Annotated in this window: 52 protein-coding genes, 1 tRNA gene and 1 pseudogene (2 of these 54 only partly in view); 25 read left to right on the top strand and 29 right to left on the bottom strand. The window is 70.9% G+C overall.

The features are described from left to right. The 5 genes from BXU09_RS07260 to BXU09_RS07240 form a co-directional block, all read right to left on the bottom strand. Window positions 1-376, bottom strand: partial view of an ABC transporter ATP-binding protein gene (locus BXU09_RS07260; RefSeq protein ID WP_078301520.1) — the 5' portion only. It extends 1439 nt beyond the left edge of the window; only the first 376 of its 1815 coding nucleotides appear in the window; its start codon is at window positions 374-376; its stop codon lies off the left edge, out of view. Between the two features lie 65 nt (window positions 377-441). Continuing rightward, window positions 442-1056, bottom strand: coding sequence for a cytochrome c (locus tag BXU09_RS07255; protein WP_144012013.1), 615 nt, complete (start codon window positions 1054-1056; stop codon window positions 442-444). 244 nt (window positions 1057-1300) lie between these two features. After that, window positions 1301-1678, bottom strand: a complete 378-nt coding sequence (locus BXU09_RS07250) for an MGMT family protein (protein WP_078301516.1) — start codon at window positions 1676-1678, stop codon at window positions 1301-1303. Window positions 1679-1708: 30 nt separating this feature from the next. Further along, complete coding sequence (locus BXU09_RS07245) at window positions 1709-3472, bottom strand: N-acetylmuramoyl-L-alanine amidase (protein WP_078301514.1); 1764 nt, start codon at window positions 3470-3472, stop codon at window positions 1709-1711. Window positions 3473-3631: 159 nt separating this feature from the next. Next, entirely contained in the window at window positions 3632-4462 is an 831-nt protein-coding gene (locus tag BXU09_RS07240; protein ID WP_078301512.1) for a peptidoglycan-binding domain-containing protein, read from the bottom strand. A 160-nt stretch (window positions 4463-4622) separates the two neighbouring features. On the opposite strand from BXU09_RS07240, the gene BXU09_RS07235 reads away from it, so the two are divergent. Further along, the gene (locus tag BXU09_RS07235) at window positions 4623-5378 is read left to right on the top strand and encodes a DsbA family oxidoreductase (protein WP_078301510.1); all 756 of its coding nucleotides are present in this window, start codon (window positions 4623-4625) and stop codon (window positions 5376-5378) included. Window positions 5379-5498: 120 nt separating this feature from the next. Here BXU09_RS07235 and ftsH read toward each other — a convergent pair whose 3' ends face one another. Beyond that, the gene (ftsH, locus tag BXU09_RS07230; protein ID WP_078301508.1) at window positions 5499-7364 is read right to left on the bottom strand and encodes an ATP-dependent zinc metalloprotease FtsH; all 1866 of its coding nucleotides are present in this window, start codon (window positions 7362-7364) and stop codon (window positions 5499-5501) included. 231 nt (window positions 7365-7595) lie between these two features. On the opposite strand from ftsH, the gene BXU09_RS07225 reads away from it, so the two are divergent. Together BXU09_RS07225 and BXU09_RS07220 are read left to right on the top strand one after the other, a co-directional pair. Next, the gene (locus tag BXU09_RS07225; protein ID WP_240501078.1) at window positions 7596-9431 is read left to right on the top strand and encodes a copper amine oxidase N-terminal domain-containing protein; all 1836 of its coding nucleotides are present in this window, start codon (window positions 7596-7598) and stop codon (window positions 9429-9431) included. 121 nt (window positions 9432-9552) lie between these two features. Further along, window positions 9553-11319, top strand: a complete 1767-nt coding sequence (locus BXU09_RS07220; protein WP_078301506.1) for a vanadium-dependent haloperoxidase — start codon at window positions 9553-9555, stop codon at window positions 11317-11319. Between the two features lie 88 nt (window positions 11320-11407). Here BXU09_RS07220 and der read toward each other — a convergent pair whose 3' ends face one another. After that, a complete protein-coding gene (gene der / locus BXU09_RS07215; RefSeq protein WP_055362896.1) occupies window positions 11408-12730 on the bottom strand; it encodes a ribosome biogenesis GTPase Der in 1323 nt (440 codons plus the stop codon). Window positions 12731-13054: 324 nt separating this feature from the next. Here der and BXU09_RS07210 point away from each other — a divergent pair, with 324 nt between their 5' ends. After that, window positions 13055-13915, top strand: coding sequence for a sulfurtransferase (locus tag BXU09_RS07210; protein ID WP_078301504.1), 861 nt, complete (start codon window positions 13055-13057; stop codon window positions 13913-13915). Window positions 13916-13969: 54 nt separating this feature from the next. After that, window positions 13970-14452 carry a hypothetical protein gene (locus BXU09_RS07205; protein ID WP_078301502.1) on the top strand — a complete coding sequence of 161 codons (483 nt, stop codon included), beginning with the start codon at window positions 13970-13972 and terminating at the stop codon, window positions 14450-14452. An 80-nt stretch (window positions 14453-14532) separates the two neighbouring features. Here the strand turns inward: BXU09_RS07205 and xseA are convergent, their stop codons facing one another. Together xseA and crcB are read right to left on the bottom strand one after the other, a co-directional pair. Continuing rightward, window positions 14533-15735: an exodeoxyribonuclease VII large subunit gene (xseA, locus tag BXU09_RS07200; protein WP_078301500.1), complete on the bottom strand. Its 1203-nt coding sequence runs from the start codon at window positions 15733-15735 to the stop codon at window positions 14533-14535. Further along, complete coding sequence (gene crcB / locus BXU09_RS07195; protein WP_078301498.1) at window positions 15732-16106, bottom strand: fluoride efflux transporter CrcB; 375 nt, start codon at window positions 16104-16106, stop codon at window positions 15732-15734. The genes xseA and crcB overlap by 4 nt, the downstream gene beginning before the upstream one ends. A 78-nt stretch (window positions 16107-16184) precedes the next feature. On the opposite strand from crcB, the gene BXU09_RS07190 reads away from it, so the two are divergent. Beyond that, the gene (locus BXU09_RS07190; protein ID WP_078304831.1) at window positions 16185-17102 is read left to right on the top strand and encodes a magnesium transporter CorA family protein; all 918 of its coding nucleotides are present in this window, start codon (window positions 16185-16187) and stop codon (window positions 17100-17102) included. A 195-nt stretch (window positions 17103-17297) separates the two neighbouring features. Here BXU09_RS07190 and BXU09_RS07180 read toward each other — a convergent pair whose 3' ends face one another. The 3 genes from BXU09_RS07180 to BXU09_RS07170 form a co-directional block, all read right to left on the bottom strand. Continuing rightward, window positions 17298-18539, bottom strand: coding sequence for a metallophosphoesterase (locus tag BXU09_RS07180; RefSeq protein WP_240501076.1), 1242 nt, complete (start codon window positions 18537-18539; stop codon window positions 17298-17300). Between the two features lie 167 nt (window positions 18540-18706). After that, complete coding sequence (locus BXU09_RS07175; protein ID WP_205684136.1) at window positions 18707-19468, bottom strand: nucleotidyltransferase domain-containing protein; 762 nt, start codon at window positions 19466-19468, stop codon at window positions 18707-18709. 125 nt (window positions 19469-19593) lie between these two features. Next, entirely contained in the window at window positions 19594-20484 is an 891-nt protein-coding gene (locus BXU09_RS07170) for a nucleotidyltransferase domain-containing protein (protein ID WP_078301490.1), read from the bottom strand. 184 nt (window positions 20485-20668) lie between these two features. Here BXU09_RS07170 and BXU09_RS07165 point away from each other — a divergent pair, with 184 nt between their 5' ends. After that, window positions 20669-21517 carry a metalloenzyme domain protein gene (locus tag BXU09_RS07165; RefSeq protein ID WP_078301488.1) on the top strand — a complete coding sequence of 283 codons (849 nt, stop codon included), beginning with the start codon at window positions 20669-20671 and terminating at the stop codon, window positions 21515-21517. 388 nt (window positions 21518-21905) lie between these two features. Here the strand turns inward: BXU09_RS07165 and BXU09_RS07160 are convergent, their stop codons facing one another. The 6 genes from BXU09_RS07160 to BXU09_RS07135 form a co-directional block, all read right to left on the bottom strand. After that, a complete protein-coding gene (locus BXU09_RS07160) occupies window positions 21906-22514 on the bottom strand; it encodes a phosphoribosylanthranilate isomerase (RefSeq protein WP_240501075.1) in 609 nt (202 codons plus the stop codon). Continuing rightward, window positions 22511-22756 carry a hypothetical protein gene (locus tag BXU09_RS07155; protein WP_078301486.1) on the bottom strand — a complete coding sequence of 82 codons (246 nt, stop codon included), beginning with the start codon at window positions 22754-22756 and terminating at the stop codon, window positions 22511-22513. Before BXU09_RS07155 ends, BXU09_RS07160 begins: the two co-directional genes overlap by 4 nt. A 78-nt stretch (window positions 22757-22834) precedes the next feature. Continuing rightward, window positions 22835-23914: a nicotinate-nucleotide--dimethylbenzimidazole phosphoribosyltransferase gene (gene cobT, locus BXU09_RS07150; protein ID WP_078301484.1), complete on the bottom strand. Its 1080-nt coding sequence runs from the start codon at window positions 23912-23914 to the stop codon at window positions 22835-22837. 114 nt (window positions 23915-24028) lie between these two features. Continuing rightward, a complete protein-coding gene (locus BXU09_RS07145) occupies window positions 24029-24505 on the bottom strand; it encodes a histidine phosphatase family protein (RefSeq protein WP_240501074.1) in 477 nt (158 codons plus the stop codon). A gap of 3 nt (window positions 24506-24508) precedes the next feature. After that, window positions 24509-25228: an adenosylcobinamide-GDP ribazoletransferase gene (locus tag BXU09_RS07140; protein WP_240501072.1), complete on the bottom strand. Its 720-nt coding sequence runs from the start codon at window positions 25226-25228 to the stop codon at window positions 24509-24511. Continuing rightward, entirely contained in the window at window positions 25225-25887 is a 663-nt protein-coding gene (locus tag BXU09_RS07135) for a metal-dependent transcriptional regulator (RefSeq protein ID WP_078301482.1), read from the bottom strand. The genes BXU09_RS07140 and BXU09_RS07135 overlap by 4 nt, the downstream gene beginning before the upstream one ends. A 66-nt stretch (window positions 25888-25953) precedes the next feature. On the opposite strand from BXU09_RS07135, the gene BXU09_RS07130 reads away from it, so the two are divergent. Genes BXU09_RS07130 through BXU09_RS07105 form a run of 6 tightly spaced genes read left to right on the top strand, consistent with a single transcriptional unit; the run spans window position 25954 to window position 30618 of the window. Further along, window positions 25954-26517 carry a sigma-70 family RNA polymerase sigma factor gene (locus tag BXU09_RS07130; protein ID WP_346417557.1) on the top strand — a complete coding sequence of 188 codons (564 nt, stop codon included), beginning with the start codon at window positions 25954-25956 and terminating at the stop codon, window positions 26515-26517. Then, entirely contained in the window at window positions 26510-26818 is a 309-nt protein-coding gene (locus BXU09_RS07125) for a hypothetical protein (RefSeq protein WP_078301481.1), read from the top strand. Before BXU09_RS07130 ends, BXU09_RS07125 begins: the two co-directional genes overlap by 8 nt. Next, entirely contained in the window at window positions 26815-27597 is a 783-nt protein-coding gene (locus BXU09_RS07120) for a transcriptional regulator (protein WP_240501070.1), read from the top strand. The genes BXU09_RS07125 and BXU09_RS07120 overlap by 4 nt, the downstream gene beginning before the upstream one ends. Window positions 27598-27639: 42 nt before the next feature. Then, window positions 27640-28905, top strand: a complete 1266-nt coding sequence (locus BXU09_RS07115; protein ID WP_078301479.1) for a DUF1800 domain-containing protein — start codon at window positions 27640-27642, stop codon at window positions 28903-28905. Between the two features lie 55 nt (window positions 28906-28960). Then, the gene (locus BXU09_RS07110) at window positions 28961-30133 is read left to right on the top strand and encodes a DUF1501 domain-containing protein (RefSeq protein WP_230285412.1); all 1173 of its coding nucleotides are present in this window, start codon (window positions 28961-28963) and stop codon (window positions 30131-30133) included. Then, complete coding sequence (locus tag BXU09_RS07105) at window positions 30130-30618, top strand: hypothetical protein (protein WP_078301477.1); 489 nt, start codon at window positions 30130-30132, stop codon at window positions 30616-30618. The genes BXU09_RS07110 and BXU09_RS07105 overlap by 4 nt, the downstream gene beginning before the upstream one ends. 161 nt (window positions 30619-30779) lie before the next feature. On the opposite strand, the gene BXU09_RS07100 is transcribed toward BXU09_RS07105, so the two are convergent. Beyond that, a complete protein-coding gene (locus BXU09_RS07100) occupies window positions 30780-31706 on the bottom strand; it encodes a GNAT family N-acetyltransferase (RefSeq protein ID WP_078301475.1) in 927 nt (308 codons plus the stop codon). A gap of 491 nt (window positions 31707-32197) precedes the next feature. On the opposite strand from BXU09_RS07100, the gene tkt reads away from it, so the two are divergent. After that, window positions 32198-34180 carry a transketolase gene (gene tkt, locus BXU09_RS07095; RefSeq protein WP_078301473.1) on the top strand — a complete coding sequence of 661 codons (1983 nt, stop codon included), beginning with the start codon at window positions 32198-32200 and terminating at the stop codon, window positions 34178-34180. Window positions 34181-34251: 71 nt separating this feature from the next. Here the strand turns inward: tkt and BXU09_RS07090 are convergent. Then, window positions 34252-34328, bottom strand: a tRNA-Arg gene (locus tag BXU09_RS07090). A 134-nt stretch (window positions 34329-34462) separates the two neighbouring features. Between BXU09_RS07090 and BXU09_RS07085 the strand changes: the two genes are divergently transcribed. The 10 genes and pseudogenes from BXU09_RS07085 (at window position 34463) to pta (ending at window position 45191) form a co-directional block, all read left to right on the top strand. After that, window positions 34463-35185 (top strand): roadblock/LC7 domain-containing protein, encoded by a 723-nt coding sequence (locus BXU09_RS07085; RefSeq protein ID WP_078301472.1) that lies wholly within the window; start codon window positions 34463-34465, stop codon window positions 35183-35185. Further along, window positions 35182-36843, top strand: coding sequence for a hypothetical protein (locus BXU09_RS07080; RefSeq protein ID WP_078301470.1), 1662 nt, complete (start codon window positions 35182-35184; stop codon window positions 36841-36843). The genes BXU09_RS07085 and BXU09_RS07080 overlap by 4 nt, the downstream gene beginning before the upstream one ends. Then, window positions 36843-38960 carry a hypothetical protein gene (locus BXU09_RS07075; protein WP_078301468.1) on the top strand — a complete coding sequence of 706 codons (2118 nt, stop codon included), beginning with the start codon at window positions 36843-36845 and terminating at the stop codon, window positions 38958-38960. Before BXU09_RS07080 ends, BXU09_RS07075 begins: the two co-directional genes overlap by 1 nt. A gap of 38 nt (window positions 38961-38998) precedes the next feature. Continuing rightward, on the top strand, window positions 38999-39448 hold the full coding sequence (tsaE, locus tag BXU09_RS07070) for a tRNA (adenosine(37)-N6)-threonylcarbamoyltransferase complex ATPase subunit type 1 TsaE (protein WP_078301467.1): 450 nt from the start codon (window positions 38999-39001) through the stop codon (window positions 39446-39448). Window positions 39449-39660: 212 nt separating this feature from the next. Continuing rightward, a complete protein-coding gene (locus tag BXU09_RS20175) occupies window positions 39661-40101 on the top strand; it encodes a hypothetical protein (protein WP_144012012.1) in 441 nt (146 codons plus the stop codon). Window positions 40102-40248: 147 nt separating this feature from the next. After that, window positions 40249-40449, top strand: a complete 201-nt coding sequence (locus BXU09_RS07060; RefSeq protein ID WP_078301464.1) for a hypothetical protein — start codon at window positions 40249-40251, stop codon at window positions 40447-40449. Continuing rightward, window positions 40446-41480: a hypothetical protein gene (locus BXU09_RS07055; protein ID WP_078301462.1), complete on the top strand. Its 1035-nt coding sequence runs from the start codon at window positions 40446-40448 to the stop codon at window positions 41478-41480. Before BXU09_RS07060 ends, BXU09_RS07055 begins: the two co-directional genes overlap by 4 nt. Beyond that, complete coding sequence (locus tag BXU09_RS07050) at window positions 41477-41776, top strand: hypothetical protein (protein WP_078301461.1); 300 nt, start codon at window positions 41477-41479, stop codon at window positions 41774-41776. The genes BXU09_RS07055 and BXU09_RS07050 overlap by 4 nt, the downstream gene beginning before the upstream one ends. Window positions 41777-41881: 105 nt before the next feature. After that, window positions 41882-43089 (top strand): annotated as a pseudogene (locus tag BXU09_RS07045) (acetate kinase). Then, complete coding sequence (pta, locus tag BXU09_RS07040) at window positions 43086-45191, top strand: phosphate acetyltransferase (protein ID WP_078301459.1); 2106 nt, start codon at window positions 43086-43088, stop codon at window positions 45189-45191. The pseudogene BXU09_RS07045 and the gene pta overlap by 4 nt, the downstream one beginning before the upstream one ends. A 38-nt stretch (window positions 45192-45229) precedes the next feature. Here the strand turns inward: pta and BXU09_RS07035 are convergent, their stop codons facing one another. The 4 genes from BXU09_RS07035 to ddrC all read right to left on the bottom strand — a co-directional run bounded on the left by BXU09_RS07035 (window position 45230) and on the right by ddrC (window position 49641). Continuing rightward, the gene (locus tag BXU09_RS07035) at window positions 45230-46639 is read right to left on the bottom strand and encodes a cyclopropane-fatty-acyl-phospholipid synthase family protein (RefSeq protein WP_078301458.1); all 1410 of its coding nucleotides are present in this window, start codon (window positions 46637-46639) and stop codon (window positions 45230-45232) included. A gap of 91 nt (window positions 46640-46730) precedes the next feature. Continuing rightward, window positions 46731-47831, bottom strand: a complete 1101-nt coding sequence (locus tag BXU09_RS07030; protein ID WP_099748845.1) for an LptF/LptG family permease — start codon at window positions 47829-47831, stop codon at window positions 46731-46733. A gap of 5 nt (window positions 47832-47836) precedes the next feature. After that, window positions 47837-48883: an LptF/LptG family permease gene (locus tag BXU09_RS07025; protein WP_078301456.1), complete on the bottom strand. Its 1047-nt coding sequence runs from the start codon at window positions 48881-48883 to the stop codon at window positions 47837-47839. Window positions 48884-48936: 53 nt separating this feature from the next. Then, complete coding sequence (ddrC, locus tag BXU09_RS07020) at window positions 48937-49641, bottom strand: DNA damage response protein DdrC (protein WP_078301455.1); 705 nt, start codon at window positions 49639-49641, stop codon at window positions 48937-48939. A 154-nt stretch (window positions 49642-49795) separates the two neighbouring features. Here ddrC and BXU09_RS07015 point away from each other — a divergent pair, with 154 nt between their 5' ends. Next, window positions 49796-51685 carry an acetate--CoA ligase gene (locus BXU09_RS07015; RefSeq protein ID WP_078301453.1) on the top strand — a complete coding sequence of 630 codons (1890 nt, stop codon included), beginning with the start codon at window positions 49796-49798 and terminating at the stop codon, window positions 51683-51685. A 133-nt stretch (window positions 51686-51818) separates the two neighbouring features. Here BXU09_RS07015 and BXU09_RS07010 read toward each other — a convergent pair whose 3' ends face one another. The 5 genes from BXU09_RS07010 to BXU09_RS06990 form a co-directional block, all read right to left on the bottom strand. Further along, a complete protein-coding gene (locus BXU09_RS07010; RefSeq protein WP_078301451.1) occupies window positions 51819-52337 on the bottom strand; it encodes a macro domain-containing protein in 519 nt (172 codons plus the stop codon). Between the two features lie 146 nt (window positions 52338-52483). Continuing rightward, window positions 52484-53191 carry a guanylate kinase gene (gmk, locus tag BXU09_RS07005; protein ID WP_055362456.1) on the bottom strand — a complete coding sequence of 236 codons (708 nt, stop codon included), beginning with the start codon at window positions 53189-53191 and terminating at the stop codon, window positions 52484-52486. A gap of 74 nt (window positions 53192-53265) precedes the next feature. Then, the gene (locus tag BXU09_RS07000; protein WP_078301449.1) at window positions 53266-53694 is read right to left on the bottom strand and encodes a hypothetical protein; all 429 of its coding nucleotides are present in this window, start codon (window positions 53692-53694) and stop codon (window positions 53266-53268) included. A 449-nt stretch (window positions 53695-54143) separates the two neighbouring features. After that, entirely contained in the window at window positions 54144-54641 is a 498-nt protein-coding gene (locus BXU09_RS06995) for a DUF427 domain-containing protein (protein WP_240501068.1), read from the bottom strand. Between the two features lie 4 nt (window positions 54642-54645). Then, on the bottom strand, window positions 54646-56366 hold the 3' portion of the coding sequence (locus tag BXU09_RS06990) for an EAL domain-containing protein (RefSeq protein WP_078301443.1). It continues 460 nt past the right edge of the window; only the last 1721 of its 2181 coding nucleotides appear in the window; the start codon falls outside the window, past its right edge; the stop codon is at window positions 54646-54648.

The raw sequence follows: 56366 nt of genomic DNA, 5'->3' as shown, positions 1-56366 counted from the left end.
GCGGGTCTTCCAGCACGTCCAGACCCTGTAACTCGGTCATGCGGCGCATCAGGCGCTGGTTCACGTGCAGGGTGTAGTGGTCGGCGGCGACGCCCTGCATGACCTGCGTGAGCGTCACGGTCACCTGCGTCAGCAGCGCCGCGCCCACCCACGCGGCCGCCAGCACCGTCAGGTTCACGCTCTGCCCGGCCAGCAGACCGCTCACGCCGTCCACCGTCCACTTCCCGATCAGGATGGTCACGGCAGGCAGCGCGCCCTGCGCCGCGCCGCTCAGGAACAGACCCGCCGTGACCAGCGGCTGGGCGCGCCACAGGTCCGGCAGGGTCAGGCGCAGCGTGCGCCACAGCTCACGGGCGGGCAGGGAGGGCTGGGTCATGAGGCCCGCAGCGTACGGCAACGCACCCGGAGCGCGGGCCGCAGGTGCGCTTGACTTCCCGCCGATCAGTTCAGGGTCTTGATGTACGCCTGGAGGTCCGCGACCTGCTCGTCGCTGATCTGCGTCTCGGCGTAGCGGGGCATGGCGGCGCTCAGCTGACGGTCAGGCGTCTTGCCTTCCCGCAGGGTGGCGGTGAACTGGGCGAGCGTCCAGTTTTTGGGGCCGTCCTCACCGACCAGGCTGGGGCCGATCTGTCCCTGCCCGTTCGGGCCGTGGCAGGCGGCGCAGTTCCCGACGTACACGGTCTGCCCGGCCTCGGCGTTCCCGGCGGCGGCTTCGGGTGCGGCGCCCCCGGCTGACGCGCCTTCCGTCGCCTCGCCTGTCGCGGCCTCGCCCTCACCTTCGGCGCTGGCCTCAGCGGTGGCGGCGCCTTCCTCCTGCATCCCACCCTCCTGCTGCCCGGCCGTCCCCTGGGTGGCGGCTTCCTGCGCGTCGGCCGATTCGACCTGCGTGGCGGCGTCGCGGGTGGTGGTGCTGGTGGTGGTGCCCTCGGCGGTGGTGGGTGGGGTCATCAGGCGGGGCGTGGCGATCAGCAGGGTCACGCCCAGGATCAGTCCGGCCGTCACACCCACCGCCCAGGAGGTCACGTCGCCCGCTTCGCGTTGCGTTCGTCTGTTCATAGTCCGAGCATACGACCGGCCTGCCGGGACATGTGGAAGGGCGGTCCGGTGGTTTCCTTCATGCCCGGACGCCGGTTTCGCCCGGGCCGGACGACCGTTCCCGGAGGTCATACGGATTCCGTTTGTTTCGCCAACAATCCGGAACTTCACCGGATTGCCGGCTCCACGTCCGGAACCCGCCCTGCTCCTACTCGCATCCGCTCGGATTGAACGGGCTTTGCAGCCCATTCAATCGGAGTCCGTATCACAGCAGCGGGGTGGGCGGCGCGCCGCGTTCCTCTTCCGGCCACCACTGCCGCGCGGCGAGGTCGCAGCGGCCCGTGGCGTCCAGCGGCACGCCCTCGGCACGCAGCAGCGCTTCCTGCATGTCCCCGAAGCCCACCTTGTGGGTGCTGACGCGGCCCTGCGCGTTGATCACCCGGTGCCAGGGCAGGCCGCTGCCGTCTGTACTGACGCCGCCCACCAGCGAGTTCATCACGAAGCCTGCCTGCCGGGCCGCGCCGGGCGTGCCGGCCAGCAGCGCCAGCTGCCCGTAGGTCATGACGCGGCCCTCGGGAATGCGGGCCACCAGGGCCAGTACGCGGTCACGGAAGGCCGGGGCGATCTGCGCGGGGTCGGTCATGCCTGCCATTGTGCCGCAGCGAGCGGGCCGTCAGCGGGAGGTGCCGGCCAGCGGGGCGCGTTCGGTGCCGGTGTCGGCGGTCACGCCGCTGACCAGCGCCTCGCGGATGCCCTGTGCGATGCCCAGCGCCACGCGGTCGATGTAATGGGTGTCTTTCAGGTTCTGGCTGTCCACCGGGTGGCTGAGGTACCCGACCTCGACCAGCGCGGCCGGCACGCGGCTGTTGCGCAGCACGCTCAGGGACTGGCTGTTCTTCAGGCCCCGGTTGAACGCGCCGGTCTGGCCGATCAGGTTGTTCTGAAGCAGGGCGGCCAGGGCGCTGCTGCGCGGGTGGTTGGGATTCCACCACGTCTCGATGCCGTAGCCGCGCAGGGCGCTGACGGCCTCCAGGGCGTTGACGTGAATGCTGACAAACAGCGCCGTGCCGGGCGTACTCAGCGCGGCGCGCAGTTTCAGGTCGGTGTTCTTGTCGGCGCTCAGTTCGCGGTCGCTGTCGCGGGTCAGCACGACGTCCACGCCGGCGGCCGTGAGCAGGTCGCGCACACGCAGCGCGATGTCGAGGTTGACGGCCTTCTCGGTGACCAGTCCGACCGCGCCGGGATCACGGCCGCCGTGACCGGGGTCGATGACCACGCGGGGTCTCACGTAACTGGCGCTGAGGGCCAGGATGGCGGTGCCGCGCGTCGCCGGGACCGGCGGCACGGCCGCGACGACGCGCTCGGCGGGCGACAGGGGGGTCAGGTCGGCCATGGCGGGCGACAGGTCGATGGCCAGCCGGTACAGGTCGCCGCTGGCGGGCGGCAGCAGCTGGGCGCGCCAGCCGCTGCGTTCGGTGGTGGGCGCGGCGGTCAGCAGGGTGACCACGCCGCCCCCGGCGCGGGCTTCGGAGCGCCACTCGCGCAGTTCGGGGCTGGCGTTGCGTTCGCCCTGCGCCGGGACGTTCAGGCCGGTCAGTTCGATGCTCAGGCCGCTGGGGCCGGGCGTGATGCGGTACGTCGCGCCGGGCGGCAGGTCCAGCACCACGCGGGTCTGGCCGGGGCTCTTGCCCAGGCGCGGCGGGGCCAGCAGGTCGCTTCTGGGCGTGCCGGGCACGCGGCCGGTCAGGGCGCTGGGGCGGGCGGTGTCGCTGCCGGGCAGGGCCGGGGCGGGCGGCAGGACCTTACCGCCGGGCTGCACGGTGTCGCCCGGTGGCAGCGTGACCGGCAGCGGCGCAGAGGAGGCGTTCAGGACGGCCTGCGCGGCGGCCGTGACGGGCGCGCTGGTCAGGACGCGGCTGCCGGGCGCGCCGCCCGTGACGCCCGCGCCGATGTCGATGATCAGGACGCGGCTGCCGGTGGCGAGGGTGGCCTCCTGCGCCTTCCAGCCGTCGGTCAGGGACAGCGGAAAGGGCGTGAACAGGGTCGCCTGTCCGCCGCCGGCGCGGTACTCGGTGACGCTGCTGCCCAAGCGGGCGGTCACGGCGGGCTGCACGCGGGCGCCCTGCACGTCCACGCGCAGGCCCGTGAAGGTGGGCGTCAGGGAATAGGTGACCCCGGCGGGCAGGTCGAACACGACGCGCGTGGCGCTGCCCTGACTGCTGGCGCGCGGCGAGCCGAAGGTGGCGTTCTGCACGCCGGGCAGGGTGATGGGCGCGGCGGGTACGCCGGCGCTCTGGGCGCCCACGCTGACGCGGGGAGCGCTGGCGGCCGGAGCGGCCCGCTGAAAGGGATCGGTGGGAGCTGCGGTCTGGGCCAGTCCTGAACCCGCGCCTGCCAGCAGCAGAGCAGATGAAAGGAGGATGACAGGCAGCTTCATGTTGACCCGTACTTTACCTGCGGGGCGTGAGAATTGAGTTTCACGCCTCATTTGGCAGTAAATGCGCTGTACGCCGACATGCACGCGGTTTTGCCCCTGCCCGCGTCGCCCTGGCGGGTCGGGGCGTCTCATCCGGCGTGCGTATGCGGCAGGCCCGGCTCAGGGGGCGGGCGTGAAGGTGGCGGCGTCCGGGGCGAACAGGCGGTCCCAGGTGGCGCGGTCCACGCGGCCGGTGACGGGCAGACGGTTGGCCGCCTGGAAGGCGCGGACCGTGGCGGCCGTGACCGGCCCGAACCAGCCGTCCCCCTGGCCGGGCCGGGCCGGGCGCGTCAGCCTGATCAGGCGGTTCTGTACGGCCCGCACGTCCTCGCCGTTCAGTCGGGGCGTCTGGACTTCCAGGGTGCGCCGGAACGTCCGGGAGGCGGACGGCGCGGCCGGAGCCGCCGGGGCGGTACTGGTCGGCGCGGTACTGGCCGGAGCCGCGCTGGCCGGAGTGGTGCTCGCCGGGGCCGGGGCAGCCGGTGCCGCAGTGGGGGCCGGTCGGGGCGTGGTCGGCTGCACCGGGGTCAGGGTGAGGGCCGGGGCGGCGGGCAGTGGGTCCGGGGGCGTGTCGAGGTACACCAGGGTGCGGGCGCGGCCGTCCGGGTCGGGTTGCAGGCGCAGGTACGCGAAGCCGCCGGGGGTGCGCAGCCAGTTGTAGACGCTGCGCTGGTCGTCGCGGCTGCGCCACACGCCGTACAGGTCGCCGCCCAGCGCCGCGCCGATCTGCAGGCGGACCTGCTCGGTGGTGCCGGGCGCGCCGACGCACTGCTTGCCCGCCGTGCCGACGCGGGCGAAACTGGTCGGGCAGTTGCGCAGCACGCCGTTCACGGCGGCGGCGGTGCGGGTGGCGGCCTGCACCAGATCGGGCGTGGCGGCGCGGGCACCGGGGAGGGTGCCCAGGAGCGCGCTCAGGGCGACGGGCAGCAGGGCGGGGTGGGGGCGCGGCATAGGGTAGTGGTAGCACGCTCCGGCTGACGGCCGCTGAGTGCCGGGCAGGACCGGGTTCATGAGGAGGGGCCGACGGTACGGCAGGGTCGGGGCGGATAGGTTACGGAGGCATTGTGCGCCAGCTTCCGCTTTGTTTTATAAAGCATGGGAGAATGGGGGCATGACCGCCTCCTTCCAGCCCTCCAGCCCCGACAAGATCCGCGTGGACATCTGGTCCGACATCGCCTGCCCCTGGTGCTACGTCGGCAAACGCCGCCTGGAAAGCGCCCTGGCGCAGTTCCCCCAGCGCGATCAGGTCGAGGTCGTCTGGCACTCCTTCGAACTCGACCCCACCACCCCCGCCGAGCACCCCCTGAACATGCGCGACGGACTGGCCCGCAAGTACGGCCGCAGCGCCGACGAAGCCCAGGGCATGATGGACCACATGACCCGCGTCGCCGCCGACGAGGGCCTGGAATACCACTTTGAACGCGCCCGCATGGGCAACACCTTCCTGGCCCACCAGCTGATCCACCACGCCGCCGCGCACGGCCGCCAGGACGCCATGAAGGAACGCCTGCTGCGCGCCTACATGAGCGAGGGCGCGCTCGTCAGCGACCTCGACACCCTGGTCCGTCTGGCCGGGGAGACCGGCCTGGACGGCGCCGAGGTCCGCGCCGCGCTGCTCGACGGCTGCCACGCGCACGCCGTCCGCCAGGACGAGGCGCAGGCACAGTCGCTGGGCATCAGCGGCGTGCCGTTCTTCGTGCTGGGCGGCAAGTACGGCGTGAACGGCGCCCAGGACCCGCAGACACTGCTCGGCGCCCTCACGCAGGTCTGGAACGAAACCCACCCCGCGCCCCTCCAGATGATCGGCACGGACCCCGCCGCCGACGGCTGCGAGGACGGCCAGTGCGCCGTGCCCGCGCAGAACTGAACGCCGGGAAGGCAGATAGCAGATGGCTCAAGGCAGATGGCAGAGGCGGGAATTCGCCCTCTGCCATCTGCCATTTGCTTTCTGCCATCCGCCATCTGCCATCTGCCATCCGCCCCCCTGCTACGCGGGTCCCGGCGTGAGTTTCCCGGTGGGCGCGGCGGTTTCGGTGGGGCGCAGGTCGGGCGAGAGGGGCGGCAGCGTGCCGCCGGCCAGGACGGTCTGCACGTCCTCGCCGCTGAGGCTCTCGCGGGCGACGAGTTCGTCGGTCAGGCGGTACAGGACGTGCGCGTGTTCGCCCAGCAGGTCCAGCGCCCTCTGGAATTCGCCGTTCAGGATGCGGCTGACCTCGGCGTCGATGGCCTGCGCGGTGTGGTCGCTGTACGCGCCCTGCTGCGGGCCGTACCCCAGGTACGAGCCGCTGTCCTGCGCCAGGGCCAGTTGCCCCACGCTGCTCATGCCCCACTCGGTGACCATGCGCCGCGCAATGGCGGTCGCCTGCTGGAAGTCGTTGGCGGCGCCGGTCGTGACCTGCCCGGTTGCGATCTGCTCGGCGGCGTGCCCGGCCAGCGCCACGCAGATCCGGTCCAGCAGCGCGGCGCGGGTGTGGTGCATGCGGTCTTCCGGGGTGTACAGCGCGCTGCCCAGGCTGCGGCCGCGCGGCACGATGGTCAGCTTGTGCGCCTTGTCCGCGCCGGGCAGCAGCTGTGCGGCGAGGGCGTGGCCGACCTCGTGGTACGCCGTGACCTTCCGGTCCGCCTCCCGCACCACCAGACTCCGCCGCTCCGGCCCCATCAGCACCCGGTCCCGCGCCTCGTCCACGTCCCGCCCCACGATCCGCGTCCGCCCCGACCGCGCCGCCTGCAACGCCGCCTCGTTCAGCAGGTTCTCCAGGTCCGCTCCCACCATGCCCGCCGTCCGCCGCGCCACCACCCCCAGGTCCACACTGGCGTCCAGGGGTTTCCTGCGCGCGTGAATCCGCAGGATCTGCTCGCGGCCCCGCACGTCCGGTGCGTCCACCACCACCTGCCGGTCGAAGCGGCCCGGACGCAGCAGCGCGGCGTCCAGCACGTCCGGGCGGTTCGTGGCGGCCAGGATGATGACCTCCTGCCCGCTACTGAAGCCGTCCATCTCGACGAGCAGCTGATTGAGGGTCTGTTCGCGTTCGTCGTTGCCGCCCTGCATGTTCACGCCGCGTTTGCGGCCGACGGCGTCGATCTCGTCGATGAAGACGATGCAGGGGGCGGCCTTGCGGGCCTGTTCGAACAGGTCGCGGACGCGGGCGGCGCCGACGCCGACGAACATCTCGACGAAATCGCTGCCCGAGATGCTGAAGTAGGGAACGCGGGCCTCACCGGCGACAGCTTTGGCCAGCAACGTCTTGCCGCTGCCAGGAGGGCCGACGAGGAGAACGCCGTGGGGGATGCGGGCGCCGAGCTGGTGGTACTTCTCGGGGTGGCGGAGGAAATCGACGACTTCCTGGAGGTCCTGCTTGGCCTCGTCGCAGCCGGCGACGTCGGTGAAGTTGAGTTTGATCTGACCCTCGCTGATGACGGCCGCCTTCGACTTCCCGAACGTCCCCGCCGCGTCGCTGCCGCCGTTCTGACGGCCGCGCAGCAGCAGCACGATCAGACCCACGATCAGCGCGCCGGTCAGCAGAACGCCCAGCAGCGACACCACGTTCAGGCGCGACGGCGCCACGTACGACACGGTCACGCCCGCCGCCTGCAACGCCGCGAGGTTCAGGACCGGGTCGGCGGCCAGCGTCCGGGTGCGGTACGGGCGGCCGTCCTCCAGCAGCCCGCTGAGCTGCGCGGTGCCGTTCTGGTACAGGATCGTGGCGCTGCTGACCTGCCCGCCGGTCAGGGCGGCCGTGAAGTCCGTGAGGTTCAGCTCGTCGCCGCGCTGTCGGGGCAGGGTCAACCCCAGCACGATCAGCAGCAATGTCAGGCTGATCAGCGCGCCCCACAGCCAGGGTGGCCGTTTCACGCGCCGCCCTCCGGTTCCTGCCCTGCCTGCCTGCCCGACTCGACCCCGGTCATGGCTCAGTGTAAGCCGCCGCGTCTGCCGGAAACTGAAAGCAAAGCTCCGGGCCGGACCTCCCCTGCCGGGGGCGTGTCCGGCAGGCCGCCCGGCTGTCTCCTTAACGGTACGGTCAGGGACGGCGCGCCTGACACTCCGGTACAGACGCCCGTCAGGCTCAGGCGGCATACTCGGCGGATGCCTCTGCGGTCTTTCCCCTCCCTGCCCTTCCGGTCCACTGCGGACCAGCGCCCGCGCGGACGAACGCGCCTGCTGACCCTGCTGGCCCTGCTGGCGCCGCCCACGCAGGGCGGCGTTCTCACGGCCGGGCTCACGGCTGGCCTGACGCTCGGGCTGCCGGGCGGCGCACTGGCCGCGCAACCCGCGCTCGGCTCGGTGCAGCTGACCTTCACGGTCGACCAGACCGCCACCTTCGTGAACGGCGACCCCGTCACGCTGCTCGCCGCGCCCCGGCTGGTGGGCGGACGCACCATGCTGCCGCTGCGGGAAACGGCGGCCCTGCTGGGACACCCGCTGCCCGGCACGGCCGGTCAGGTGCAGCTGGCCCGGCTGAGCGTCGACACCCGCCAGAACAGCGCGTCCCTGAACGGCACGCCGCAGCCCGCCGGGACGGTCGCCACGCTGGGCGGCGTGCTGTACGTCAGCGCCCGCACCCTGGCCGACGCGCTGAACGCCAACCTCAGCACCGACGACGGCCGCACCTTCACCCTGACCGCCCTGCGGGACGGCGGGAACCCGCTGATTCCGCAGGCGCGGTTCAGTACCGACAAGACCACCTACGCGCCGGGCGAGCGGGTCGTGTACACCGAGTACCCCTTCGACCCGGACGGCGCGGACATCACCGCGCGCCGCTGGACCGGCCGTCAGGACGCGTACTTCCAGCCCGGCACGTACACGGTCAGCCTGACCGTCACGAACAGCCGCGGCCTGCAGAGCCAGCCGTTCACGCGGACCATCCGCGTGGAGGGCACGCCCATCGACACGCCCCTGACCTACGCGCTGAAGTACGCCCTGCCCGGCGATTCCTTCCCGGACCCGCAGGTGCTGTCGTACCCGTCCGCGACGCCCACCACCGCCGAGGGCCCCAGTTACCCGCTGCTGTTCAGTGACAGCCCCGAGGTGCCCGCGCAGAGCGGCGTGCTGTACCAGGACAGCCTGTCGGGCCGCGCGCGCCTGCTCGCTTACCACCTGAACGGCCTGGGCCGACCCGCGCGGCTGTACGTCATGGCCCGCAACCTCGAGAGCCGCCCGGTCGAGGTGCGCAGCGAACGCCTGGGCGAGACGGCCCCCACCCGCATCGAGGGCATCCTGGGGCAGGTGACGCTGCTGGAGTACTTCGCGTCGAGCGGCGGCACCACCCTGAACCTGCTGCCGGGCCAGACGGCCGCCGTGTACGCCAGCCCCACCCTGAGCGCCGGGAGCGGCGTGAACGTCATGCAGGACCTGATCACCTCGGGGCGGGTGGAACTGACCTTCCTGATGCTCGAGGACGCCCTGCCGCCCACCGCGCAGGTCATGCAGCAACTCCCGTACCTGCGCCCGGACGGTAAGCACGTGCGCGGCACCTTCCAGGGCGCCGTGCGGTCCCTGCGCGTGAATCTGGGTGCCCTACCCGCCCGCATCGTGATCGGGGACGGCCGGGTCGATCCGGCCCTGACCGGCACGGACGCCCTGACCGGCCAGAGCGTGCGCCTGAGCGGCAACTACGGCGTGCTGTACGACCTCGAGGTGAACGGCGCGGCCGGTACCGCCGTGGCCCTCAGCCCGCGCGGCGGCCTGTACCGGGGTGCGATGCACGTGCAGGACGGCCCGATCACGCAGACCATCAAGTTGCCCCGCACCGGCAACGCCCTGAAACCCGACGAGCCTGTGTTGCTGTGGCGCCCGCAGAGTGACCGCCTGAACATCGATTTCGTGCCCAGCAGCGGCAGCAACCTGCCGATCAGTCTGGTGTTCTACCGCGCCCGGACCCTCAGCGGCTTCGGCGGCCTGCTCAAGACCTACCAGCCCTGACCCGCCTGCCCACACGGCACCGGCCCCGCCCCAGGATTCGGGGCGGGGCCGGCCTCCTGTGGCAGTCACGGGGCAGGGTCTGCGCCGCAGCTGACCGGGGAGTCGCCTACACTGAACTCAGATGAAGGCCTCCTTAATCTTCGCACCGGCCCGGCGACGCCTGCTGCTGCTCGGCGCCGCGCTGTGCGCCGGACTGACCAGTTGCCCCCGCCCGCCCCCACCCACCCAGCCCGTCCGCTGCCCCCTGAGCACGCAGGAATGGGCGGCCATCGAGGCGCCGGGCCACTCGGCGGCGCGCGTGTGGAACGAACTGGCCCTGAACGCCATCCGCAACGTGCTGCCGCAACCCACCGTGCACGCCCGCACGCTGTTCCACCTGTCCGCCGCCATGTACGACACCTGGGCCACCTTCGACCCGGTCGCGCGGGGCGTGTTCGTGAACGAGCAGCGCAGCGGCACGCCCGCCCAGGTCGAGGAAGCCGTCAACCGCGCCGCGCACCGCGTCCTGAGCGCCCGCTTCACCGCGACCGTCCCGGCGCTCGGCGCCTGCTTCGACGACCGCCTGCGGCACCTGGGCCTGAACCCCGACGACACCGGCACGCAGGGCGACTCGGCCAGCGCGACCGGCAACCGCACCGGGCAGGCGATCCTGGACCTGAACCGCGACGACGGCTCCAACGAACGCGGCGGGTACGCCGACACCAGCGGCTACCGATTCAGCAACGAACCCCTGCGCCCCGAACAGCCCGGCGTCACCCTGAACGACCCGGACCGCTGGCAGCGCCTGCTGCTGGCCCAGCCGTTCACCCAGAACGGCATTCCCCAGAGCGGCCCGCAGCCGTACATGGGCGCCCACTGGGGCGCCGTGAAACCCTTCGCCATGACCCGCCAGGGCCGCTACTACCACGACCCCGGCCCCGCCCCCAGCCTGAACGACCCGCAGATGCGCGCCCGCTGGATTCCGGACCTGCTGCGCCGCCAGAGCCGACTGGACGACCGCCTGAATACCACGACCGACATCTCCCCGGCCGCGCTGGGCAACAACACGCCGGGCCGCAACGACGGCGCCGGGCACGCCCTGAACCCCGCCACCGGCCTCCCCTACCCGCCGAACGTGGTGCGGCTCGCCGATTACGGCCGGGTCATCGCGGAGTACTGGGCGGACGGCCCGCGCGCCGAGACGCCCCCCGGCCACTGGAACGTCCTGGCGAACGCCGCCGCCGACGCCCCCACCTTCCAGCGCCGCCTGGGCGGACGCGGCCCCGAACTGGGCCGCCTGGAATGGGACCTGAAGATGTACCTCGCCCTGAACGGCGCGCTGCACGACGCCGCCATCGCCGCGTGGGACGTCAAACGCCAGACCGACACCGCCCGCCCCATCTCACTTGTCCGTTTCGTCGCCACGCAGGGCATGCGCGGCCTTCAGGACGAGGTGGACGTCCTGGAGGAACGCGGCGGGAAGGCCATGGTGCGCGGCTGGAGCGCCGCCGCCGGCGTCCAGTGGATCGACCCGCTGCGCTGGGTGCCGTACCAGGCGGCCAGTTTCGTCAGCCCGGCCTTCCCCGGCTTCGTGTCCGGGCACTCCACGTTCAGCCGCGCCGCCGCCGAGGTCCTGACCGACCTGACCGGCAGCGCCTTCTTCCCCGGCGGCCTGCACGAGATCACCGTCCGGCCCGGCGCGCTGCTGATCGACCGGAACAGCAACACCGTACCCGTGCGCCTGCAATGGGCCACGTACGCCGACGCCGCCGATCAGGCCGGGCAGTCCCGCATCTGGGGCGGCATTCACATCGAACCCGACGACCTCGCCGGGCGGCGCATCGGGCAACAGGTCGGCCTGGACGCCGTGGCCCTGGCCCGCCGGTACTTCACGGGACAGGCACCCTGACCGGGGGTTGTTCGTGGCGGAGATCAGCGCCGTGAACGGCGACTCCGTCACGAAAAACCCCCGCCGGAGCGGGGGCAAGTGACGAGATTCAGTCGTCGTTCTCGGCGTTCTTGCCGCGTTTGTACGGGCCTTTCTCGTTCCACTTGAGGCGCACGGGAATCCCGGCGAGTTGCAGGTCCTCGCGGATGCGGTTCTGGAGGAAGCCCTCGTAGGCGCGGGTGACGAAGTCGGCGCGGTTGCAGAAGATCGCGAACGTGGGGGGCGCGGTTTCGACCTGGGTCATGAAGTACATCTTGAGTTTCTTGCCGTGGAAGTTCGGGACGCTCTGGCGCATCTGCCAGACGCCCAGCCAGCGGTTCAGTTCGCTGGTGGGGATGCGGCTCTGCCATTTCTCGTGGAGTTTCATGGCCTCGGCCAGCATCTCGTGAATGCCGTACTCGTTGATGGCGCTGGTGTACACGCGGGGCGCGTAGCTGATGTGGTGGAGTTTCTGGTTCAGGTCCTTCTCGGTGGACTTGAGGTCCGCGTCGGGCACGAGATCCCACTTGTTCACGATGACGATCACGGGTTTGCCGCTGTCGTACGCGAGGTTCGCGAGTTTCAGTTCGTGGTCGCCGAGGTCCCCGGCGTTCACGACCAGCCAGATCAGGTCGCTGCGGCCGATGGCGGCCTGCGAACGCTGGATGGCGTAGTCCTCGACGGCCGTGTCGGGTTTCTTGCGGATGCCGGCGGTGTCGACCAGCACGAAGCGCTGCCCGCCGTAGTCCCACTCGACGTCCAGGGAGTCGCGGGTGGTGCCGGGCATATCGGCGACGATGGCGCGGTCGGTCTGCGTGATGGCGTTCAGCAGGCTGCTCTTGCCGACGTTCGGGCGGCCGATCAGGGAGATGCGGATGGGCGCGATGTCCGGAACGTCCTCGGTGTCCTCGGGCAGGTAGGTCATGACGCGGTCGAGCAGGTCGTCGAGGCCGCGCGCGTGTTCGGCGCTGATGGCGATGGGTTCGCCGAAGCCCAGACCCCACAGTTCGGCCATGTAGACCTCGTGCTTGGGGCTGTCGATCTTGTTCGCGGCGATGATGACGGGTTTGCCCAGGCGGCGCAGCCAGTCGGTGACCTCGTAGTCGGCGGCCGAGAGGCCCTCGCGGGGGTCGAGGACGAAGATGACGGCCTGCGCGCCTTCCATGGCCCACTCGGCTTTCTCGCGGATGGCGTCTTCCCACTCGTCGCCGCTCCAGAGGCCGCCGGTGTCGATCAGGGTGATGCGGTGGTTCTGGTGCAGCATCAGGCCTTCCTTGGCGTCGCGGGTGACGCCGGGAAGGTCGGCCACGACAGCCTCGCGGCGGCCGATGAGGCGGTTGAACAGGCTGGATTTGCCGACGTTGGGTCGGCCTACGATAGCGACTTTATGCATGTGGACGCTCCTTGCACGGTGTCGGTTCCGCCCCGGGCGTCTGGGGGGTTCCGCCGATTGTCCGCCGCCCCCACTGGGCGGCCCGGACCACAGACTTTCCAGTATACAGACTGGCGGCCTTTCTCCCAGACGGCGCGTCACGATTTACGGGGGGGGTGCATGGAGCCGGAGGCCTTCCGACGTACCCAGATGCGTTTCAGACGGCTTTTTCCCGGTGCTCTGCATGGGTTTGACAGCCCGTGCATTCCGCGCTATCTTCTAGGAATAACCGCCCGAGTGGCGGGTTTTTTGTTTTGGTCGCCGCGCGGTTGTAGCCTGTGACGCATGACCCCCCCTCCACCGAAGCACCCTCTGAAGACCGCCGCGTGGCTGCTGGACCACGCGCAGGACGCAGACGTGCGCGTGCTGGACTGCCGGTACGCCCTGAGCGACCCGCTGGTGGGCCGCGTCGCGTTCCTGGCCGGGCACGTTCCGGGCGCCGCCTACGCGGACCTGGAAACGGACCTGAGCGGCCCCGTGCAGCCCGGCGGCGCGGGCGGACGGCACCCACTCCCGGACCCGGCGGCGCTGGCCGGGTGGCTGGGCCGCGTGGGCATCGGGAACGACAGCGTGGTCGTGTGCTACGACGACCCCAGTACCGGGCAGGGCTTCTACGCGGCGCGGGCGTGGTGGCTGCTGCGCTGGCTGGGGCACACGCAGGTGTTCGTGCTGGACGGCGGCTGGCCCGCATGGCAGGCGGCGGGCGGCGCGGTGAGTACCGACGACGCCACCCACGCGCCCACGACCTTCACGCCGCGCGTGCAGCCCGACATGGTGGCCACCGCGCAGGACGTGCAGGACCGCGCGCCGGGCACGGTGCTGATCGACTCGCGCGCCCCGGCCCGCTACCGGGGCGAGGTGGAACCCATCGACCGGAAGGCCGGGCACATCCCCGGCGCCGTGAACCGCGACTGGAGCGGCGTACTGGACGGCGCGGGCCACTGGCGCAGCCCCGAGGTGCTGGGCGTGCACCTGAACGCCGGGGCCGCCCCCACCATCACGTACTGCGGCAGCGGCGTGAGCGCCACACCGAACCTGCTGGCCCGCGAACTGGCCGGCGTGCCGCTCGGCCCGGACAACCGCCTGTACGCCGGATCGTGGAGCGACTGGATCAGCGACGACACGCGGCCAGTGGCAACCGGCTAGCACTAGGCACAAATGTGCATGTACTGAAAAACGTATGAGTCTAGATTAAGAGAGATGAAGAAAGTACTCCTGCTACCCCTACCCGTTTTCCTGCTCGCCGCGTGCTCCGTCACGCCCGCCCAGGCCCCTTTCAAGGCAGGGGATGTGTTCGAAATGACCGGGACGACCACCGACAAGAAGGCAGTGGCCCACACCTATACGCTCCGCAACGACGGGCAGTGGGACAGTCAGGACGATGAATGGAATTACCTCGCCAACGGCACTTCGAGCCGCAGCGCCAGCCTCAAGATCAACCGTGAGCAGGACATCCTGTACACCACCGACACCCAGGAAAACGACGACCTCGACAAGCAGATCTACACGGCCTGCTTCGCGCAGACGGATGGTCCTGGCTGGAGGACTGCCGAGGGATTCCTCGTTCAGGGGAACCTTCAGGCCTTCCGTGACTTCACCAAGCGGATGGCAGGTGTTCCCGAGGGACAGCTGTTCAAGACGTTCAAGAGCCTGTCTGGCGAGTGCGTGATCACCCGCAAGTAACTGCCCTCAGCGCCCATCATCCCTGCCGCCCAGCAGGGATGTTTCGTTGGGTCCGGCGGGATTGTCGGCTCAGCCCGGCCTCACCCGTCTGCCGTGACCGGCACGGTGCCGTCCGTCCATTCCAGCGTGAGGGTGTCCCCGGCGCGGACCTGCGCGGCGCGGGTGACGGGCTGCCCGTCTGCGCCGCGCACGAGGGCGTACCCGCGTGCCAGGGTGCGCTGCGGGGTGAGGCCGAGCGCCTGACGCATCAGGGCGTCCACGTCCTGCGCGGCGCGGTCCACGTGCCGTGTGGCGGCGGTGCGGGCGCGGTCCAGCGCCCACTGCGCGCCCGCGTCGGCGTCCACGAGAATCTGCGCGGCGTGGGCGCGGACAGCGCGGGTGTCCTCCTGCGCCTGCGCGGCGGCCTGCGCGGCGGTGCGGACGATCAGGGCCGCGGCCTTGCTGGGCGTGTCGGTGCGGGTGTGCGCGACCTCGTCGGGCAGGGTGTCGTCCCGCGCGTGCCCGAGGCCCGTGATGACCGGCGCGGGAAAGGTCGCCAGGGCGCGCGCGAACGGCAGGTCGTTCAGCCACGCGAGGTCCGTGACGGCCCCGCCACCCCGGAGGACGACCAGGGCGTCCAGCGGCTCCTGCGCGTGCAGGTCGGCGGCCGCCTGCACGGCGCGCAGCAGGCTGGGCGCGGCGTCGCGGCCCTGGAAGGTCGCCTCCAGGTAGACGGGGCGCAGCACCCCGGCACTCTGGAGCGGGTCGATCTCGCGCCGGAAGTCCCCCAGGCCCGCCGCGCCGACCGGGGCGATCACGGCGAAACGGTCGAAATCGGTGGGCGCGGCGTGCAGGCGGTTCAGGCCGTACACGCCCTCGCGCACCAGCGTCTCCCGCAGGGCGTCCAGGCGCAGCGCGGCGTCGCCCAGCGTGAATTCCGGCGCGATGTCCAGCACGTTCAGCGAGAAACCGTACTGCTCGTGGAAGGTCGCCTCGCAGAACAGCAGGACCTTCAGGCCCGCCGTGAGGGTCCCGCCCGTCGCCCGGCGGAACTTGCCTTCCAGACTGAAGCGTTCCCGCGCCCACACGGTCGCGCGGCACTTGGCGACCTCGCCGTCCTCGCCCGCCTGCACGAGATCCAGGTACAGGTGGCGGCGGTCCGTGACGCTGGCCACCTCGGCCCGCACCCACACCGCGCCGGGCACGCCGCGCGCGATGACCTGCCCCACGTACGCCAGCAACTCCGACAGTTCCAGGAACTGCTCGGGCGGCCGGGCCGGCTCGGTCTTCTTGCGGCGCGTCACAGACGGCCCCCCAGCACGCGCCCCGCGACGGCGGCCAGCAGGCCCAGCGTCACGCTGAGCAGCGCGTAGGCCAGCGCCGCTGCGCCCTGCCCGCGTGCCAGCAGGGTGTCGAGGTCCACGCTGAAGGTGGAGAAGGTCGTGAACGCGCCCAGCACCCCGGTCCCGAACGCCAGTCGCGCCGCGTCCGGCCAGATGCCCCGGCCCACCAGGGTCAGGGTCAGGCCCAGCAGGAACGAGCCGAGCACGTTGATCAGCAGCACCGTCACCGGAAACCCGCCCCGGTTCAGCAGCGGCCCCAGCGCCAGCCCGGCACCGTAGCGCGCGGCGGCGCCCAGCGCCCCACCGGCCATCACCCACACCCACGCACTCATGCCCGCAGCCTCATCCAGGCAGCATAGAGCAGCGGGTCACGCCGCCCCCGGCGCGCCGCGTCTGCCATGCTGGGCGGCATGATTCGCGTCAAACAGCTGGGCAGCGGCGAGGACCAGCCCTGGCAGGGGCAGGGAAGCGGCGTGTGGGTGGACGCGCAGAACCTCGCGCCCGAGGAACTCGCCAGCCTGCAACGCACCTTCAGCCTCAACCCCCTGGCCGTCGAGGACGCCCTGGAGCAGGGCCACTGGAGCCGCGCCGAGGTGTACCCGGAGCACTCGTTCATCACGGTGCGGTCCTTCGCGCGGCCCGAACAGGCCGACGAGTTCACGGAACGCCTGAGCGTCTTCACGTTCCCGGACGCCGTGCTGACCGTCAGCAGCGGCGGCACGCGCGCCCTGAACGCCGTGTGGCCCCTGACCGGCCGCGACAGCGTGAACAACCCGCAGGAGGTCACGTACGAACTGCTCGACCACGCCGCCGACACCTTCTTCGCGGCGGCCGACGCCCTGGAAGAACAGGCGGACGACCTGGAGGAACGCGTGTTCCAGAACCACCGGCAGAACCCGGTGCCGGACGTGTTCGAACTCAAGCACCGCATCGGGCAGGCCCGCCGCCTCGCCACCGACGCCCGCGAGGCGACCGCCCTGATGGGCCGCCACGCCAACTGCACGCCCGCCGACCTGGTGCGCTACCGCGACGTGCAGGACTCGTTCACGCGCGCCGCCGGCCGCCTCGACGGACTGCGGGACCTGCTGACCAGCCTGCTGGACCTGCACCTGAACCTCCAGAGCCAGCGCATGAACGAGGTCATGCGGACCCTCACGGCCGTCAGCGTGATCTTCCTGCCCCTGACGTTCCTGGCAGGCGTGTGGGGCATGAACTTCGAATTCATGCCGGAACTGAAAAGCCCCTACGGATACGCGCTGGCCTGGGCGAGCTTCCTGCTGATCGGCGGCCTGCTCGCCGCGTACTTCAAACGGCGCGGCTGGTGGTAAGGCGGCGGATGGCGGATGGTGGATGGTGGATGGTGGATGGTGGATGGTGGATGGTGGATGGTGGATGGTGGATGGTGGATGGTGGATGGTGGATGGTGGATGGTGGATGGTGGATGGTGGATGGTGGATGGTGGATGGTTAACAGCGTGTGCGCGATGCCTCTGGCGCTGTCAAGGGCCACGCACCACCCACTTTCTACGATCCACTCTCCCCTTCCGGGACGGGCAGGGGGCGGGGTGGGGGGGCGTACACGGCGCGGGCCGGCACGCTGAGGGTGGTGCGTTCCGGGTACCGCAGGGCGCTCAGGTGGCCGCCAAACGCGCAGCCGGTGTCCACGTTCACGGTGTGGCCCTTCCAGCGGGGCGCGGCGTGCGGGGTGTGGCCGTACACGACCAGCGCCGCGCCGTGGTAATCGGCGGCCCAGTCGCGGCGGATGGGGAGGCCCAGTTCGTCCCGCTGGCCGTTCACGTCGCCGTACAGCGCGAAACTGCGCACGCGACCGCCGCCACGCCCGTGGTAGTGGGCGGGCAGCCCGGCGTGCGCGACGATCAACGCGCCACCGTCCAGGACCAGTTGCGTGGGCAGCGCGTCGATGAAGGTGCGAACCTGCGCCTGTACGTCCGGGCCGGCCTGTTCCAGTTGCGCCAGGGTGACGTCCAGGCCGTGCATGGCTTTCACGGCCTTCCCGGCCAGCGCGCGGCAGAGTTTCTCGTCGTGATTGCCGGGCACGCACAGCGCCGCGCCGTCCGCGACCATGCCCATGACGAGCTTCAGGACGCCCAGGCTGTCCGGCCCGCGGTCCACGAGATCCCCCACGAACACCGCCGTGCGCCCCCGCGGGTGCCGCGCGCCCCCGCCGCTCAGGTCGTACCCCAGGTCGCGCAGCAGATCGTGCAGTTCCGGCAGGCAGCCGTGCACGTCACCGATCACGTCGAAGGGGCCGGTCAGGTCGCGGCGGTCCCCGCGCAGCAGCGTGCGCCGCAGCGGCAACGTGCGCGCCTGCTCATCACTGAACAGCACCTGCTCGTTCCGGAAGCCCTCGGCGTGCAGGCCCCGGCGGGTGCGGCGCAACTCGGCCACCTGCGCCGCCACCACGTCCGCCGGGGCGGCGGTGCGGGCCTCCAGCACGGCGCGCGGCAGGTCCAGCACCACCGGCACGGGCTTCACGTCGTGCGCGCGGGCCAGCGCCGTCACGGGCACGCGGTCCACCGGGCGCACGAACAGACCGTCCAGCACCGCCAGCCGCCCCGCCGCCAGCCTCTCCCCCGCTGCCGCCAGCAATGACGGAATGTCCGGGTAGTCTGCCTGCGCGAACACCTCCTCCGGCGCGAAGTGCCGCGCGGCGAAGGTGCTTTTGCCCGCGCCGTGCGCGCCGATCAGCACGACCAGGGACAGGGCGGGAACCGTCAGTTCGGTCAGGGCGGGCTCGGCGGACACGCCCCGTATCCTCGCACACGCCATGCCGGAAGGTCATATGGACTCCGATCGAATGGTTTGCGAACCATTCGATCCGAGCAGAGCGAGCAGGAGAGAAACGGGTTCCGGGCGTGGAGTTAGCAACCCGGCGTTGTTCCGGGTTGTTAACGAAACAGACGGAATCCGTATCAGACAGGGTGGCCCAGCCGCGCACGCACCACCAGTTCGCTCACGGCGCGGCGCACGTCCTCCGGCACGGCGCCGGGCAGGTGGGTCGTTTCCCGCGCGGCCTCCAGCGCCTGCACCAGCCGCGCGTGCTCGGCGCGGTACACGTCCAGCGGTTCCGGCAGAGGCTCGGCCTCGCGCCCGCCGCGTTTCAGGGCGATCAGGTCGGTCAGGAACGGCAGGCGCGCGTCGGCGTTCAGTACCTCCAGGTTCGCCTCGATCACGCCCGCGCGCATCAGGTGCAGGCCCGTCAGGACCGTGCGGAAGGCGTACAGCAGCGGCTTCACGCGCGGCACGGGTTCCTTTGCCAGCAACTGCCACTGGTTCGCCGTGAACCCCAGGTAGTGGTGCGCGTGCCAGCGCGTCAGCACGCCGGGGGCCAGCGCGATCAGTTCCGCGTGCAGGGGCGTCGAGTGCACCACCAGCGGCGACAGCAACTGCTCCAGCACGTACCCGTTACGGGTCAGCAGCAGCCGCGCGAACTTCCGGATGTCATGCGACACCAGATCAAGTTCCACCACCCCATCGTCGCGCTCCAGCGAGTACGTCTCCGGCACGTCCTCCAGACCCAGCACCTGCCGCAGCGGCAGCACGTGCACGCCCCGCAGGTCCCAGTCACTGTCCGGACTGGGAAAGCCGTACAGGTGCGCGCCACTGACCGTGGCGAACACCAGCGGGAAGGGATGCGCCTGAACGGCGGCAGAAAGCTGCGGCGGGAAGGTCACGGGGTCCATGCTTCACTGTCCCGCATGCGCGGGCGGCGCGGCATCCGCCATCTGCGGCGGGGGCGTAGGCCTCCTGGCCCAGGTGTGCCGGGGTGTGCCACCCGTCCTGCGCTGCCAGTCCTGCACTACCAGTCGAGGGCCGCGCGCCGCGCCCCGATCAGCCAGTCCTGCGCGGCGTCATGGTCGGGACGTTCGGGCAGGGAGGTCTCCGCGAAGGCCCGCTCGAAGTCGCGGTGCAGTTCCTCCCGCCACGCCCCGGCAGCCTCCCAGGTCAGGTGCCCGCTTTTCACGGCCAGCAGCTTCTCGCGGTGCGGGCCGACGTTCACCATGACCTCGCCGGTCCGCAGGGCGTGCGCGCCGCTGATCAGCAGGCGCAGCAGGTGCATGGCGTGCTTGGGTCGGATCTCGCCGTGCCGCTCGCGGTCCGACTGGAGGCGGCGGAACTGCGCGCGGACGTACTCGCCGTACGTGACGTACATCAGGCGACTCAGGAACGCGCCCCGGATGTCCAGCAGCGCCCGCGCGACCGGCGTGACCTGCACGGGCATGGGCGAGAACAGCACCTCCAGCACGTTCGGATTGGCTTTCAGGGCCAGCCGCACGAACTTGCGGGCCTCCCAGTACACCTCCTCGGTGCCCGGCCCCGGCCCGGCCAGCGAGGCGAACTCCAGCTGCTCGGGCGGGTCGCTCAGGCCCCAGGTCAGGCGGGCAGGCGGCAGGTAGAACCCGCGCAGGTCCGTGTCGCTGGCGCCGGTGTCCAGCCCGAAGGCGCGGCTGCCCATCACGCAGGCGTACTGCACGAACGGCCGCAGGTCGCCGCGCACGGGTGGCAGGGCCTCCAGGGCGGCGCGCTCGACCTTCAGGTGCACGCGGTTCACGGCCCGCACGTGCGCCCCGAACTGCACGTCGTACACGCTGCCGCTTCCCGACACGATCACGCCCGCCGCGCCCGGAGGCAGGTCACCCTGCGCGGCATGCAGGGTCACGCGGGTACCGGGGGGCAGGTCACGGGTCATGGGCGCACGCTAGCGGGTTGTGGGCGGGCGGGGCATCCGCCATCCGGCGCAGAGGACAGGCGCAACAGGCAATAAAAATCCGCCTCTGCGGGCGGTGATGTCAACAACTATAGCGCGGTATGCAGGGACGGTCAAGGGTATGCGGCGGGTGTGGGGCGTATCCTCGCGGGGTGAGGAAGCTGGGGTGAGGGGGATCGTGTGGCTGGCGCTGGACGGCGTGGGGCACCCGCAGGACGCGCCGCCGGGCGGTGTGTGGGAGCAGGATCTCCCGGCGCTGCGGCCGCTGGTGGATGCGGGCCTGTGCCTGGACGCGACGCTGGGCGTGCCGGGCCTGCCGCAGTCCGGGACGGGGCAGGCGTGCTGGTTGACCGGGACGGACGCCGTGGCGCTGATGGGCGAGCATTTCGGGCCGCAGCCGGGGCCGACGCTGCAACGCCTGCTGACCGCGCAGAGCCTGCCGGTGGCCCTGACACGGGTGGGGGGGCGGGCGGCGCTGGCGAACGGGTACGTTCCGGCGTACTTCGAGGCGGCGGCGGTGGGGGGCCGCAACCGACTGGGGTGCTTTCCGTTCTCGTTCCGTGCGGCGGGTCTGCCGCTGAACCCGCCCGGGGTGCCGCTCGTGGGCGCGACGCTGGGCCTGGGGTACGCGCGCCCCTGGCCGGACGACGGGAACGCGGGAAGCTGGGCGCGGCTGGGCGCAGCCCTGGCGGACGCGGCGGCCGGGCATGACCTGATCGCCGCGGACCTGTGGTTCGGGGACCTGCTGGGGCACGCGGGCGCGCAGCCGGTCCCGCCGGACGCGCTGACGGCGGGCCGCACGTACCTGCGCCGGGTGGACGCCCTGCTGGCCGGGCTGCTGGATGCGGGCGCGCGGGTGGTGGTCAGCAGCGATCACGGCAACCTGGAGGACCTGGGCGTGAAGGGCCACACGCGGGCGCGCGTGCCGTTCGCGGGGTCCGGCGTGACCCTGGGGTCGCCCGTGAACGTGGTGGAGGCGGGGCGGGTGCTGGCCGGCTGGTTCGGCCTGCCGTGACCAGTGGCCGTAAGCAGGGGCCGTGACCAGGGGCGGCCGGGGAAGGGCGGCTCCTGCGTGAACCATTCCGGTCATCATGCGGCTGATGCAGGTTTCGGATGGGCGGGTCCGGGCCGGATACCGAAAGGCGTGGCGTGGGAGCGCCGTGGTTTCCGGGCCTGCCGTCAGGGTTTTTTCAGATGACGACGCAGGTCACGTTTCCGACCCGGAAGTTATCCACAGGCTTATCCACAACCCCTGTGGAAAGCCTGTGGATAACGGGTGGGGACCCGCCGGACCCGGCCCCCATTTTGTCTGTCTGACGCGCAGAATGCCGTGTTGTACAGGCGGAATCGGCGGTGGCCGCAAGTTATCCACAGGCGCCCGTTTCACTGTGGATAACTCTGGTTTATGAGGGCCGCGCGGCCCGCACGAACTCCTGAACCAGCGCCGGATCCTTCACGCCAGGGCTGGCCTCCAGCCGACTGACCGCGTCCACCCCGGCCGGATTCAGCGCCTGCATGGCCGCCGCCACGTTCGCCGAGCCCAGACCACCCGCCAGCCACGCCCCACGCGGAAACACGTCCCGCAGCGCCGCCCAGTCCAGCGGCACGCCGCCGCCCGGTTCCGGGGCGTCCAGCATCAGGGTCACGCCGGGCTCGTCCCTCCACATGTCGGCCTCGGCCGCCAGATCGGCGGGGCGCACGACACGCAGAACGGGATAATACGCGGCGACCTGCCTCACGTAAAGACCCGGCAGCGGACCGTGAAGCTGCACGGCACTGACACGCGCCGCCTCCGCCGTGCGCAGCACCTCGTCCAGCCCCTGCCCCAGAAAGACACCCACGCGCGCCACGACCGGCCCCACGTTCAGGCCCGCCTCGCGCGCCACCTGCGGGGACACCAGCCGCTTACTGACCGGCGCGAAGATGAACCCCAGCGCGTCCGCGCCCGCCTGCGCACTCAGGACCGCGTCGCGCACGCTGGTCGTGCCGCACACCTTCACCCGCACGGTCACTGCGGCCCCCGCGCGGCTTCCAGTTCGCTCACGCGCGACTCCAGCGCCCGCACCTGCCGCGTCAGCGACAGCAACAGCAGCGCGTAATGGTCATACAGTTTCGGGCGTTCCATGCGCGCCTCGCCGCTCATCCAGTCACCCAGCAACCGCTCGGCCTCGCACAGCACCTCGTCGTCCGGCACGTCCCGGTAACTGCGGCTGCCCAGAATCTCCCGCGCAAAATTCAATTCCCGGTCACTCATGCGCGCCATTCTCCGGCACCAGCCTCCCCGGCGGGGCGCGGCCCCTCACGTTCCGGCGCCGGGGGAGGCTGCTCCTCTCTATTCTTCGCTGCCCGACCCCGGCACGCCCGCCTCGGCGAAGGTTCGCATCTCGCGGAGGGTGGCGGCCGCGCCGAGCAGCAGGGGCGCGGCCAGGACGCCGCCGGTGCCCTCGCCCAGGCGGAGGTTCAGGTGGAACATGGGTTTCAGGCCCAGGTGGGTCAGTTGCGCGGCGTGCCCGATCTCGGCGCACTGTCCGGCGGGGAACAGGGAGTCGCGCAGGTGCGGGGCGAGGGCTACGCCGATCAGTGCGGCGCTGCCTTCCACGAAGCCGTCGAGGATCACGGCGCGCCTCATGGCGGCGGCCTGGAGCATGACGCCCAGCATGGCGGCGATCTCGAACCCGCCGAACTGCGCGAGGACTTCCAGCGGGTCGGTGGTGGGGGTGCGCTCCAGTGCCGCGCGGATCACCGTGACCTTGTGCGCCAGCCGCGCGTCGTCCACGCCGGTGCCGCGTCCCGTGACCTGCGCGGCGTCCAGGTGCAGGAGGCGGGCGGTGATGGCGGCGGCCGGGGTGGTGTTCCCGATGCCCATCTCGCCGGGAATCAGGACATCCGCGCCGTCGTCGATGGCCCGGCGGGCCAGGGCCGCGCCCGAGAGGATCAGGGCCTGCGCCTCGTCCAGGCTCATGGCGGGCTGCACGCTCAGGTCGTGCGTGCCGCGCCGCACCGCCGCTCGGACCAGCGCCGGGTGCTCCGGCAACTCCGCGTTCACCCCAGCGTCCATCACGTACACCCGCGCGCCCACCGCCCGTGCCAGGGCATTCACCGCCGCGCCGCCCGGTCCGGCGGGGGTGTCCGCCAGGAAGTTCGCGACCATGGCGGGCGTCACCTCGGGCGGGTAGGCGCTGACGCCCGTGCGGGCCACGCCGTGATCCCCGGCGGCGACGATCACCGCCACGCCGCGCGGGTCGGGCCGCTCGCTGCCCAGTACGCCCGCCAGCCGCACGGCGAGGTCTTCCAGGTCGCCCAGCGCCCCGGCGGGTTTGGTCAGTTGCGCCTGCCGGTCCCGTGCGCGCGCCATCGCGTCGGCGTCGGCAGGCTGGATGGCGGTCAGGAGGGCCGTCAGGTCAGGATGCATCAGGGGGCATTCTGCCGCGTCAGGCGGGCGGCCGTAGTCCAGTCAGCCACCAGTGTCCCCCTTCGCGGCGCAGGGTGGCGACCGTGCCGGGGGGCGTGGCCACGGCAGACAGGTTCACCGTGAGGCGCAGCGCGGCCAGCAGCGGTCCGGCGTGCGTGAAGGCCACTCCCTCACCCGCTGAGAGGGAATCCAGCCACGCCTGCACGCGGGCGTGGAAGCCCTGGCCGGTGTCGCCGCCGGGGGGCCGTGGGGACTGGCGGGGTCACTCAGCGCCTCGATCCAGGCGCGGGGCGCGTCGCCGTGCGTGGCTTCCAGTTCGGCCCAGGTGTGCCCGGCCATCACGCCGAAACTCGCCTCGGCCAGGGCGGGGGTGGGGGCAGCGTGCGGGAATCCGGCCAGCCGCGCGGTCTGCCGGGCGCGGCCCAGCGGCGACGTGAACGCCAGCGCGCTCCGGGGCAGGTCGAGGCGGCGGGCCAGCGCCTCCCCGGCGGGCGTCAGGGGCGCGTCCTCGTGCGGGTGCGGGTAGCGGCGCTGCGCGTTCGGGAGGGTCGGCGCGTGACGCACCAGATGCAGCGTCAGGGCGTCCGGCACGGCTCAGCGGCCCCAGGCGAACGCGGTCAGGGCGGCCAGTTCGGCGGTCACGACGATCATTCCGTAGGTGTCGCCGTTCAGGCCTCCGCCCAGCCGCCGCGCCGCGAACGCCGCGACCAGCAGCGCGCCCACCAGCGCCGCCAGCCACGCCACCCACGCGCCGGGGATCAGCAGGGTGGGCGCGGCCAGCAGCAGCGCGGCCCAGAGGCGGCCCTCGCGGGAGCGGGCGCCCAGGCTCTCGGCACGCGCGGCGGGGTAGGTGTTCATGGGGATCAGCAGCAGCGTCCGCGCGGCCACCGCCGCGACCAGCGGGGCCAGCGGCGGGATCGGGGCCGAGAGCAGGCTCCACAGCAGCAGCAGGTAGAGGCCCCCCGTCGCCAGTCCGAACGCGCCCACGTGCACGTCCCGCAGGATCACCAGCCGCTCGGCGGGGGTCTTCATGGCGAACAGGGCGTCGGCGCTGTCCACCAGTCCGTCGAAGTGCAGCATCCCGGTCAGCAGCAGCCACGCGCCCACGCCCAGCGCGGCGATCACCCCGACCGGCAGCGGGATGGGCAGCCACAGCAGCCCCGCCACCACGCCGCCCACCGCGTACCCGGCCAGCGGGTAGTACGCGCTGGCCCGCGCAAAATCGCCGTCCCGGATCTCGGTGACGTGCGGCAGGGGCAGGGTCGTCAGGAACGTCAGGGCCAGGTGCGCGGCCCGCACTTGGTCGCGGATCACGGGGTCTGAACGTGAATCTGCGCGGCGACGCCCAGCGACACGGTCAGGGTGTGGCCGTCCACCCAGACGGTCAGGGTGCCCAGCGCGGCGTCCACCTCGCGCACCGCCAGGGTCGCGCCGGGTGTCAGGCCCACGTGCATCAGGGTCCGCAGTTGCGCGGCGTCCGCGTCGGGAATGCGGGTCACGGTGACCTCGTCGCCCACGGCGTGCTGCGACAGGCGGCGTTCGGCGCGTTCCGGCAGTTCGCCCGCCAGGGTGGGGATCGGGTCGCCGTGCGGGTCGTGCGTGGGGTCGCCCAGCCACGCGGCGATGCGGGCTTCCAGGCGTTCGCTCAGGGCGTGTTCGAGCCGCTCGGCTTCCTCGTGCACCTCGTCGAGCGGCACGCCCAGCGCGCGGTGCAGGAACAGTTCCAGCAGGCGGTGGTGGCGCAGGACTTCCAGCGCGACCCGTTCGCCCTCGGCGGTCAGGCGCGCCCCCTGGTACGGCGCGTGCGACACGAGGCCCTGCTCGGTCAGTTTGCGCAGCATGCCGGTGGCGCTGGCGGGCGCAACGTTCAGGGCGTCGGCCAGCGCCTGCGTGCTGACCTTCCCCGTCTGCCCGAGGCGCAGCAGGTGCTTGAGGTAATCCTCGGCGGAAGGCGAGAGCGGACGGGCGGTCATGCCGCTCAGTGTAGCCGGGGCGGACGGGCGGAACTTTCCGGGCGGGCGGTGACTCTAAGGTATGAGGTGACCTTGAATGACGCCCTGGATTCCCTGTCTGACCCGGAACTCGCGCGGCTGGCCGTGCGGGACGAGCGGGCCTTCGAGGTACTCGTGACCCGGCACGCCCCGGCGGTGCACCGGCTCGCGGCGCTGAACGTCGGGCCGGGCGCGGCGGATGAGGTCGTGCAGGACGTGTTCGTGGCCGTGCACCGGGGCCTGCGGGGCTTCCGGGGCGAGGCGCAGTTCAGTACGTGGCTGCACCGCATCACCCTGAATGCCTGCGCCAGGGCGCTGGGCCGCCACCGCCCGAGCGTGCCGCTGGAGGACGCGCCGGAACCCGCCTCGGCGCAGAACCTGACGCGTACGGCCGAGGTCACGCAGTTGCGTGAGCAACTGTCGGCGGCGCTGCGGACCCTGCCGCCCGAGCAGCGCGAGGCCGTGACGCTGCGTGAGGTGTCGGGCCTGGAGTACGCCGAGATCGCCGCGCTGACCGGCGTGGAACTCGGCACCGTGAAGAGCCGCATTGGCCGGGGCCGCGCGGCCCTGCGGGCGTGGCTGACCCGCGCCGGAGTGACCCCCCATGACTGACCACCCGAATGACCTGCCTGACCCCGAACTGCCTGACCCCGAACTGGACGCCCTGTTCGCGCAGGCCCGCGCCCTGACGCCCGAGGACCACGGGGCCGCCGTCCGGTTCCTGGCCGCCCACCGTGAGCGGCAGGAGGAGGGTCGGCAGCGCCACGCACGCACCCTGCGGGCCGGGTGGGTGTCGGCGGCGCTGGCGTCGGCGGCGGTCGTGGCGGGCCTGACGGTGCTGCGGCCCGCCCCGGCCCTGCCGAGCAGCGCGGCGTACGACGCGTACCAGAGCGCCTGGGGAGAGGGCTGGTGAGGCGCGCCGCTGCGCTGCTCGGCGCGCTGCTGGCCGCCAGTCTGCCGGGCCACGCGCAGGCCGGTGACGCGGACGACCTGATCGCGGCCCTGAAACGCGCCCGGACGCTCGCGGCGCGCGGGCAGGCCGAGGTGACGGTGCTGTTCCCGCCGCGCGCCGTGCCCACCCGCGTGGCGGCGGCCCTGCCGGCCGTGCCGGTGCGTCCGGCGCTGCTGCTGAAGAACTTCGGGGTGGTCAGCGCCGGGCCGCAGCCCGTGGCGGGCCGGGACGCCGTGCGTTTCGACCTGACACCGAAGGTCGGGGGCGCCGCGCACTGGTCGCTGTGGATAGACCGCGCGTGGAACGTCCCGCTGGCCTTCGAGGAACGCCGCGCGGACGGCACGGTGGTGCGCCGCGCCGCGTTCCTGAAGGTGAACGCCGCGCCCGTGAAGGTCGCGCTGACGGTGCCGGCCGCGCCGGAAGGGCTGCGCGCCGCCCTGATGCGGTCCCTGCCGGGCCTGAGCCTCCCGCAGGGGTTCACGCCGGTCAGCGTGAAGGTCCGCGCGGCCGGCGGGACCGAGGTGACCCTGACCGACGGGCTGAACGTGCTGGCGCTGGTGGTCGCCCCGCAGAACGTCCGGGGCGCGCCGGGCGTGGCGTCCCGGCGGGTGGGGAACGTGTTCGTGTGGCTGGTCGGGAACCTCCCGGACGCCACGCTGCGTTCGGCGCTCGCGGGGGTGCGGCGTGCTTCGGCGGACCCCCTGGGAACTTTTGCGCTGCCCGGTGACTCCAACCCCTAGAGCACCCCCGGTTCACAGCACATCCCGTTTCAAGGAGACCCCATGACCCTGACTCCCCTGACCCGCAAGCTCACGGCCGAGGACGCCGCGCACTTCCTGCGGCGCACGGCGTTCGGCGCGACCGACGCGCAGATCCGCGCGCTGGTCGGCCAGGATGCCCGCGCCGCCGCGCGCGCGGCCCTGGCTTTCGACGAGAAGACCGCGCCCGGCAATCCCTTCGATCCCATGCAGGGGGTCGGGCCGGGGCCGATGCTGCAACTCACGCGCGGCGCGTGGCTGTTCGAGCTGGTGTACGGCCCGCACCCGCTGCGCGAGAAACTGGCCCTGACCTGGAGTAACCACTTCGTGATCGGCACCGACAAGGTCCGCAACGCCCCCGCGCTGGACGGGTACCTGAAGGTGCTGCGCCGCCACGCCGCGACCGCCAGTTTCGAGCGGTTCACGCTGGACGTCGCGCAGTCCCCGGCGATGCTGCGCTACCTCGACAACGACCAGAACCGGCGCGGACGGCCGAACGAGAACTTCAGCCGGGAACTGCTGGAACTGTTCACGACCGGCATCGGCCATTACTCCGAGCAGGACGTCCGCGAGGGCGCGCGCGCCCTGACCGGCTGGTCCTTCGAGGGGGGGCGCGGCAACCAGAACTTCCTGCAGGCGCCACGGTTCGTGTTCCTGGAACGGCAGCACGACACGGGCCGCAAGACGTACCTGGGTCAGAGCGGCCCGCTGCGCGGCGAGGACGTGATCCGGCTGGCCGCCACGCACCCGCAGACGGCTGTGTTCGTGAGCCGCAAACTGCACCGCGCGTTCCTGGCCGACACGCCGGACGAGGCGGCCGTGCAGGGCAGCGCCGAGACGTGGCGGCGCACGAACGGCAACGTGCGCGCCGTCCTGGAGGAACTGCTGTCCAGCGAGGCCTTCTACGCCAGCCGCGCCCGGATCATCCGCAGTCCGGTCGAGTACATCGTGGGTGCGCTGCGCACCCTGGGGCAACCGAAGATGGAAGCCAAGGCGCTGCTGAACCTCACGCAGACGGCCGGGCGCATGGGGCAACTGCTGCTGCAACCCGACACGGTCAAGGGCTGGGACGGCGGCCGCGAGTGGATCAACGACACCACGCTGCTGCTGCGCATTCAGGTGGCGGCGGCGTTCACGCTGGGCGCTCAGGCACCCGCCCTCTCCGGGGCGCCCTCCGCGCTGGCCCTGACCGGTCAGGAACGCCCGGCCACGGCCGCCGCGACCCTGAAGCTCAACCCGAAGCAGGCGACGTACCTGCACCTGATCAGCCCCGAATTCCAGCTCGCCTGACCTGCGGGCCGGGGGCGCCCCCGTTCCTTCTGAACCTTCCTGGGAGGTTTTATCCGTGACGAACCGACGTGATTTCCTGAAACTCTCTGCCCTGGCAGCGGCCGCCACCACCGGCATGCCCGGCTTCCTGGCCCGCGCCGCCGCGCAGGCGGGCGGCAGCAAGACCCTGGTCGTGATCCAGCTGAGCGGCGGGAACGACGGCCTGAACACTTTGGTGCCGTACAGCAACGGCGCGTACTACGCCGCGCGGCCCAACATCGCCATCCCGAAAAAGGACGTGCTGACCCTCTCGCCGGACCTGGGCATGCACCCGGCCCTGAAGCCCCTGATGGGCCTGTGGGACAGCGGCCGCCTCGCCTGGATGGAGAACGTGGGCTACCCCAACCCGAACCGCAGTCACTTTGCCAGCATGGCGATCTGGCACACGGCCGACCCCACGCAGGCGCAGTCGGACGGCTGGATCGGGCGGATTGCCGAGAAGATCGGCGACCCGTTCTGCGCCAGCAACATCGGCGCGACGACCCCGCAGGCGCTGCGGGCCAGCGAGTTCAGTCTGCCCAGCATCGACGCGGTCGACCGCTTTCAGTTGAAGCTGCCGCAGGGTCTGGGCGGCGCGTTCGGGGACATGCTGGACGCCGCCAGGAGCGGCGAGGCGGCGTTCCTGACGCAGGCGACCCGGCAGATGATGCAGAACACGGCGCGCGTGCAGGCGAATGCCCAGAAGTACCGCTCCGGCGCCACGTACCCGGAAGGACGCTTCGCGGAGCAACTGCGCGACACGGCCCGCCTGATCGCCGCCGGGGTGGGGCAGCGGGTGCTGTACGTGTCGCTGGGCGGGTTCGACACGCACGCCGGGCAGCGCGCCGAGCAGGACGAACTGCTGGGGACGCTCGCGTCGGGCCTCGCGGCGTTCCACGCGGACCTGGAACGGCAGGGGCTGGCCGGGAACGTGGTTGTCATGGGCTTCTCCGAGTTCGGGCGGCGCGTGGCCGAGAACGGCAGCGCCGGCACGGACCACGGTCAGGGTAGCGTGATGTTCGCGCTGGGCCAGGGCGTCAGGGGCGGCATTCACGGCAGCAGCCCCGACCTGGAGGACCTGCAGGACGGAGACATCAAGTACCGGCAGGATTTCCGGGGCGTGTACGCCGAGGCCCTGACCGGCTGGCTGGGCCTGAACGCCCGCGAGATCCTGAACGGCGACTTCAGCGGTCCGGGCTGGCTGGCATGAGGGCCAGCAGGGGGGCCGCGCGCCGCGTGACGCTGGCGCTGGCGCTGCTGCTGGGCGGCGCGGCGCTGGCCCTCCCGAAGTACCGTCTTCAGGCCGCGCCGCAGCTGCACCTGACCGGGGGCAACGACCTGTGGCAACTCGACCGCCGCGTGATGTCCTGCGCGTACTGCCACGCGCAGGAGACGGGCGGCGGGTCGTGGAACCCGTTCGGACAGGCGATCCAGGCGACCTTCCGCCGCGAGGCGGAGGCGGGCCGCGCCGTGAAGTTCCCGCAGGCGCTCTCGGTGCTGCTCGAATCGAATGGGGACGCCGACGGCGACGGGTACGCCGACGCGCTGGAGGTCTTCGCCAGGACCCTGCCCGGCGACCCGGCCAGCCACCCGGAACGGCCCGCCGCCGACCTTCAGGCAGAGTTCGACGCGGCGGGCGGCGCGGCCCAGTTCGCTCCGCCCACACCCGGCCAGAAGGGTGCCGGAACCAAATAAAAAATCCGCCTCTTACGGGCGGCGGTGTTTCTTTCGATTGATAGGAATAGAATACCCCGGAATGCAGGGATCGTCAACCCTATGCATGGACGCCGGAAAACCCGCCCTGGCACGCCCCTGTTCCGGGGTGGTCGGGCGGGATATGCAGCCGTTGCCTGCGTTCAGAGGTCTTTCTCCCAGGTGATCCACATGCGTTCCGTGCGGTAGCCCAGGCGGGTGTTCACGCGCAGCATCGGCAGGTTCAGGACCGTGCCGCCCGTCCCGGCGTGCGCGAACCCCTCCCCTTTCGCCCAGGTCAGGGCGTGGGCTTTCAGGGCGGTCATCACGCCCCGCGCACGGTGGTCCGGGTGGGTGACGGTGCCCTCGCTCTCCACCTCCGGGCCGCGTGGAGTCAGGCGGGTCAGGGCGACGATCTGGCCGCGCCAGCGCGTGACGAAGGCGGCCTCCTCACGGCGGATCACGTCCCGCAGGCCGTCACGGGTCAGCGGGTCGGGCGTGGTGGTCGGGTTGCGCGGCTGGTCACGCACGCCAGTCTGATGCAGGTCGTGCAGGGCGTCCCAGTCGGCGTCGGGGGCGTCCGGGCTGAGGCGTTCGGGCTCGTACCCGGCCAGGAACAGCCGCTCCTGAAGCGCCTCGAAGGGGGCGGGGTCGAAGGTGGTCAGGTCCAGGTGCGCGCCCCAGGACTGCCACGCGTTCCGGAAACCGGCCGCCGCGAAGAAGGCCATCTGCTCCGTGAAGTCCTCGCGGGTGACGCCCAGCACGCGCCGGAACCCGGCGGGAATTGCAGCCAGCTGCGCCAGCAGCAGCGGTGTGAACGACGCGGCGTCCCCGGCCACGTCCAGGCGCAGGGCGTCCGGCACGCCCTCCCCGAACGGCGCGAGGCGCGCGGTGGCGACGACCACGCCGTCCTGCTCGGCCACGAGGCGGGTGGGGCGGGTGCCGGCGGAACTTTCGCGGAAGTGTTCCGGCGTGTACGTCCAGTGGCCGCGCACGCCCTCCGTGACGAGGCGGGCGACGGCTGCGGCGTCAGCGGCACGGAAGGGGCGCAGGGTGGGCAGGTGGTCGGTCGGGTGCGGGGCGTGGGTCATGCGGTCATGCTGCGCGGCGGGGGGTGCCGGAGGCGAACCGGGCGGGTAGGCATTCTGGCCTAGGGTCGGGCGGTGGGGCATCTGCTCTCTGCATATGCGGCGTGCCAGCCCGGCGGCGTCACCCGTTATGACCGCCTGGAGATGGATGTCCGGTGAAGATGCACCGCGCCGCATACTCAGCCGGTATTCACGGAAGGGATTGACTCTATTATGCCAGTGACGTATTATGTCTTTACCGGAACGGAGGCGACATCAGAGCGCCTGCTCCCCAGGACGGATTGCGGCCCCAGATCAGATCCACGGACCCTGCGCGGCCAGCCCCACACCCTCACCCAGTCCAGTTCGGCCGCCCGCCACCACGACGGGCGGCCCTTCTGCGCCCCGCCGCGCGGCGGCCCGACACCCGCCGGCGGGGCCTATCTATGGGACTGTGAAGGTCTTTCTATAAGTGTACACGGTACACATACTCTTCTCGGGGTAGGATACGCAACATGTCCAGCGACATCTCCCAGCTGAGTGTGAACACCATCCGCACCCTGAGCATCGACGCCGTGCAGGCCGCCAACAGCGGCCACCCAGGCGCTCCCCTCGGCGCCGCACCCATGGCGTACGCGGTGTGGCAGGACTTCCTGCGCTTCAACCCGGCCCACCCGGAATGGGCTGGCCGCGACCGCTTCGTGCTGTCCGCCGGGCACGCCAGCATGCTGATCTACAGCCTGCTGCACCTCACTGGCTACGACATGCCCCTCGAGGAACTCAGGAACTTCCGCCAGTGGGGCAGCAAGACCCCCGGCCACCCCGAGTTCTTCCACACCCCCGGCCTCGACGCCACCACCGGCCCGCTCGGGCAGGGCGCCGCGATGACCGTCGGCATGGCCATGGCCGAGGCGCACCTCGCCGCGCGCTACAACCGCCCCGACTTCCCCATCTTCGACAACCACACGTACGCCATCCTCGGTGACGGCGACCTGCAGGAAGGCGTGAACCACGAGGCCGCCGCCCTGGCCGGCCACCTGCGCCTGAACAAACTGATCTGGCTGCACGACGACAACGAAGTCCAGCTCGACACCGCCACCGCCCGCGCCGAGAGCGAGAACACCGCCCAGCGCTACGAGGCGTACGGCTGGAACGTCCTGAAAGTCGCCGACGGCAACGACCTCGACGCCATCCGCGCCGCCATCCGCGAGGCGCACGCCAGCGACCGCCCCACCCTGATCCAGGTCCGCACCGTCATCGGCTTCGGCAGCCCCCGCGCCGGCACCAGCAAGGCGCACGGCGAACCCCTCGGTGCCGAGGGTGTCACGACCACCAAGGCCGCGCTCGGCTGGGAATACCCCCCCTTCACCGTGCCCGACGAGGTCCGCGCCCACATGGACGCCACCGAACGCGGCGCCAAGCTGGAGGCCGACTGGAACGCCCTGATGGACGCCTACCGCGCCGCGCACCCCGACCTGGGCGCCGAGGTGGACGCCCTGCTCGCCCGCGACCTGCCCGCCAACCTCAGCGACGTGCTGCCCAGCTACGAGGTCGGCGGCAAGGGCGTCGCCACCCGCAACGCCAGTGGCGAGATCATCAATGCCCTGGCCGCCGCCGTGCCCGGCCTGATGGGCGGCAGCGCCGACGTGTCCGGCAGCACCAAGACCACCATCAAGGACGGCGGCGAGATGCAGAGTGGCAGCATGGGCGGCCGCAACGTCCTGTTCGGCGTGCGCGAATTCGGCATGAGCGCCGCCGCCAACGGCCTGAGCCTCTACGGCGGCCTGCGCCCCCTGGTCGGCACGTTCCTGGTGTTCGCCGACTACCTCAAACCCGCCTTCCGCCTCAGCGCCATCCAGATGCAGCCCGTCACGTACGTCCTGACGCACGACTCCATCGGCCTGGGCGAGGACGGCCCCACCCACCAGCCCATCGACCAGCTCGCCATGCTGCGCGCCGTTCCCGGAGCGCACGTCATCCGCCCCGCCGACGCCAACGAGACGGCCGCCGCGTGGCAGATGGCCCTCGAGTACGACAAGGGTCCCACCGCGCTGGCCCTCACCCGCCAGGACCTGCCCATCCTGCCCCGCAACCACGCCGGCGTGAAGAAGGGCGCCTACGTGCTGCGCGACGCCGACAGTGCCAGCGGTGAGGGCGCGCAGGTCATCCTGATCGCGTCGGGCAGCGAGGTCAGCCTCGCCCTGAACGCCGCCGAGGCCCTGGCCGCCGAGGGCATCCAGGCGCGCGTGGTCAGCATGCCCTGCATGGAAGTCTTCCGCGCGCAGGACCGCAGCTACCGCGACAGCGTCCTGACGCCCGGCGTGAAACGGGTCGCCATCGAGGCCGCCAGCAAGGGCCCCTGGTACGAGTGGGTCGGCACCGACGGCGCCGTGATCGGCATGGACACCTTCGGCGCCAGCGCGCCCGCCGACGTGCTGTTCGAGAAGTTCGGTTTCAGCGTCGCCAACATCAGCAAGGTCGTCAAGAGCGTCCTGTAACCCCCACACGCTCCAGAAATGCCGGACCCGCTCAGCGATGAGGGGTCCGGCATTTCTGGTCCGACACTATGTGGTGCACTCGACTGGATTCGAACCAGTGGCCTGCCCCTTAGGAGGGGGCCGCTCTATCCAACTGAGCTACGAGTGCCGACGGTGGGCGTGGCAGCGGCGCAGCGGGAATTATAGCAGGGCGGCCTGTGGGCGGGAATGCCCGCGCGCAGGGCACAGAAACGTGAGATAAAAATGTAAGCGAGCCCTACCTATACTCCCTTGAGGTTCTTCATGACGAACGCTGTGTACACCATGACCGTCCGCGCCCTGTCGGGCGTCGTTTCTGAACGGGCTGCCGAGACCATGCTGCGGGCGGTGCTGCGCGAGCAGAATCTCGTGGCCGAGACCGTCACGGCGCAGGAGATGCAACAGGTGATCTCCGGTCCGCTGCTGTCGCGCCTGGAGACCGTGATGCCGGCCACGCGGGCGCGCAAGGAACTGCTGAGCCTGGCCGGGCAACTGGAAGCGAAGTACCCGAAAGCGCCGACGCTGTTCACTGCGCACGTGCCTCATGCCAGCTGGGATGACGCGGGCGGCGGGACGACCATCTGGAACGACCTGCTGCTCAGCGCGGACGATTTTGAATTCGAGGACCCGGAGTACGGCGGGTCGCTGGAGGGCCGGTCGTATGACCTGTCCACGACGCTGGATCAGGACGCCCTGATTCAGTTGCTGGGCCGCCTGAGTGGCGTGCAGGGCGTGATGGTGTGCCGCGCGAGCGGTGAGGTGCTGCGGTCGCGGTCCGTGAAGGACCCGGCCGGGCTGGGCAGCGTGGTGGCGGCGAGCGCGATGCTGTTCCAGCGGCGGTCGCTGCGGCTGCTGTCGGCGGATCTGGGTGGGCAGACGGTGTGCATGTGTCCGCTGGGCGGGTACTGCGTGGCGGTGGTCGCCAATTCTCAAGCGAACGTGGGGAGACTTCTTGTGGAACTTCAGCAACTGCGGGTGGCGGCGTGAGCCTGTCCATTCAGAATGACCGGACGGGCCGCCTGCGCGCGCCCATGACGCTGCTGGCCCTCGCGGCGCTGGGGCTGGGCGGGGCGGGCGCGCAGGATCTCGCGGCGTACAACTCGCTGGCGCAGAACCTGGACGGCGCGGTGACGGCGCGGACCTCGTCGGCGCAGGCGGCGCTGGCCCGTCTGGACGCGGCTCAGTCGGCGCTGGATACGCTGTCGCCCACGCTGCGCAACCGGCAGATCGTGACCGGCCTGAAAGACGCGCTGGGCAGTTCCCGCGCGGCGCTGGGGCGGACCCCGGCGGAACTGGAAGCGCAGGTGCTGCTGGCGCGCGGGCTGATGCGCAAGGCGCTGTATGACCAGACGCTGGCGCTGCTGTCGTCCGCACCCCAGAACGGCGCGGCGCAGGTGCGGGTCCTGGCGCGCGAGTTCGGTCTGACCGGCGACGCGGCGGCCGCCCTGAGCAGCGACGCGCGGGCCGGGCGGCTGGAACGGACCGCGTGGCGGCTGGAGCGGGCGGCGGTGCAGAAGGTCAGCGCCAGCCTGCAGGCGGCGCGGCCCGCGCAGAACACCGCGTCGTACGTGAATCTGGCGCGGGCGACCGGCTGGTTCACGGTGGTGCAGGATTCCGCCGGGGCGGGCACGCTGACGGTCTCGCAGTTCGGGGACGCGCTGCGGCAGCTCACGTCGGGCGACACCGCTGCCCTGACGACCTCGCTGACGACCCTGCGGCAGGGCACGGCGGCCTTCGCGGCGGCGCTGGCCACGCCGCCCGCCGCGACCGGCAGCGCGCCGGCCACCAGCCCCGCGCAGACCCCGGCCACCACGCCGACGCCAGCCACCCCGACGCCAGCCACCCCGACGCCGGCCACCCCAACACCGGCCACGACGACGCCCCCCGCGACGACGCCGGTCACGCCAGCACCCGCCACGACGGACGCCGCGCAGGGCGCAGCGGGCGTGTACGCGGCGCTGGGACGGGCGCTGGCCGCTGCGGGTCACGCAGACAACACCGCGGCCCGCGCGGCCCTGGCCGAGGCGGGCACGGCCCTGGCGGGCGTTCCGGCCGATCTGCGCAACGCCGCCGGCTTCGACGCGCTCGGCTCGGCCATCGCGGGCGCGCAGGGGCGCGGGGCGCTGCGTCCCACCGACGTGCAGGCCCTGATCGGCGGTCTGGCGAACCTGGAGAACGCCGCGGCGGGACGGCCCGTCAGCGCGCTGGACGGCAGTTCGGTGGGTGTGTCCCGCTGGTTCAGCGGCTGGCTGCGCGTGCTGGTGTTCGCGCTGCTGGCGGGCCTGACGGTCCTGCCGCTGTACCTGCTGAACCTCGCGTTCGGTGGCCGCAACGTGTACTGGCGCGCCATCATGGGCGGCCTGGCGCTGCTGATGCTGCCGCTGTTCCTGGAAGGTCTGTTCGGGCTGCTGGGTGCGTTCGGGGATCTGTTCGGCGCGGCCCCGCTGCGCAACCTCACGAACCTGACCCTCAGCCAGGGAGCGTACGCCCTGCCGGTCTGGGCGCTGCTGGGCGCGGCCGCCATCGGCCTGACCGCCTTCGGGTTCCGGGGACTGTGCGAGCAGTTCGGACTGCTGGGCAGCGCCAAACCCAGCGTGCAGAACACCACGCAGCACACCAGCATCGACTGGGATGAGGACGTCTGATGGCCAGCGCCAGCCTTCAGCGGCTCCCGGTGCAGATGCTGGGCGACCTGGTGTCGCCCCGCGCGCTCGAACGCATCCTGCAGGACGCCGCGCAGGCGCGCGGCAGCACCCTGGACACCCTGGACCCGGCCATGCTGGAAGACATCCTCAAGCGCGAGGTCTTCAAACGGCTGCAACTGAGCGTCCCGGCGCCGCTGGCCAAGAAACGCGTCTCCGAGGTCCTGAACGAACTGATGAAGACCACGCAGGAGCGGCAGCTGCCCTCCCCGGTCGTCAGTTCGCTGGTCGGGCTGGAGGAGGGCGCGCGGCGGTTCACGCTGTACTTCGACTGGCCCGAGACGCAGCGGCTGCGCGGCGTCCTGAGTGTCGCCCGGCAGGAGGAGAAGGAAGGGCGTGACATCAGCGCCCTGGTCCTTGAGGGGCAGAACCTGATCGAGGTGATGGACCGCCGCCTGCAGGAAGGACTGGTCGAGCAGGGCCAGGACCTCGCGGAACTGCGCGCCACGTTCACGCGCGTGCAGGGCATGGGCGGCAAGGAAGTCCGCCGCCTGGAGACCCTGATCGGGCAGATCGACGAGGCGCAGTCGCAGGGCACGCTGCTGCCCGGCGAGGTCGAACGCGCCCGGAACATCACCTTCAACCTGCGCAAACTGCTGGAATCGTCGGTGGTGCAGACCGTCCAGAACGTGGATACGGCCGAGATTCCCACGTCCGCCACGATCCTCGATCCGGACGCGCAGGCGCGCGTGCTGGCGCTGGAGCAGGCGCACGCCGCGCAGCAGCTCGGCACGCTGGAACGCGAGTTCGCGCCGCTGATGCAGGCCCGCCCGGACCTGCGCGCCCAGCACGACGCGCTGCGCGGCCTGCAACACGGCAACCAGCTCACGGCCGACACGGTCGAGAACTGGCGCGAGCAGCTGAAATTCGAGCGGGAAACCGTGCTGGGCGAGCAGCGCAGCCGCCTCGCGCAGCTGGAAACGGCGCTGGCCGGCGCGGTCAGCGGCGCGGACATGCGCATCGCGCTGGATTCCGCGCGGCACCTGCTGGACATGGGCAGCCTCGCCACGGACGAACTGCAGGAACTGAGTGCCATGCACGAGTCGCTGCAGGCCGGCGTGAACGCCCAGTCGCAACTGGCCGCGCAGCGGGAACTGCTGGACATCGAACGGTCCGCCCGGAACGTGCTGGGCGCCAGCGCGGAACTCGCGCCGCTGCTCGCGCAGGCCCGCGCGGAACTCGCGCAGGGCCGCGAGGCTGACGTCGCGGCCCTCTGGAACCTGCTGGAACGCCGCATGGGCGCCGCCGCGCAGGAACGCGAGGACTTCGACGCCCGCGCCGACCGGGTCGTGCAGGAGTACGACACGGTCCGCAGTCTGGCCGGCGAGACCACCCAGAAACTCGGGCGGCTGGCCGACACGCTGCGCGCCCAGCGCCGCCTGGGCCGCATGAGCGCGCAGGCCCGCGAACGCTACGAGCAGACCCTGCTCGACGCCGAGGCGCTGCTGGCCGAGGCGCACGCCGAGTACCGCGCCGCGCAGGAAGTCACCGCCACCTTCGGCCAGGACGCCCTGAGCGGCCTGCTCGACGTGTTCGACTTCGAGGAGGCCACCGACACCAGCCTGCTGGCCGCCGCGCCCACCCCCTCGGCGGACCCCTTCGCGGCGCTCGGAACCCTCCCGGCCGCGCCCGTCACGCCGCCCGCCACCGCCCCGGCACCCGCCCCGACCCTGAGCGCCTCGGCGCTGTTCGACACGCTGCTCTCCTCTATCGGCACGCCCGCCGCCCCGGCTCCTGCACCCGCACCGGCAGAACCGGCCGGCTTCCCGGCGGCGTTCTCACTGCCGCAGGTGCCCACCCCGGACAGCGAGGCCGTCACCACGTGGCTGTTCCAGCACGGACAGATTCACCACGGCCCCCACGAACCCGCCGCGCAGGCCATGCTGGCCCTGCTGACCCAGGCGAGCGCGCTGGGCCTGCAACGCCTCGACATGAACGACGCCACGCACGTCTGGTCTGCCCGCAGCAGCGCCCCCGGCGAGTGGCGGCTCGGCCGCGCCGTCACCTGGACCGCCCTGGACGAACGGGTCGGCCCCTGGCTGGACACCGGCGAGAGCTGAAGGCCCCCCTCCACTCGCCGCCCGGCATACTGGGCGGCATGACCGCCGACCCCCTGCTTCCCGAACCGGGCGACGTCCTGCTGCTGCGCGGCCTGCGCGAACAGCAGCACTTCGGCGCGCGCCTCGCCGCCGCCCTGCCGCCCGGCAGCGTCCTGTTCCTGGAAGGCGAACTGGGCGCCGGGAAGACCAGCCTCACACAGGGACTGGTCGCCGCGCTGGGCTTCACCGACACCGTCACCAGCCCCACCTACGCCCTCATGAACGCCTACCCCACCCCGGACGGACAGGTCCTGCACGTCGACGCGTACCGCGTACGCGACGTGAACGAACTGTACGAGATGGACCTCGAAGACCTGATCGAACGCAGCCGCCTGAGCGTCATAGAATGGGGCGAGGGCCTGTACGCCGACTACCCCGCCGCGCCCATCCTGCTGCTCGAACACCTGGACGGCCAGCCGGACGTGCGGCGCGTCACCCGCCGGCGCTGAGAACGCAAATCTTCTGAACGGCAGGTCAGACGGACTCGGATTGAATGGGTCTGTAATCCATTCAATCCGAGCGAAGTGGTAGGAGCAAAACGGGTTTCGAGCTTGGAGTTGATGACCCGGTGCCGTTCCGGGTTGTCAACGAAACAAACGGAATCCATCTCAGACAGCCTGGATACAACGGAACTGGTCGGGTGCTGGCCAGGAGATTTAAAATGAATAGCAATATACGAATCAAGAGCACCCTAATTAACGCTCCCTTCACATATGCAGTTGAAATCAACCCGGCCGTAAATTCTTTCTGGATGTATGCAGTGCCTGATGAGGCAGTGTTTCACGCACAGCGCATCACAGTTGCCGAAGCAACAATGATCAGCTTAGACCCGGAGGGAGCATTACTGGAAATGGAGTCCCAGTTCCAGAAACAGATTGATCTTCCCAAGCTCGAATTACAAGGGGCTACCATCATGAAAGCCCTTCCCCTTCTGGAAGTCCAAGATGCCAGATACGCGGCAGTCAGCCCGATGGAAAAGGGGTTTTTTACCTGCTTCGTGGATAATATTGGCGCTGTCGACCAAGTGATGATCTGGGGCAACGTCTCTTTCCTCATATCAGACGGATTCCTCGTTGGCATTCAAGCGAAAGCGATTAATTAGGCACCATCGGGGGAGCATCAGAATAAATAGAGAATATCATACGAAGACCTCTCTTTTTAATAAACTCACACCCGGATTCCTCCTCATTGGAACACACCTCCTGAGAAGGCTAAACTTCACATCAGTCCGATGAGGGCAGGAAGAAAAATGAAGAACGCCGTCTCTGCCGGAACTGGGCTGACCTCAGAGGCGCAGGGCGGTTCCCTGATGATGCTGACACCGTTCGACAAAACCGTGAAGACAGCCGCTGCGCTTGGCGGCTACACCTCCATTACAGATACCAAGGAACTGACATACGAACCTCCCGATCAGGACGCCCGGACGCCGGATGAAAGGGCGGTCCCGTGAGTCTGCTGAGCACCCTGAAACGCCTGCTCACCAGACCGGAGCGGGCGCGTGACAGGCCGCGCGTCGCGTACCCGTCGCCCAGGGCAGCGGTGCTGGCCTTTCTCCACGACCCGCAGTGGGGAGCGCGGGTGGTCGAGCAGGGCGAGGAACGCATCGTGTTCGAGTACGACGGTGTGATCGGAGAATGGCTGGACGACCCGACTGGCGACTGGCTGCACCTGCGGTTCCGCGACCCCTTCACCGAGGCGCAGCGGTCCAGCAAACTGGCCATGTACGAGGGCTGGGCAGCCCACTGCGCACAGCACACCCTGTTCCGCTGGGATATCGATGAGCAGGCGCAGGAGTACTACGGAGACGCGTTCGCTCTGTTCCACGAACAGTACAACCAGCTGGAGTGCATCTGGGGAGCGTTCAACAGCGCGAAACTGCTCAGAGAGGGCAGTAACCGAATTGCTATGGGGAGAAACAATGACGTCTTTGTCACTGCCTATAGAGCTCCTACCACTGCAATAGCGCTGTGGCATTGGCTGGATAGCGACGCGCCAGCAGGAACACACCGTCTGAGAAGCACGTATAACGAACACTGGTTTGAAACGGGTTCAGCCGTGTGTTCTGTCATGCAGGAACAGTGGGCTTACTACGCCCGCGTTGCTTATACCAACGGTGATTTTCAGCCTTACATGTCGGGGGGCGAGGAGCAGCAGCTCCGGCTGTACCGCCTGCATCTGGGCTTGCAGCGCTGGTTTCCCAGACTCCGCAACTTTGTCATTCAGACCGACAATCCGGAGAACTCTGGGGCGAACGAGACCAGCGTGGCGATTCTGGTGTCCAGCGGGACGGACGCCGGGCCTATCTTTGACCGGGTGTTCCGGGAGTTCTACGGACAGGTGATCGAGATCACGGAGTGGTTCAATTTCGATTTCAACCCGAAGACCGCGCCGTGGTTCGATCATTCGGTCAAGAAACCGCAGCGGCGTGATCAGCGTCAATCCCCGGTGAGGGGTATTCCCGACGCGAAGGAGAACAGATGACAGAACCCATGCAGTTTGGCCGTCAGGCCGTCAAGCGACCTCCGTTCGAGATCAGCGGAATCAGTTTCTCTTCCCTGCCTCTCTCGCTGGCAGAAGAGAAACGTCTGGCCGGAGCCGGGGCCGACGCGACCAGTGACGACGCGGCCATGGACGCCCTGCTGGGCATCCTGGCGGAACTGCTGAATGCACGGACGCAGGGCGAGTCGGTCGGTGCTGACTGGCTGATGGAGAACCTGACGGCAGGCGACCTGGAGGGGATCGTGTCGTACCTGCGTGGCGAGGCCGCAGCGGACTGAACGCGACTGATGGCAGCCTATCGAGGGTGACCCCTCCCGGACAGGGTCTGCACCGTTCGTTGTGACAGGGCCGCCTGCCCCGGTGGCCGCTGTCAGAATGGGTGCATGTGGACTCTGGTGCTGAATTGCGGGTCGAGCAGCGTGAAGTTTGCGTTGCTGGACGTTCGGAGTGGGGCGGTGGGCCTGTCGGGTCTGGCCGAGCGGCTGGGGTCGGGGACGCGTCGGCGCGGCTGGACCTTCCGGGGGGGCGGCGGTCGGTGCCGTTGCCGGGCGGGACGTACGCGGAGGCGTTCGCGGTGATCGCGGGCGCGCTGGATGAGCTGGGCGTGCGCGGCGACGTGGGCGCGGTCGGTCACCGGGTGGTGCATGGTGGCGAGCGCTTCAGTGAGCCGGCGCTGATCACGCCGGAGGTGCTGGACGCCGTGCGGGCGTGTGTGCCGCTGGCGCCGCTGCACAACCCGGCGAACATCGCGGGGATCGAGGCGGCGCGCGCGGCGTTCCCGCACCTGCCGCAGGTGGCGGTGTTCGACACGGCGTTTCATCAGAGCATGCCGGAGGTGGCGTTCCGGTACGCGGTGCCGGAGGCGTGGTACCGGCAGCATGGGGTGCGGCGCTACGGGTTCCACGGCACGAGCCATGCGTTCGTGGCGGCGGAGGCCGCACAGGTGCTGGGCCGCCCGCTGGAGGACCTGAATCTGGTCACGGCGCACCTGGGGAACGGGTGCAGCGTGTGCGCGGTGGCCGGTGGGCGCAGCGTAGATACCAGCATGGGCCTGACGCCGCTGGAGGGGCTGGTCATGGGGACGCGCAGCGGGGACGTGGATCCGGGCCTGCATGATTTCATTGCGCGGCAGGCGGGCCTGAGCCTGTCGGAGGTGACGGCCGCCCTGAACCGCGAGAGCGGACTGCTGGGCCTGTCGGGACTGAGTAACGACATGCGGGAACTGGAGGAAGCGGCGGCGCGCGGTCATGCGGGCGCGCGGCTGGCGGTCGAGGCGTTCGTGTACCGCCTCGCGAAGCAGATGGCGGGCATGGCGGTCGCGCTGGGCCGGGTGGACGCGCTGGTGTTCACGGGCGGCATCGGGGAGAACAGTGCGGCGGTGCGCGGCGCGGTGCTGGCGCGGCTGGGCGTGCTGGGCGCGGCGGTGGACCCGGCCCTGAACGCGCGGGCGGTGCGGGGCGAGTCCGGGCGGATCAGTCCGGAGGGGACGCTGCCGGCGCTGGTGATCAACACGAACGAGGAACTGATGATCGCCCGGCAGACGCAGGACGTCCTGGCCGGTCAGGCGCAGGGCCAGGGGGGGACGGCATGAAAACACTGTTCGTCGCACCGACCCGGAACGGCGTGGGCCTGAGCAGCACGGCGCTGGGCCTGACCCGCGCGCTGGAACGCCAGGGGCTGAAGGTGGCGTTCCTGAAACCCATCGCGCAGACGCATGAGGCCCGCACGGACGACAGCGTGCATTTCGCGCGGACGCTGGCGCATCTGCCCACGCCCGACCCGATCACCCTGACGCACGCCGAGGAGCAGCTGAGTCTGGGCGCCGAGGAGGATCTGATGGAGGAGGTCGTCACCCTGGCCCGGCAGGTCACGGGGGGCGGCGCGGACGTGCTGATCGTGGAGGGCCTCGCCCTGAACGAACGGAACGTGTACGCCGGGGCGCTGAACGCCAGCCTCGCGCGGAACCTGGAGGCGGACACGGTCCTGGTGTCCAGTCTGGCGGGGGTGGGCGCGGCGGAACTGGCCGATGAGCTGGAGATCTCGGCGCAGGCGTACCGCCGCAGCGACGGCTCGGGCCTCAGTGGGTACGTGCTGAACTTCGCGCCGCCGGGTCTGGATTTCGGGACGCTGATGGCGGAGCTGCGTGCCCGCAGCCGCGTGCTGAGCGGCGGGACGTTGCCGCTGCTGGGCGTGGTGTCGCAGTCGGGCGGCCTGAACGCGCCGCGCACGCTGGACGTGGCCCGCCACCTGGGGGCCGAGATCGTGAACGAGGGCGAGGCGGGCCTGCGCCGCGTGACGAGTACGGTCGTCACGGCGCGCACCGTGCCGAAGATGGCGCACCTGTTCGTGCCGGGCGCGCTGGTCGTCACGCCCGGCGACCGGGAGGACGTGATCATGGCGGCGGCCCTGTCGCACCTGAGCGGCGTGCCGCTGGCGGGGCTGATGTTCACGTCCGGCAGCGCCCCGGAGGAGAGCATCGAGCGGCTGTGCCGGGCGGCGCTGGGCAGCTCCCTGCCCGTGCTGCGCGTGAACACCAACTCGTTCGAGACGGCCTCGCGCCTCTCGCGGCTGGACCCGCGCGTCCCGCACGACGACACGCAGCGCATGGACCGCGTGCTGGACTTCATCGCGGACCGGCTGGATACCGGCACGCTGGTCGCGCGGCTGCGCGTGCCGGACGTCGCCGGGGACCGCCGCCTGCCGCCCAGCGCCTTCCGCTACGAACTGATCCAGAAGGCCCGCGCCGCCGCCAGACGCATCGTGCTGCCCGAGGGCGATGAGCCGCGCACCGTGAAGGCCGCCATCCGCTGCACGGAGAAAGGCATCGCGCGGTGCGTGCTGCTGGCCGACCCGGAACGCGTGCGACAGGTGGCCGAGGGGCAGGGCCTGACGCTGCCCGACGGTCTGGAGATCCTGCACCCGGATTCCATCCGCGCGCGCTACGTGGAACCCATGGTGGAACTGCGCCGCAGCAAGGGCCTGACTGCCCCGCAGGCGGAAGCGCAACTGGAGGACACGGTGGTGCTGGGCACCATGATGCTCGCGCTGGGCGAGGTGGACGGCCTGGTGTCCGGCGCGATCCACACGACCGCGAACACCGTGCGGCCCGCCCTGCAACTCATCAAGACCGCGCCCGGCTCGCGGCTGGTCAGCTCGGTGTTCTTCATGCTGATGCCCGAACAGGTCCTCGTGTACGGCGACGCGGCCATCAACCCCAACCCGAACGCCGAGGAACTCGCGGACATCGCCATCCAGAGCGCCGACAGCGCCCAGGCCTTCGGGATCACGCCGCGGGTCGCCATGCTGTCCTACTCGACTGGCGAGTCCGGCAGCGGCGAGGACGTCGAGAAGGTCAAGGCCGCCACCGCCCTGGTGCGCGAACGCCGCCCGGACCTGCTGGTCGACGGCCCCATGCAGTACGACGCCGCCAGCGTCCTGTCCGTCGGGCAGGCCAAGGCCCCCGGCAGTCCCGTCGCGGGCCGCGCCACCGTGTTCATCTTCCCGGACCTGAACACCGGCAACACCACCTACAAGGCCGTGCAGCGCGCCGCCGGCGTCATCGCGGTCGGCCCGATGCTCCAGGGCCTGCGCAAACCCGTCAACGACCTGAGTCGCGGCGCGCTCGTGGACGACATCGTGTACACCATCGCCCTGACCGCCATCCAGGCAACGCAGGGGAAGGTTGATGGGTAAAGGTTGATGGTTGATGGACAGGGCTTTTCCATCAACTTTCAACCATCGACCATCTCCCCCTCGTAGAGGTCCGCGCGGCTGAGGGGGACATGGGCGCGGCGTTGCTCGTCGGGTTTCGCCAGGAGGGTCTGGTAGAGGCCCAGGTGGCCTTTCTCGAAGTAGTGGGAGGTGGCGCCCAGGTAGAGGCGCCACAGGCGGTGGCGTTGCTCGCCGAGCGCGGCGAGGGCTTCTGCGTGGTGCGTTTCGAGGTTCGCGGCCCAGTGGGTGAGGGTGCGGGCGTAGTGTTCGCGGAGGTTCTCGATGTCGCGGACCTCGAACTGCGCTTCGGTGGCGTGTTTCACGGTTTCCCAGATGGGCAGCAGTTCACCGTCGGGGAAGACGTACCGGCGGGCGAAGTTGCCGCTCTGGAGCCACAGGGGCACGCGGGCCTGGGGGATGCCGTCGCTGATGGCGTGGTTCATCATCAGGCCGCCGGGTTTCAGGGCGGCGTACGCGGCGCGGAAGTAGGTGGGCATGTTCTTGCGGCCCACGTGTTCGGCCATGCCGACCGAGGCGATCTTGTCGAAGCTGCCTTCGGGTGTGTGGGCCAGCACGTCGCGGTAGTCGCGCAGTTCGAAGGTGACGCGGTCGGCAACCCCGGCGGCCCCGGCGCGGGCGCGGGCCTCGTGCAGTTGCGCCTCGCTGAGCGTGACGCCCAGCACGCGCGCTCCGTAACGCTGCGCGGCGTGAATGGCGAGGCCGCCCCAGCCGCTGCCGATGTCCAGCAGGTGCTCGCCCTGTTGCAGGCGCAGTTTGCGGCAGATGAGATCCAGTTTCGCTTCCTGCGCCTCGTCCAGTGTCTCGGTGCCGCCCCTGAAGTAGGCGCAGGAGTACACCATGCGCCGGTCCAGCCACAGTCTGTAGAAGTCGTTGCTGACGTCGTAATGGTACGAGATGGCCTGCTGATCACGCTCGCGGGAGTGCTGCGGGCCTTCCAGGCTGGCGGTCACGGCGATGGGCGGGATCGCCCCGGCGCGGCGGCGCAGGGTGGCGGCGGCGCGCAGCAGGGCGGGCGCGTCGGCGGGGTTCAGGGTCGCGTCGAAGGTCTCGGCGATGGCGGCGATGTCCCCGATGTTCCCCTCGATCTCGAAGTCGCCGCGCAGGTACGCCTCGCCGAGCGCCACGTCCAGCGGGAGTTTCAGCAGGCGGCCCAGCGTTTCCGGGCTGTTCAGGATCAGGCGGGCGCGACTGGGCTGCGTGGCCCCGATGACCTCACCGTTCCAGAGTTGCACGTCGAAGGGCCGCACGCTGGGCAGCGCGGCGCGCAGCAGGGTGCGGGTGGCGTCCAGCGTCTCGGTGTCGGTCGGGGCAGGGCGGGTGGCCTGCCGGGCGATCAGGGCCGCGCCGGCGGTGGCCAGGGCCGCCCAGGTCAGGGCCGAGCGGCGGGCCGTGGGTCTGGTGGGGGACATGCTGCACGCTACCGGATTGCGCGCGCCCGGAAGTGGGGCAGACCGGTAGCAGGCTTCATGCACGCGGCCCTGCCCGCCGCCCGCGTCCCGCCTAGCGCCGGGCGGTGAGCCACAGCAGCGCCGCGCCGGCCGCGACGGCGATCAGGTCCGGGGCGTACGCGGCGACCGCGCCGGGCAGCGCGCCGTTCTCGCCCATGATGCGGAACACGCTGAAGGTCGCGTAGTACGCGAATGTCAGCAGCAGCGCCCAGACGAGGCCCAGGTCGCGGCCGCTGCGGAAGCTGAACACGGCCAGCGCCACGGCGAAGAACGCCAGGGCCAGCGCCGCCAGCGGTCCGGCGAACTTGCGGTGCAGGGCCGTGAAGTCCGCCGGGGAGTTGATGCCCTGCGCGCGGTAGGTGTTCGTGCGGGCGATCAGGGTGGGCAGCGGTTCGTAGATGGGGTTCAGGTCGCCGTTTCCCTCGGCGCCGAGTTCTGTGCCGGTGTCCTGGAGGGGCAGGGTGCCGCTCTGGAAGGTCAGGACCGTGACGGGCCGCGCGTCCTGGTACGTGACGCGCTGCCCGTCGCGCAGTTCGAGGACGGTGCTGCCGGGGCGCAGGCGGCCGCTGGCGGCGGTGATGACCTCGCGGGGGGGCAGGCCGGCCTGCATGGTCACGACCCGCAGGTCGCGCAGTTCCCCGCCGGGCAGGATCTGCCCGATGCTGATGGCGCGGCCCAGCGCGTCGCGCAGCACGGCGTTCTGCCCGGCGGCGTTCAGGCCCAGCACGCGGGGGTTGTCCAGCACGATCTGCTGCTGCACCTGGCGGGCCTCGGTGCGGGCGCGCGGGACGAGGCCCTCGCCGAGCGCGAAGGCCAGGGCGGTCACGGCCAGTCCCAGCGCCAGGACCGGGCGGAACAGGCGCGTGGCGGGAATCCCGGCGGCCAGCGCGCTTTTCAGTTCGCTGTCGGCCGCCAGCCGCGAGAGGCCCAGCAGCGTGGCGAACATCAGCGCGATGGGCAGGGCCTGCGCGGCGGCTTCCGGGACGTTCAGGGCCAGCACGCGGGCGACCAGGACGGGGTTGGCGCCCTTGGCGAGCAGCGGCGCGATGACCTTTTCGAGGCTGCCGACGACCAGCAGGCTGATCACGGCGGCCAGCGCCCCGAACAGGAACGGCAGGATCTCGTTCAGGACGTAGCGTTCGAAGGTGGGCAGGCCCCTCACCGGAGCCTCCAGGCGAGCGCGGCGGCCAGCAGCATGAACGTGAGGTTCGGCAGCCACGCGGCCAGCGCGGGGTTCAGCGCCCCGGCGGTCGCGAGGCCCGGCACGGTGCTCCACAGGACGTAGAAGGTCACGATGAACAGCAGCACGGCGGCGAACGCGGCGGCGCGGTTGCGCAGCAGCAGGCCCAGCGCCCCGGCGGCCAGGGCGAACACCACGGCGGTCAGCGGGTCGGCGACGCGGCGGGCCAGCTGGAACGCGGCGGCGCGGCGGTCGGCGGGCAGCAGGGCGGGGTCGGCGGCGCGGGCGCGCAGGTCGGCGGTGGGGGCCTGTTCGGCGTTGCCCGGTGGTTCGCGCAGCGAGTCGGTCTGCGGGACGGTCACGGACCCGGCGCTCTGGCGGGGCGGCTGGCCGGGCCGGGTGATCCAGGGGGTGGTCAGCGTCCAGGTGCGGTTCTGGGTGTCCCAGCTGCCCAGCGAGGCGGTCAGGGTTTCCTGGCCGCGCTGCACCATCACGCCCTGGAGTTGCGCGGTGCTGCCGCCCGGTTCGCTGACGATGCGTCCGGCGTAGTACAGCGCGCCGGGCGGGGCGTAGGTGTAACGTTCCTGCCGGGGCGGGGGCGGCGGGATGTCGTAGATGCTGTACCACGCGCGGTCCCAGGAGGCCAGTCCGGCGGGCACCAGCCGGTCGGCGTTCACGTACGCCACCGCCGCCACGGCCAGGAACGGCAGGGTCAGCGGCCACACGAGGCGCAGCGGGGGCACGCCGCCGGCGCTGATGGCCTTGAGTTCACTGTCGCGCTGCATGCGCGAGAAGGCCAGCAGGATCGCGAACGGCACGGCCAGCACCAGCGCGCGGTTCAGGATGGTCGGCGTGATGGCCAGCAGGGCGCTCAGGCCCTTGAGCAGCGGCGGTTGGTAGGTCAGGAGTTTGCTGACGGTGCTGCTCAGGACGTCGACCATCTGCAGGGTCAGGAACAGCGCCACGCCCGCCGCGTACCAGCGTGTGACCTCGGCAAGAACGAGGCGGATGAGGAGGGGCGGCACGAGCAGGATTCTAGCGGGCCAGCATGAGGGAGAGGCGCGCAGGCGCCGCCCGCTCAGCCGGCCTGTGAGGGGGCGGCCGCGCCGGGCAGCGGGAGTTCCCAGCCGAGGCGTTCGCGCCGCGCGACGAACTCGTGCAGGCGCAGGATGGCGGCGTTGCCCTGCGCGCCGCGTTCCTGGATGGCGCGGGCGCTGGCGGTGTCCAGGTATGCGAGGCGCAGCAGTTCGGTGGCGTTCAGGCCGTCGCGGGTCTGTTTCACGCCGCGTTCCCGCCGGATGGTGGCGCTGTCGGTGCCCAGCACACTGCGGTTGCTGATGCTGCCCAGCTGTCCGTACACGTTCCCGGCCCCGCCGTGCCGGGCGACGGTGCTCATGAGGTCGCGGCGGGCGTGGGTGCTTTCCAGGCGGGCGGCCAGCCAGCGGCGGGATTCGGGGTCGGGGTTACGTTCGGCGATCTGCGCGGCGAGGCGCACGTCGCCCTGCAGGGTGCGGGTCAGGAGGTCCTGCGCGCGCCTGCGCCAGCGGCGGGCCTGGGGGGTGTCCAGCGTGAAGGCCAGCCGGGTGAAGTCGGCGACGGTCAGGGTCGCTTCCGGCCCGGCCCCGAAGTCGCGTTCCGGGGCGTCCACGCCGTCCAGGGCGGCGGTCTGGTCGGCGGCGTTCAGGCCGAGCTGGGTCAGGGCGCTGGGGGCGTGCAGCAGGCCGTCCGCGCTGATGGGCAGACGAACGGTGCCGAATTCCAGGGTCAGCGGGGCGCTTTTCATACGTACATCATAGCACAGATTATGTATTTAGCATAATCACGGAGGGCTGATTGCATCCCACAGGCAACCTCTCCCCCACCCGGCCCGCCGTACACTGACAGGGCACACCACAACCCAAGCCCGGACACGCCCCTTCCCCTCTGGAGGACCGCCCATGACCGACCCACACCGCCCCGACCGCTGGCCCGTTCCCGACAGCGTGCTGCGCCGCCTGCGCAGCGACCCGGAGGCCGACATCGCCCGCGCCGCGCAGGACCCGGACGGCTTCTGGCTGGAACAGGCCCGCACGTACGAATGGACGAAAGAACCCACCACGGCCCTCACCTGGAACCGCCCGGACATGCAGTGGTTCGCAGACGGACAGACGAACATCACCCTGAACGCCCTGGACCGCCACGCACGCGGCGAGAACCGCACCCGCGCCGCCCTGATCTGGCTGTCGGAAACCGGCGAGCGGCAGGTCTACACCTACGGCCTGCTGCTCGATCAGGTGGAACGCGCCGCCGCCGGCCTGCGCCACCTGGGCGTGCAACCCGGCGACCGCGTCGTGATCTACCTGCCCCTGACCCCCGAGGGCGTGATCGCCATGCTCGCCTGCGCCCGCCTGGGCGCCGTGCACTCGGTCGTGTACGCCGGGCTGGGCGTGGGCGCCCTGCGCGACCGCATCACGGACGCCGGGGCGCGCGTGGTCATCACCGCCGACGTGGGCTACCGGCGCGGCAAGCTGGTGGACCTGTACGCCATCGCCGCCGAGGCCATCGCGGACCTGGGCGGCGTGGAACACCTGGTGCTGTGGGAACGCATCAAGACCTACCAGCGCGAACACGACGCCCGCACCGTCCCCTGGGAGACGCTGTTCACGCACGGCCGCGCGCCCGCCGTCACCGTGAACGCCGAGGACCCGCTGTTCATCCTGTACACGTCCGGCAGTACCGGCAAACCCAAGGGCGTGATCCACACGCACGGCGGGTTCATGGTCGGCACCGCCTACCACCTGCGGCAGCTGTTCGACGTGGGCGGCGGCGACGTGTTCTTCTGCACCAGCGACATCGGCTGGATCGTCGGGCACAGCTACATCGTGTACGGCCCGCTGGTGGCCGGCGCGACCGTCCTGTTCCGCGAGGGCGCCCCGGACTTCCCCGACACGGGCGTCCTGTGGCGCGCCGTGCAGGACTACGGCGTGGACATCCTGTTCACCGCGCCCACCACGCTGCGCCTGTTCATGAAACTCGGCGCCGACACCCTGGCCCCCCACGACCTGACCCGCCTGCGCGTCGTCGCCTGCGCCGGGGAAGCCCTGAACCCCGAGGCGTGGCGCTGGGCGCAGGAACACATCGGCGGCGGGCTGGGCGAGGGCGCGCACGCCGCCGTCATCGACCACTGGTGGCAGACCGAACTGGGCGCCCCCACCCTCGGCACGCACCCCCGCTGGCCCGTCCGCCCCGGATTCGCCGGACGGCCCCTGGCCGGCGTGGACGCCGACATCGTCGACGAGAACGGCCAGAGCGTCCCGGACGGACAGCAGGGGCACCTCGTCATCCGCCGCCCCTTCCCCAGCATGATGCGCGGCATTCACGGCAACCCCGAGCGGTACGCGCGCATCTGGAACGAGAACCCGGCCGGGTACCTGTCCGGCGACCTCGCCACCCGCGACGAACACGGGTACATCAGCATCCTGGGCCGCAGCGACGACGTGCTGAACGTCGCCGGGCACCGCATCGGCAGCGCCGACGTGGAAGACGCGCTTGTTTCCCACCCCGCCGTGGCCGAGGCCGCCGTGATCGGCCTGCCCGACGAACTGAAAGGCGAGAGCATCATCGCGCACGTCATCCTGCGGCGCGGCTTCGAGGATCAGGTCGGCCGGGGCCTGCGCGCCAGCATCACCGAACACGTCCGCCGGGAACTCGGCCCCATCGCCACGCCCGCCGAGATCCGCGTGGTCGACGCGCTCCCCAAAACCCGCAGCGGCAAGATCCTGCGCCGACTCCTGCGCGCCCAGGCCCTCGGCCAGGACCCCGGCGACCTCACCACCCTGGAAGGGTAAGCAGGAAGGGAAATAAAAAATCCGCCTCAGCGGGCGGTGATGTCAACAACTATAGCGCGGTATGCACGGGCCGTCAACGATATGCAGTGGGTGATGGCGGGCAGGATACGGTGTCCCGCCACGCCCGCCCTGCTCAGCCTTGCAGACGTTCCAGGGCGCGGCGGAACACGTTCAGGCTGCCGCCGTCGAACAGCACGAAGCGCACGTGCATCTCTGGGTGGTCGGTCAGGAACGCCTGCGCGGTCGCCAGGGCCACCCCGGCGGCGCGGTCCAGTGGGTAGCCGTACACGCCGGTACTGATGGCCGGGAACGCCACGCTGCGGCACCCGTGCGCGGCGGCCAGTTCCAGGCTGGAGCGGTACGCGGCGGCCAGCAGTTCAGCCTCGCCCTGCCCCCCGCCGCGCCAGATCGGCCCGACCGCGTGAATCACGAACCGCACGCCCAGCGCGGACAGCCCGAACGCGGGGGTGATGACGGCCGTGCCGGTGGGCGTGCCGCCAATAGCGCGGATGGCACGCAGCAACTCCGGCCCGGCCGCACGGTGAATCACGCCGTCCACGCCGCCGCCGCCCGCCAGTTCCCTGTTCGCGGCGGTCACCACGGCGTCCGTGTCCTGCGCGGCGATGTCTCCCTGAGTCAGTTCGAGCGGCATGCGCGTTCCCTTATACGGACTCCGATTGAATGGGCTGCAAAGACCGTTCAATCCGAGCGAAGCGAGTGGGAGCAAAACGGATTCCGTTTGTTTCGCCGACAATCCGGGACTTCACCGGATTGTCGGCGAAACAAACGGAATCCGTATTACTCGTTCCCGATCCGGTCGAGGTCTGTGTCGGTCAGGGTGTAACTGCGCAGCGTGTCGGCCTGCACGCGCGCCTCGCGGTCCTCCTCGACCCACTCGTTCTCCGGGAGCTGACGGGCGCGTTCGGCCCGCTGGATGGCGTGCAGTTCGCCCAGTGCGCGGTCCAGGTCGTCGTTCACGACCACGTACCGGAACTCGTGTGCCTCGCGGATCTCCTCGCGGGCGCGGGCCAGACGCTTCTCGATGCGGTCCGGCGTTTCGGTCGCGCGGCCCTCCAGGCGGCGGCGCAGTTCGCTGAGGCTGGGCGGCATGATGAAGATCAGGATCGCCTCGTCGCCCATGCGGGCCTTGACCTGCATGGCGCCCTCGACCTCGATCTCCAGGATCACGTCCTGCCCGCGACTCAGGGCCGCCTCGATGGGTTCGATGGGCGTGCCGTAGCGGTTCCCGACGAACGCCGCGTGCTCCAGGAACCCGTCGGCCTGCGCCTTGGCCTCGAAGGCCTCGGGGGTCACGAACACGTAGTCCACGCCGTCCTGCTCGCCGGGGCGGGCCTCGCGGGTCGTCCAGGAGGTGCTGTAGAACACGTCCTGCCCGGCCAGCCAGCGTTCACGCAGCGTGCCCTTGCCCACGCCGGACGCGCCGGTCATGACCAGGAGAAGGCCCCGGCGGGGCGACACGGAAAGAGGGGTGTCCTGCGACGTCATCCGCTCACGATACGCGACCCGCCCAGAAATGAGAACAGGCGGCCCACCGGGAGCCGCCTGTCAGGAACGCCGGGTTACTTCTTCTTGCCCTTGGTGGCCTTGGCGCGGCCCTTGCCGAGCGCCTGCCCCTTCTCGTAGCTGGCCTGCATCTTGCGGCGCGTCTCGGCGACCATGTCCTCGAAGTTGATCAGGCCCGACTCGATGGCCTCCACGCTGAGCTTCACGGTGCCGCCCTTGCGCGCGGCGGCCAGTTCACGGTTCACGCCCTCGAACCACTCGGTGAATTCCGGGGTTTCGTCGAACAGCATCTCGCGGGTGTCACGCTGGTACGTTTCGGTGCTGCCACGACGGTTGAACTGCTTGGGCATCGTGAAGCGCTCGGGCATGTACGTGGCGTCGAACTTCCCTTCACGCACGGCTTCCTGGAACATCTTCACGAAGGTATCGCTGCGCTGGGGGTTGCTGAGTTCCATCACCTGTTCGCTGAGTTTCTTGTAAGTCATACTGGCGGCATTATGCTGGCCCCCGGAGAGGAAAGTAAAGGGGGGCGCAACCTATAACCCCGCCGACAGTAAAGAAACGGTGGGCGATGGAATACACGGAGCTCACCGGAAGAAGGATCGCGATTTTCGACAGGCCAACAGAATCTCGATCAAGCCCCCTGGGTGATAGAAGTCGCCTGTATGGATAGACCGCAACGCCCCTGCCAGAAGAGGCGTGCCCGGCACAGGAGGAAGCCATGAAGCGTGCCAGAGCCCTCTTCTTCCTGTGGAATGCACACACCGATTCGCCGAGTCTGGCCGGGTCGCCAAGCGTTTACCGCCAATCGCATTCCAGATGGCCGGTACTCCATGAACAGCCTTCAACACGTCCGTCAAACGGCTTCAGATTGAACAGATGGCCTCTGGCACGACCATGAGAAGGCAGCAGGTTCAGTGAACGGGCGGGGCCGTCACCAGCCGACGCTGCCGGGTTCGCCCTTGAACGGCCCGACCACGTCGCGCGTGATCCAGCCACCATAGAACCCGCCGGGTTGCGGCGTGACCCGCTCGCCGTCCACCCGGCATTCGTCCACGCGGCCCGCGTAGACGGCCACAAACCCCGCCATGTCCCGGAAGGCGGGCGTGGGGACCTCGTAACTCCAGCCCGCAGCTACCGCCACCGCCGCGCCGCCCCGCAGGGTCCAGTACGTGGCCTCTCCCTTCCACTCGCAGGTGCTGCGGCCCGCCGCCCGCTCCAGCGTGCCCGGCGCGAACGCCAGGGGCGGCAGGTAGTACGTGGGCGGGTGGCTGGTTTCCAGCACGCGGTACGCGCCGGTCGTCGCGGCGATCCTCTGCCCGCCCAGCCAGATTTCCAGGTAGCGGTGCGTGCGTTCCAGGCGCGGCGGGCGCGGGTACGCCCACACGCTCTCCTGACCGGGGCCGGCGGGAACGGGTGCAGGAAGCTTCACGCCGTCAGTGTGCGCCGGGCGCGGCGGGCGGGCCGTCAGGGAACGTACCGTCTTCCGGGCCGGCCGCCTGCGCCTGAACGGCGCGGATGCGTTCCGTCCAGGCGTCCGGCGCGGCCGGGCGGCCCGTCAGGTACCCCTGCACGGCGTTGCACGGCATGGCCCGCAGGATCTCCAGCTGCCCGGTCGTCTCGACGCCCTCCACGATCACGCTCAGGTTCAGGCCGCGTGCTAGGCTGGTCAGGGACTCCACGACCCGCCGCGCTTCCGGCGAGTCCTCCAGGTCCATCAGGAGCGAACGGTCGAGTTTCAGTTCATCCAGCGGCAGTTGCAGCAACGTGGACACCGACGACTGCCCCGTCCCGAAGTCATCCAGCGACAGCCGCACCCCCAGCTCCCGCAGCTGCGACAGGTGACGCGCCGCGCGGTGCAGGTCCCGCACGGCCAGCCGCTCCGTCAGTTCCAGCTTCAACTGCGTGCCGCTCAGGCCGTGCCGGTCCAGCGTCCTCCTGACCCCCGCCACGAAATCGTCCCGCGCCACCTCCAGCGCCGAGACGTTCACGGCGACCGGCACGCCCGGCCCCCACTGCGCCAGCTGCCGGCACGCCTCGTTCAGCACCCACTGCCCCAGCGGCACGATCAACCCGGACTCCTCGGCGACCGGAATGAACCGTGCTGGCGGCACGTCGCCCAGCTGCTCATCCGTCCAGCGGACCAGCGCCTCGAATCCCAGCAGCGCGCCGGTCCGGGCGTCCACCTGCGGCTGGTAGTGCAGGTGCAGTTCCTGGCGTTGCAGGGCGCGGCGCAACCGGACCTCCGTGAACATCTGGCTCTGCGCCGCGACGTCCAGCGTGGACGCGAAGAACCGCACGCCGTTCTTCCCCTCCCGCTTCGCCTGATACATGGCCATGTCCGCCTGCCGCAGCAGGTTCGCCGGCAGGCTGCTGTGCGGCGGGTGCAGCGCCACCCCCATGCTGCTCTGCACGTTGATCTGCTGCCCGCCCAGGGTCACGGTGGGCTCCAGCGCCGCGTGCAGCCGCCGCGCGACCCGCCCGGCCTCCTCACGGCCACTCAGGTCCGACACGACCACCACGAACTCGTCCCCGCCCAGGCGCGCCACGGTGTCCGACGGGCGCACGCAGGCCTGCAGGCGCGCGGCCACCTCGCGCAGCAGTTCGTCACCGACGGCGTGCCCCAGCATGTCGTTCACGCGCTTGAAACCGTCCAGGTCAATGAAGATCACGGCCACGCAGGACGTCGCGCGCGCCACGCGCCGCAACTCCAGTTGCAGGCGGTCCAGCAGCAACGCCCGGTTCGGCAGGCCGGTCAACGCGTCATGCTGCGCGTCGAAGGTCATCTGCGCTGCCAGCTGCCGCAACTGCTCCTCGGCCCGTTTGCGTTCGGAGATGTCCCGGTCCTGGCCCAGCACCAGCTCCCGGCCACCCACGGTCACGAGGCTGCTGGCACTCTCGATCGGGAAGACCGTGCCGTCCCGGTGACGGTGCGCGCCCTCCCCGTGAACGGGCTGCTCCTCGCGGATCCAGGCCAGCAGATCCGGACCTTCCTGCGCCATCATCGGATACGGGTGCAGCAGATCGATGGACGCCCCGATCAGGTCCTCGGTGTCGTAACCGTTCATGCGGCAGAACGCCTCGTTGCAGTCCACGATCCGCCACGGCACGTCCGGATCATGCGGATCGATCAGCACCAGCCCGTCCGCCGACTGCT

The organism is Deinococcus sp. LM3 (genome assembly GCF_002017875.1).
In the GTDB taxonomy this organism is placed as follows: Bacteria; Deinococcota; Deinococci; order Deinococcales; family Deinococcaceae; genus Deinococcus.
This window is presented reverse-complemented; position numbering and strand designations above follow the sequence as displayed.

Excerpts from the sequence above, each read along its gene's own strand:
- BXU09_RS07255 (WP_144012013.1), bottom strand. The coding sequence starts at position 1,056 with ATGAACAGACGAACGCAACGCGAAGCGGGCGACGTGACCTCCTGGGCG.
- BXU09_RS07250 (WP_078301516.1), bottom strand. The coding sequence starts at position 1,678 with ATGACCGACCCCGCGCAGATCGCCCCGGCCTTCCGTGACCGCGTACTG.
- BXU09_RS07245 (WP_078301514.1), bottom strand. The coding sequence starts at position 3,472 with ATGAAGCTGCCTGTCATCCTCCTTTCATCTGCTCTGCTGCTGGCAGGC.
- BXU09_RS07240 (WP_078301512.1), bottom strand. The coding sequence starts at position 4,462 with ATGCCGCGCCCCCACCCCGCCCTGCTGCCCGTCGCCCTGAGCGCGCTC.
- BXU09_RS07235 (WP_078301510.1), top strand. The coding sequence starts at position 4,623 with ATGACCGCCTCCTTCCAGCCCTCCAGCCCCGACAAGATCCGCGTGGAC.
- BXU09_RS07225 (WP_240501078.1), top strand. The coding sequence starts at position 7,596 with ATGCCTCTGCGGTCTTTCCCCTCCCTGCCCTTCCGGTCCACTGCGGAC.
- BXU09_RS07220 (WP_078301506.1), top strand. The coding sequence starts at position 9,553 with ATGAAGGCCTCCTTAATCTTCGCACCGGCCCGGCGACGCCTGCTGCTG.
- der (WP_055362896.1), bottom strand. The coding sequence starts at position 12,730 with ATGCATAAAGTCGCTATCGTAGGCCGACCCAACGTCGGCAAATCCAGC.
- BXU09_RS07210 (WP_078301504.1), top strand. The coding sequence starts at position 13,055 with ATGACCCCCCCTCCACCGAAGCACCCTCTGAAGACCGCCGCGTGGCTG.
- BXU09_RS07205 (WP_078301502.1), top strand. The coding sequence starts at position 13,970 with ATGAAGAAAGTACTCCTGCTACCCCTACCCGTTTTCCTGCTCGCCGCG.
- crcB (WP_078301498.1), bottom strand. The coding sequence starts at position 16,106 with ATGAGTGCGTGGGTGTGGGTGATGGCCGGTGGGGCGCTGGGCGCCGCC.
- BXU09_RS07190 (WP_078304831.1), top strand. The coding sequence starts at position 16,185 with ATGATTCGCGTCAAACAGCTGGGCAGCGGCGAGGACCAGCCCTGGCAG.
- BXU09_RS07170 (WP_078301490.1), bottom strand. The coding sequence starts at position 20,484 with ATGACCCGTGACCTGCCCCCCGGTACCCGCGTGACCCTGCATGCCGCG.
- BXU09_RS07155 (WP_078301486.1), bottom strand. The coding sequence starts at position 22,756 with ATGAGTGACCGGGAATTGAATTTTGCGCGGGAGATTCTGGGCAGCCGC.
- cobT (WP_078301484.1), bottom strand. The coding sequence starts at position 23,914 with ATGCATCCTGACCTGACGGCCCTCCTGACCGCCATCCAGCCTGCCGAC.
- BXU09_RS07135 (WP_078301482.1), bottom strand. The coding sequence starts at position 25,887 with ATGACCGCCCGTCCGCTCTCGCCTTCCGCCGAGGATTACCTCAAGCAC.
- BXU09_RS07125 (WP_078301481.1), top strand. The coding sequence starts at position 26,510 with ATGACTGACCACCCGAATGACCTGCCTGACCCCGAACTGCCTGACCCC.
- BXU09_RS07115 (WP_078301479.1), top strand. The coding sequence starts at position 27,640 with ATGACCCTGACTCCCCTGACCCGCAAGCTCACGGCCGAGGACGCCGCG.
- BXU09_RS07105 (WP_078301477.1), top strand. The coding sequence starts at position 30,130 with ATGAGGGCCAGCAGGGGGGCCGCGCGCCGCGTGACGCTGGCGCTGGCG.
- BXU09_RS07100 (WP_078301475.1), bottom strand. The coding sequence starts at position 31,706 with ATGACCCACGCCCCGCACCCGACCGACCACCTGCCCACCCTGCGCCCC.
- tkt (WP_078301473.1), top strand. The coding sequence starts at position 32,198 with ATGTCCAGCGACATCTCCCAGCTGAGTGTGAACACCATCCGCACCCTG.
- BXU09_RS07085 (WP_078301472.1), top strand. The coding sequence starts at position 34,463 with ATGACGAACGCTGTGTACACCATGACCGTCCGCGCCCTGTCGGGCGTC.
- BXU09_RS07075 (WP_078301468.1), top strand. The coding sequence starts at position 36,843 with ATGGCCAGCGCCAGCCTTCAGCGGCTCCCGGTGCAGATGCTGGGCGAC.
- tsaE (WP_078301467.1), top strand. The coding sequence starts at position 38,999 with ATGACCGCCGACCCCCTGCTTCCCGAACCGGGCGACGTCCTGCTGCTG.
- BXU09_RS20175 (WP_144012012.1), top strand. The coding sequence starts at position 39,661 with ATGAATAGCAATATACGAATCAAGAGCACCCTAATTAACGCTCCCTTC.
- BXU09_RS07060 (WP_078301464.1), top strand. The coding sequence starts at position 40,249 with ATGAAGAACGCCGTCTCTGCCGGAACTGGGCTGACCTCAGAGGCGCAG.
- BXU09_RS07050 (WP_078301461.1), top strand. The coding sequence starts at position 41,477 with ATGACAGAACCCATGCAGTTTGGCCGTCAGGCCGTCAAGCGACCTCCG.
- pta (WP_078301459.1), top strand. The coding sequence starts at position 43,086 with ATGAAAACACTGTTCGTCGCACCGACCCGGAACGGCGTGGGCCTGAGC.
- BXU09_RS07035 (WP_078301458.1), bottom strand. The coding sequence starts at position 46,639 with ATGTCCCCCACCAGACCCACGGCCCGCCGCTCGGCCCTGACCTGGGCG.
- ddrC (WP_078301455.1), bottom strand. The coding sequence starts at position 49,641 with ATGAAAAGCGCCCCGCTGACCCTGGAATTCGGCACCGTTCGTCTGCCC.
- BXU09_RS07015 (WP_078301453.1), top strand. The coding sequence starts at position 49,796 with ATGACCGACCCACACCGCCCCGACCGCTGGCCCGTTCCCGACAGCGTG.
- BXU09_RS07010 (WP_078301451.1), bottom strand. The coding sequence starts at position 52,337 with ATGCCGCTCGAACTGACTCAGGGAGACATCGCCGCGCAGGACACGGAC.
- gmk (WP_055362456.1), bottom strand. The coding sequence starts at position 53,191 with ATGACGTCGCAGGACACCCCTCTTTCCGTGTCGCCCCGCCGGGGCCTT.
- BXU09_RS07000 (WP_078301449.1), bottom strand. The coding sequence starts at position 53,694 with ATGACTTACAAGAAACTCAGCGAACAGGTGATGGAACTCAGCAACCCC.